Consider the following 55,419-nt stretch of genomic DNA (forward strand, 5'->3'; position numbering starts at 1 on the left):
CGACCAGCGTGGCCAGGGCCTCGCCTTCGACATCTTCCGAGATGATGACCAGCGGCTTCGAGGTCTGCACGACGGCCTCGAGGATCGGCAGCATGGCCTGCAGATTGGAGAGCTTCTTCTCGTGGAGAAGAATGTAGGCGTCTTCCAGATCCGCAACCATCTTGTCGGCGTTGGTGACGAAGTAGGGCGAGAGATAGCCGCGGTCGAACTGCATGCCTTCAACGACTTCGAGTTCGGTCTCAGCAGTCTTGGCTTCCTCGACCGTGATGACGCCCTCATTGCCGACCTTCTGCATAGCTTCGGCGATCATCGAGCCGACCGAAGCATCGCCATTGCCGGCGATGGTGCCGACCTGGGCAACCTCTTCCGAGGTCTTGATCTTCTTGGCGTTCTTGATCAGCGTCGCAACGACGTCGGTTACCGCGAGGTCGATGCCGCGCTTCAGGTCCATCGGGTTCATGCCGGCGGCAACCGCCTTGTGGCCTTCCTGGACGATCGACTGCGCCAGAACGGTCGCGGTCGTGGTGCCGTCGCCGGCGATGTCGTTGGTCTTCGAAGCGACTTCGCGGACCATCTGCGCGCCCATGTTCTCGAACTTGTCTTCAAGCTCGATTTCCTTGGCGACGGTGACGCCGTCCTTGGTGATGCGCGGTGCGCCGAACGACTTGTCGATGACGACGTTGCGGCCCTTGGGGCCGAGCGTGACCTTCACCGCGTCGGCGAGGATGTTGACACCGCGCAGCATGCGCTCACGAGCGTCGCGGGAGAATTTTACGTCTTTGGCAGCCATTTTTTACTCCTGGGCATTTCGCCCGAAATTCAGATTGGATGGTGCGGATGAAAGGCGGCGTGTCAGCCGATGACGCCCATGATGTCCGCTTCCTTCATGATCAGAAGGTCTTCGCCGTTGAGCTTGACTTCGGTGCCCGACCACTTGCCGAACAGGATGCGGTCGCCGGCCTTGACGTCCAGCGGGACGAGCTTGCCGACCTCGTCACGGGCGCCGGAACCGACGGCGATAATCTCGCCTTCCTGCGGCTTTTCCTTAGCCGTATCGGGGATGATGATCCCGCCGGCGGTCTTCGCTTCGGACTCGACGCGGCGAACGACCACGCGGTCATGAAGCGGCCGGAAATTCGACTTTGCCATTTTTGGATTTCCCTGGTGCGGATGTTGAACGGTTCTCCGTTGCCGGAGCGTGGTTAGCACTCACCAGAAGCGAGTGCTAACGCGGCAGTGAGATAGGCCGTAGGCTCCTGCTAGTCAAGACGGAAGAGGGACGGGCGAAGAGCAAACGAGCGTGGAAGCACCGAGCCCTTTCCGTGAAAGACGTCGGAGATCGGACATGGATGGGGCGGCTCACCATTTGTAACTGAAGGCTTTATTCATTTGGCACGATTGGTGCAGTGGATGATCCGCAAACGTTGCGCGCGACAAATATGAGAGGTGAGCGCCATCAGGACTCTTGCGGTTAACGGGTCCACTCGGTCTTTACGGTGTTGGCCGCCGCGCGGGCGCCAGGACTCCGGCCATCCCGATAGTCACCAATCCAATCTGCGGAGGACAGGAGGCAAGATGAGAGCGAGAGTCAGCATGAACTCGAATTTGAAATGTTTGGCCAAAGCAACTGCCATCGCCTTGCTCTGGACGGTCACGGCTACGTCGGCGGACGAAGGTATGTGGATGCCGGGCCAGACTGCGGAAGTGGGCGCGGCCATGCGCGCGGATGGGCTCCAGATCGATCCCGCCCAGCTGGGCCGTCTAGACGCTGACCCGCTCAACGCGATCGTATCACTGGGCGGATGCTCCGCCTCGTTCGTCAGTCCACAAGGGCTGGTCGCAACCAATCATCACTGCGTGTTCCAATCCATCCAATACCACAGCAAGGAGGGCCAGGACTATCTCACAGACGGCTTTCTGACGAAGAGCCCTGGGTGAAGAATTGCCCGCGGCGCCCGGCAGCCCCATATATGTGATCGAGGACATGCGGGATGTGACCGCCGAAATGCTCAAGAGCGTCTCGGACAAGCTGAACGGGTTTGCCCGCTATCAGCGGCTCGCCACGAACAAAAAGGCCCTGATCGCCGCATGTGAAGGACAGCCCAATCGCCGTTGCGACGTAGGGGCCTATTATGGCGGCGCCTCCTACTATCTCGTGCAGAAGCTCGAAATCGAGGACGTGCGCCTCGTCTATGGTAATTACCCACGCCCTTGTCAGGGGCAAGAATCCCTGAATCTATGCGGTTATGATCGCACTGATTTGCAGCGTCTGACGAAGGAAGAGTTGATCGATCTGGTGCTGCGGATGCAGCGGCCAGAGAAGACATCGCGCACGTGGTCCAAGCCACCGTCGAGCGATCGCAAGGCGCGTCGGGACAGGGCAAAGCCTGGCGGCGCCAAGGCGGGTCATGAAGGCCGATCGCATCATCGATCATCATCCCGACCAATGCCTTTGCTGCCGCGCCAGCCTGTCGAGCGATCTTGCTGCCGAAACCGTCAGCGAGCACGACAAGATTGAGCTTCCCGCGATCAGGCCTGTGATTGAGCGCCATCGGCGTTTGGCAGTCCGTTGCCCGTCCTGCGGCACGCTGGTCGTCGCGGCTGTGCCAGATGCGGCGAAGGGGACGCTGTTCGGGCCACGCGTGCACGCCGTAGCGACCTATCTCAAGACTTTCCAGGCCCTGTCCTACGAGCGGCTGCAGCGCGCGTTCGCGAACCTTTTCGGTCTCACCATCAGCCAGGGCGGACTGATGAACGTGTTGAGCCGTGCGCAGGGCGCGTTCGCGGCCGAGTGCGACAAGGCCGTCGCGGCGTTGCGCCGGGCCAAGGTCATCGCCTCCGATGAGACCGGCGTGCGGATCGAAGGGAACAACGCCTACCACTGGGTGTTTCGCTGCGCCGAAGCGGTTGTTCATCAAGCGGCGCCAACGCGCGGCGCCGTCGTGGTCCGGACTCTGATAGACGGCCATCGGCCCGACGTCTGGTGTTCCGATCGCTATGCCGCACAACAAGGGCACGCAAATGCGCATCAGACCTGTCTGGCGCATCTCGCCCGCGACGTCGCCTATGCGGACGAGGCAAGTGAGGACATGCTGCCCTCACGGCTCAAGCGTTGGCTGCAAAGAGCCTTCGCCCTAGCTGACGGTATCGAAACCTTCGCCGCCTCGACCATCGCCGGCAAGCGTCGCGCCCTGGAGCGAAGCCTGGACGATATCCTCGCCACCACAACATCGTGCGATCTGGCCCGCGATATCCAAAACAAGTTCAGGCGAGCTCGCGATCAACTTTTGACCTTTGCCCAATGGCCAGGAATGGTCGACGCGACGAACAACGCCTGCGAACGCGCCCTCAGACCCGCCGTCGTTCAACGGAAGATCACTAACGGCTATCGCGCCATGTGGGCCGCAAAGGGCGAAGCCGACATTCGAACCGTCGTCGACACGGCTCGTCTCGCGCCGGGCACGAACCCCTTCAAAATCATCCTTCAAACTGTCAGCGCCTGAAATCCGCCATGACTGAGCCCGCGACCTTGATCTTCCGAGCCTCTCTTCGGGCACGGCTTTATCGGGACATCGAGGTGTCGAGTTCGAGCACGCTAGCGGATCTGGCCGAAGCCATCGTAGCGGCTTTTGGCTTCGACATGGACCACGCCTACGGCTTCTATTCAAAATTGACGGGAAAGTTGTTCGACTCGCCCCAGCGGTTCGAACTCTTCGCCGACATAGAAGGGAGCGGCTCTCGCCGCGTGAAGGGCACGCGCGTCACCACAGCCTTCCAGAAGGTGGGCTCGGCAATGACCTTCTTGTACGACTACGGTGACGAGTGGCGCTTCCGCGTTGAAGTTATTGGAACAGGGCAGGCGCAGCCCGATGCCAATTACCCGAGGATCGTCAGCAAGATCGGCAAGGCTCCCCCGCAGTACCCGGACATCGACGACGAGTGATGACGCACCGTGCCGCATCGAGGGGGACAAGGGGTGGGTAATTACCGTCTATGCGCCTGCGCTCGGCATCGACAACTTCGGCGGCCAAACGGACAACTGGATGTGGCCGCGCCACACGGGCCACTTCGGCTTTTATCGTGCCTATGTCGCTCCTGATGGTTCCTCCCGGCCATATGCGCGCGACAACGTGCCCTACCGGCCCAAGAACTGGCTGCGCATCGCCGCTGAAGGGGCCAGGATGGACATTCTGCTGAATTTTACCTGCGGCGCTGTTTCATGGACGCGCGCTTGGGCCCCCCATTTTCTATTGCCCGCCTCGGCTCATGCGGGGCGGGCTACTTGGCGTTTTGGGAGGATTTGTTCACCATGGTTCATAGTGGCGGCGCAACCGTCCGGCGAGCGCCTCACCTGAGGCTACATGGCGGCCGTGGAGATTGCCTCAGAAGCGGCGCCCAATCGGAAACCTTAGCACCTCCGCGTTTTGGCGTGGCTGCTTGAACTCTTCGACGGCAACCGCCTCAATCAACAAGTCCAAGGCTTCGCGTCCCCTTCGACTCATCGGGTCATCGCCACAAAGGTAGTCATACGCTCGATCTAAATGCACTCGGGCGGCGGAAAAATCGCTTGTCATAGGACCCTCTCTAACCACCCGCATTGCCGTCTACGAGGTGAAGGTCGCGCAATCGTCAATAACTATAGACAAATTTGAATTAAATCGGGGATGATCGGGGGAGTGGCGAGGATTTCCCCCCACGGTGACTGAACCGGTCGACTTCGACGCCGAGGTCTCGGCATTCCTCGCGCGCGCCTGGAGGCCAAAGTCCCCTGACATGATGCCGCCGTCCAGCCCGCCGGCGATCACTCGCTGGCGCTCGGTCGGATCATAAATGCCGAGCACACCCCGTTCCGAGATCACCTCTGACCGGCGTCATTCGATGCGGACGCGCGGAACCGGCCCCGATTTTGGCGGCGTAGAGCCAGAGGCGGCCGCCAGGTCCCAGGCCGGGTGGCTCCAAATCGCGCTAGGTCGTGTGGATCAGGTTTGTCCACACCACTTAGCTATACGGGGGGGCGATAATGCCATCGAAGAAGAAATGGCGCAGGTGTGGGGTATCGATCGTCAGAGCACCCAATCCCGCCCGCAACGCGGTTCGCAGCCATCTCACCGATTGGTGGACTCCTGACTGCGGGATCTAAGGAGCTTTTCTTAGCCTATAGCTAAATGGAAAGGCGCCGATCCCCTCGATTGAGCAAACCTCGGCCCAACCTATTGGACTCCAGAGCGAAAAGAGGCGTGCGGCTCGAGCGACTTGCGAGGAAAAGGAAATGGCGCCTCGGCATGACTGACTCCGACTGCCTGAGCGCCGGCATCGCCTTTCAGTGCGCGCAAGGGGAGCGTTCCGGTGGCCAGTGCTGCCTTGCTGGAACGGAGCAGGTGGGCTGTTCTAGCAACACGGGGTTGAGTGCCCGGGGTGCCAACAATGAACAAATGCGCAGGAACGTTCGATCCGGCGCCATCGGCAGGCCTGAGACCCTACAACCTGTGCAAGTGCACAGGTTGCGAAGGTGAGCGCATTCAAGCACGTTTGAGTGTCGGCGCAATTTCCATGCCGACCACCAACGGAGATTTCTGCGATGACCAGCAACATGCGACTAATGAAAGCGAGCGAGATTCCCGCCTTCGTCGACAAGATGATCGAGGCTGGCTGCGACATCTGCGCGATCGGTCACTTAGGCTATTCGGCAGGTGATGTTGACCGGAAGGTACCCTGGCGCAAGGTAAGAAGAATCGTAGAAGAGTTTGGCGATCGTGATCACCTGCTACCGGAGATCGTTGCCTATCTTCGCTCGATTGGCCGGTACATAGAACCCGAGTCGCCGACAAACGAGGGCCGGAGACCGCACAAAACAGGCACTCAAAGTTGGAACGTATAAAGGACGGGTCGGATACGATTGTCGAATCCGGCTCCTTCACCGACAATGACGAGCTGGACTTCGGGACCGGTATCGACGCCAACGAGCTGTGGTTTGCCCAACAGGGCAATAACCTCGTCTTCTCGTACTGGGCACCACGGACAAGGGTCGGTCAATGACTGTTCGCCGGGCAATGTCGTCGAAACTATCAAGTCCGGCGACCGCAAGGTGCTTAGCCATTCCGACGTAGCAACTCTGGGTCGCGGCCATGGCTGGTGTCGATCCGGCAACGTCGCACTATGCTGGTGCTCCTACGGCCGCCCTGTTGGCGAGGGCCTTCGGGTCATCGCACTGTCACGCTTCGGCTATCCGCCTTCCCCCTCATGCTCAGTCCTAATCGATGCGATGGACGCCCCCCGAACGGCATCGGGATGTGCTGTCGTTTCCGACTCTGAACCATAGTTCAAAATCCGATAACCGCAGTTTACTGAAAGAATCCACAACTTCGTAAGCTGCGGCAGGAGAGAAAAAAGCAACAGCTAGAAAACCGCCGCCGAGTTCCATAATATTAACAGCTAAGTTAAAATGTCCTGATCTGGCAAAATAGGAATGTCGCTCCTGCTTGTGCCTTGCCACTCTCTCGCCTCGAGAGCGGGGAGATTGTATCTTGGGACTGAAATCGCATTGAGGTCTTGTCGGGGGTTATAGAGCGGCGGATGACGCGCGTTGCCGCCGCAAGCGTGGCTCGCGCGAGCAAGCGTAGGTCATCTCGTCAAAATCGAAGTGGAGGTCGATACGCTGACCCAGTTGGAGGAGGCACTTGGCTTCGCCCCCGAGGCTGTCCTGCTCGACAACATGCTCGATGAGTTGCGCCACGCGGTGGCGATGGTTGCCGGGCGGGCGATCACCGAAGCATCGGGCCCGATTACGCTCGATATGGCTGCGCAGATTGCTGCGACGGGCGTCGATCTGATCTCCATCGGCTGGCTGACCCATAGCGCGCCGATCCTGGATATCGCACTTGATTATCGGGACTCATAATCGACTGATGGACGGCACCGGGCGGATAAGTTTTCCGGTCACCGTCAAGCGGCCAGCAGAGAAGCCGTTAAGGCCAGAAACCAGGGAACAGGATGGAAATGGACGCAACGATTTCGACGAAGACGATGCCGCCGGGTCAAGCACATGACTTGGCGCGAAATGCGCAAGAAAGGCTTTCGTGGCCAGATCGGCGTCGTCTCTGAATGGGCGCGGCGCAGACGCCTTGCTGAAAGGACCGATCAAAGCGCCCTTGCCCGCACGCCTTCGGCACGAAGCATCGCCAGGCTCATGACGCTGGCGCGTAACGACCTGTCCAAATCGGACGCTGTACTGATCGCGGCAATCGACCTCGTCACGCGCGAACGCTGATCGACGACTTTCAGCAGATGATCCGATCAAAGGCGGTCGCAAAACTGGACACGTGGCTGGACGGCGCGAAGGCAAGCCTCGTCGGCTCCTTTGCAAACGGGGTCGAAAAGGACATCGCCGCAGTCCGCAACGCCATTATCTCTCCGTGGTCGAATGGCCAGACCGAAGGCCAGATCACCAAGCTCAAACTCATCAAGCGGCAAACGTACGGCCGCGCCAAGATTGATCTGCTCCAGGCGCGCCTCGTCGGTGCAACTTAGGCTGTGGCCGCAGCGAGAGGAACGAGGACCCCGTTTAAGGGGTGATTTTCGTCCAAACGGTTCGAATAGGCGGTCGTCCGCCAGCAACTTCTCCTTGCTAAGTAATCCGGCATCCTCGAAGGCCTCGCGCCAGTTCGAGGCGCATTCATATCCCCCTCCGCAGCAGCACGCGCAAGCATCGTCACAAGCCCCGAGCCGCTTCGCGTTCGGCGCTGTACAATTTCCGACAATGTCGGATACGCAACGTAGCAGAGTCAGATCTACCAGACTGCGTATAAATGGTTTTCTCATTTGGCACGGTACATGCACGATCATCCGCAAACATTGACCGACCAAAGAAGACGTCGCATGATCACCTCACCAAAACATACCGCCGCCGCGGAACAAATCACTTCGCCCCGAACCTTGCTTATCGTCCATCCCGTCACCACAACCGGAGCCATCCGCTTCGTCTTCGACGGCGGCACCGCGCAGGACTCTGCTGGCAAGGAGGGACTGGCCAATTTGATGACCGGCCTGTTCGACGAGGGCGCCGGCGATCTCGACAGCGATGCCTTCCAGGTGACGGTTGACCATGCCGGGGCCGAGATGAGCTTCGACGCGCAGCGCGACGGCATTTATGGCTAGATGCGCATGCTGTCCGAACGGAAGGACGCCGCCTTCGATCTGCTCAGGCTCGCGGCTAACAGCCCCCGCTTCGACCAGGAGCCGGTCGACCGTATCCGCGCCAACATTCTCGCCAGCATCATCGCCAATGAGCGCGACCCCCACGCGATCGCCGAGCTTGCATGGCGGCGCAGAATCTACGGCACGCATCCTTATTCGAGGCCGGCCGAGGGGCACCAAGGAGAGACTCGCCGGCATAACGCCGGCCGATCTAGGCACCCTCCACAAGGCCGCTTTCGCCCGTGACGGGCTGCACGTCGCGGTCGTCGGCGACATTGATGCCAAAGGCCTGAGTGAAAGGCTCCACGAGGTGGTCGGCGATTTGCCTCAGAAGCAGGCGATCGCCCCGGTGGCCGATGTCGCCCCGAGCTCGGCCGGCGTAATTGGTCGCCTACGACCCGCCGCAGACTTCGCTGCAGCTGGTTTTTCCCGGCATCGGACGCAGCGACCCGGAATTCTAAGCCGCACAGCTGATAAGCAAAATACTCAGAGGCTTGCCATTTACCTGGCGTCTGTTCCAGGAAGTGCGCGAAAAGCGCGGCCTTGCTTACGGTATCCATTCCAGCCTGAAAGACCACCAGCATTCCAATGCGCTTGTCGTGACCATGGCGACGCGCGCCGACAGGGCGGCCGAGACGCTCGGGCTGATACGCCACGTGATCAGGGAGTTGGCGGAAACAGGGCCGACAGAGGCCGAGCTAAAAGCGAGCAAGAAATATCTGATCGGCACCTATGCTACCAACAATCTGGATTCCTCCAGTTCGATTGCAGCCACGCTTGTCGGGTCTTGGCATCGGCTACACCAGTGCCGCGCCGCCCTCATCGATCGACCAAGTCGAGGCAGCGGCGAAGAAGCTGCTTTCGGCCGAACCCGCCATTATGGTGGTCGGCCCGCGCGTGGACGCCAAAGGATGGGCCCGGGCTCCAATTTCGCCATTCTTCTCCCCTTGTGAGGCTTTTACTGGGAGAGATCGAGCCCAAAGGGAGATTCCGATGTCTGAAGCGAGTCAGGAAAAGTTGGACGCATTCTTGGGGAAAATGGTCGGCGATCTCGGTGCGATCGCTACGGGCGCGGGAGTCTTGCTGGGCGACAGACTCGGCCTGTTCAAGGCATTGCGCGAAGGCGGCAAGATGACGGCCGCCGAACTTTCGACACGCACCGGTACCCAGGAGCGCCTTGTAAGGGAATGGCTTTCCGGGCAGGCGGCGGCGGGCTACGTCGACTACGATGAAGCCAACGACCAGTTCTATCTCAACGCCGAGCAGGAGCTGGTGTTCGCCGATGAAAATAGCCCGGCCTTCATGGCTGGCGCATTCGAGTTCCTATCCGCGCTGTGGCTCGATGAAGAAAAGGTGAGGCAAGCGTTCCAGTCCGGCAAGGGCGTTGCATGGCACGATCATAGCGCGTGTCTGTTTCGCGGCACGGAGCGGTTCTTCCGTCCAGGCTATAATGCCAATCTGATCGACTCCTGGCTGCCGGCCCTGGAGGGCGTAGTCGAGAAGCTCGAACGCGGCGTGGAGGTCGCGGATGTCGGATGCGGTCATGGCGCATCGACGGTGCTCATGGCACGTGCTTTCCCCAATTCGCGCTTCGTCGGCTTCGATTATCACGCCCCTTCGATCGAGCGCGCCCGCAAGGCCGCCGAGGAAGCCGGCGTCGGCGCCAACACGCGCTTCGAGGTCGCGGCCGCCAAGACCTATCCCGGCACCTATGACCTCGTCGCTTTTTTCGATTGCCTTCACGACATGGGCGACCCGGCGGGCGCCGCGACCCATGTCCACGGGTCGCTCAAGCCGGATGGCACGTGGATGATCGTCGAGCCGTTCGCGCATGATCATCTAACGGCGAACCTCAATCCCGTCGGACGCGTTTACTATGCCGCTTCCACGTTCGTGTGCACGCCCGCATCCCTGTCGCAGGAAGTCGGGCTCGGGCTTGGCGCCCAGGCCGGCGAGGCGAGGCTACGCAAGGTGGTGACCGGCGGCGGCTTCAAGCGATTCCGTCGCGCCACGGAGTCGCCGTTCAACCTGGTGCTGGAGGCCCGTCCCTAGCGCGGCCGTCGCTAGAAATTGCAGCTCATCGCTTTATGGTGAAGATCTCGTCAAAATCCGAACTCACAGTTATCGACAAATTTTCAGAGGCGTCACCCCCCTGACACCAGATTGGAGTTGTTAGAAGCCAACAGTAGTTGAAGGCACACGCAGCCAAGCTCGTCGCCTAGACTAGTTCGGTGCTCTCAGAGAAGCCAACTCCGAAGACCGTACTCCGCTCAAACGCGCAGTCTCTCCACCTGACTTGGGCGACTTCGGCGGCGTCGGCGACAAACGCGAAAAGCGCCAGGAGCGGCACTGCGACCAATGGCGGTTTCATAAACCTCGAAGGCGCTTTCAATCCTGGCGATGCGTTCCGTCAGTGTCATCTGAATAGACTCATGCTAATCACAGCTTCACGAAGCCTTGCGACGCAACGCCGTTTGGTATCCCAACCATTGCTGAATTTCGGCGGCGACGCGCTCGGTATGTGCGGTGACTTCGGGAATTCCCATCAGTTCGCCGACGCTGCCGCGCGCCAGTGGCCCGCTGACGAAAATGCTGTCGGTCGGGCGCCCGGATGTGCCGACCGCACGGCCTTGGCTGTCGGTCTCCAAACCAAGACCAATCGGGTCGAGCCGGACCAATCCCATCCGCTGGAGCGCCGCAATCGCCGTGTTGGTCCGCAAGATATCGGCATGCGCCGGCCCGGTCGTCACGATCACGCTGTCGAACGCTTCGACGATGAGGTTGTGTCGGCGCCTTGGCCGCTGCGTGACGCGAATGCGCCCGTCGGCCTCTTCGGCCTCGACAATCGATGCGGCGCGATAAGCGAGAGTGCCCTCGGCAAGGCGCCGATCCAGCACGTCCGCGACCTGCGGCGCGATGCGGAAGCGATGCACGTCCCAGAGCGCGCGAAGATGGCGCACCACGCGGCGTTGCTCGGCGAGCGGCAAGGCCTGCCAGACGAACTGCCCCTGACGCCGGACAGCGTCGAGGACGGGATACCAATCTTCGCCCTGTCGCGTCGCTGCCGCAATCGTAGCCCGTATGTGCCTGAGCAGCATCGTTGCGCTGCGCGGAGGCAGGCTGGTGAAGTCGCCGATCGGGTCGCCTTGCATCGCGGCCTGCACACGCGAGCGATAGCCATGGCGCGACAGTGCGACGATGCGGCCTCGATGATCTCTGCGATCGAGCGTGGCGATGACGTCGGCCGAGGTCAGCCCGGTGCCGACGATGAGAACATGGTCATTGCGGCCGATCACCTGCAGTCGTTCGAGATCGTAGGGATTGGCCACCAACCCGGCGACAGCGGCCACACTCCGCAGCGGCGCCGGCAGCGCCGGCAATGGATGCGTCGCCGCGATCACCACAGCATCGGCGGCAAGGGTTGCGCCATCGGACAGGACGAGCCGGTAGCCCTCGCCACTGCGCTCGACCGAAGCAACCTCGGCCCTGACATGGTGGATCGCTTTGGTTTGCAGGAAGGGCTGCAGGTAGGATTCGACATAGTGGCCGAAGACCCGGCGCTGAGGATAGATCGCACCACTGGCGGCGACCGCCTCCACGTCGTCCAGAATAGCGCCGGTCTGCTCCAGCCAGTTGGAAAAATGGCCGTCCTCACCTGAGATCAGCGTCATTCTGGATGCCCGCACGTTAATGCGGTGCGAGGGATCGGCCGTCGAATAGGCCAGACCACAGCCGAGCGCCTCGCGCGGTTCGACGACCACGATATCGGCTGCACCGGCGGGCAGCAGCCGCGCCAGGTGAAACGCGGTTGCCGCACCAGAAAAGCCACCGCCGATAATGGCGACCGCCGGTTTGCTGGCCATGTGGGAAGCGCTCAAGACTGGCTCGCGCGCAGCGCCGCTGGTCGGTGATCGCCGGCCACGGTCTCGCCGAACGGCCCCATGTTCACAGTCGTTGGGCGGATCGAGATTTCATGATCCAGCGGCAGCAGCGGCAGCACAAGTTCGCCGAAGCGATAGGCTTCCTCCAGATGCGGGTAACCGGACAGGATGAATGTATCGATGCCTATGCGCCGGTATTCATCGATCCGTTCCGCCACGGTCGCCGCATCGCCGACCAGCGCGGTGCCGGCGCCGCCGCGCACCAGGCCGACACCGGCCCACAGATTCGGACTGATTTCGAGTTTGTCGCGACGGCCGCCATGCAGCCGGCTCATGCGCGACTGGCCGACGGAATCCATGCGCGCGAAAACCTTCTGCGCCTCGGAGATCGTCTTGTCGTCCAGGCGGCTGATCAGGCGGTCGGCATCGGCCCAGGCTTCGTCATTGGTTTCGCGAACGATGACATGCAGCCTGATGCCGAAACTCACCTGGCGTCCGGCCTTCTCGGCAAGGCCGCGCACATGGTCGACCTTTGCGGCGACATCGACCGGTGGTTCGCCCCAGGTCAGATATTTGTCGATCTGCTCGGCGGCGACCGCATTCGCCGCCTCCGACGAACCACCGAAATAGAGCGGCGGATGCGGCGTCTGCACCGGCGGGAACAGCAGCCTTCCGTCCTCGATGCGGAAGTGCTTGCCTTCGAAGGCAATGGTCTCGCCGCTGAGCACGGCCTTGTAGATATCGAGAAACTCCCGCGTCACCTCATAGCGCTCGTCATGGCTGAGGAAGATGCCGTCGCCCTTGTTCTCGACCGGGTCACCGCCGGTGACCACGTTGATAAGCAGGCGCCCGCCGGAAATGCGGTCGAGCGTCGAGGTCATCCGCGCGGCGAGCGTCGGCGATTGCAGGCCCGGCCGCACCGCAACGAGGAAGCGGAGCCGCTGCGTCAACGGCGCCAGCGCCGACGCCACGACCCAGCTGTCCTCGCAACTTCGGCCGGTCGGCAGCAGCGCGCCGTAATAGCCGATGGCGTCGGCGGCCTTGGCGACCTGGGTCAGATAGGGCAGGTCGACCGCCCTGCCCCCCTCGGAGGTGCCGAGATAGCGGCTGTCGCCATGGGTCGGAAGAAACCACAGGACCTTGATCCTGTCGGGGATGGCAGTGCTCATGAACAGTCCTTTGTGACTTTACGGCGTTCTCGCTCAGCTCCAGGCGTGGAGCGGCGGATTGACGTCGTTCAGGTAATAGTTGCCGAGGATCGCGTATTTCCAGCGCACCGGATCGTGCAGCGTGTGGGTTCGGGCGTTGCGCCAGTGCCGGTCGAGATTGTGCTCGGCCAGTGTGGATCGCGTGCCGGCGAGTTCGAACAGTTTGTTGGTGGCGTTGATGGCGATCTCGGTGGTGAGGATCTTGGATTCGGCAACCGCGATCTGCGCTTCCGCGACGGTCTTATCGTTCGGATCGGCCAGGGCGCGGTCGACCGCCAGCCCTGCCTTGTCCAGAACGGCCTGCGCCGCATTGGCCCGCAGGCGAAGGTCACCGACGGCCTGGATAGTGTAGGGATCCTGCCAGGCATGATCGACGCCGCTGTCGATCCACGCGCGCGACTTGGTGCGCACGAAGCTGACGGTTTCTTCGATCGCCGCGTTGGCGATGCCGAGATCGACAGCAGCCTGGATGATCTGGAAGATGGCGCCGTCGGCCGTCGGCCGGTCATAGCCCTTGTAGCCGGGGACGAGATGCGTCTTCGGCACTTTGACATTGTCCAGCAGGACTGTGCCGGACAGCGTCGTCTTCTGGCCGAAGCTCGACCAGTCGTCGATGACCGTCAGTCCGGGCGCGCCGCGATCGGCGATGGCATACCAGGCCCGGCCCTCGTCATCGAGCGCCACGATCGGCACCAGATGGGCGAGCAGCGCGCCGCTGGAATAGAATTTCTGGCCATTGACCACGACGTGGTCGCCAGCGTCGACGAATTTGGTCTCAAAATCGGCCGCCCGCTTGGAGCCGAATTCCGAGAACGCGTTGCCGAACCGCGTGCCGGACAGAACTTCGGCGAAGAGCAACTGCTTCTGGGCCTCGTCAGAGACGGTGCGGATGGCGGCGACGACGCCGAGATGGTTCTGCGGAATCTGGCCGAGCGACGGATCGGCCGCCGAGATGATGGTGATCACCTTCGACAGCGTCACATAGGAGAGTTCCGGTCCGCCATAGGCCTTCGGCACGTTGATCGACCACAGGCCGCTCTGCGAAAACGCATCGAGCTCTTCCTTCGGCCAGATGCGCTCGCGGTCCCGCCTGGAGGCGTCCTTGGCGAAGTCTGCGGCCAGTTTTTCCGCCACAGCGATCGCCTCGGCGTCGGTCTTGATGACATGCGCTCTGGCCGACGGACGCTCAACCGGGGGGACGGCGCTGCGGATATCGGACGGCTGCTTCGATTGGATGGTCATGCTGCGGTCTCCTGGGGAAAATGTTGCGATGGAAGCGGCGTGCCGCCGAGATAGTAGGTCTTGATGTCGTCGCGCTGGCGCAGGTCGGCGGCCGACCCTTCCAGCACGCTCTTTCCGTTTTCGAGCACGGTGGCGCGGTCGGCATATTTCAGCGCCACTGCCGAATTCTGCTCGGCGACAAGGATCGAAAGACCTTCGTCCCGATTGAGCCGCTTCAAGGCGCTGAAAATCTCGTCGACGATCAGCGGCGCCAGCCCCATCGAAGGCTCGTCCAGCACGAACAGTTTCGGCCGCGACATCAGACCGCGGCCGATCGCCGTCATCTGCTGCTCGCCGCCGGAGGTGAGGCCGGACCGGGTTCGCCGCTTCTCGGCGAGCCTGGGGAAAAGCGCATAGACGCGGTCGAGGTCGGCCTTGACGCCGGTGCGGGAGGACGAACGCCCGAGCGCGCCGGTCAGAAGGTTCTCCTCGACCGTCAGCGAGCGGAAGCAGTGTCGGCCCTCGAGGATCTGGACCAGACCCTTGCGGACGAGGTGAGAGGGGCTTGCCCTGGAGACATCCTCGCCGTCGAAAGTGATCCGGCCGGCGGTAACGGTGCCGCGCTCGGCCGGGAGGAGATTGGATATGGCGCGTAGCAGCGTCGTCTTGCCGGCGCCGTTGGAGCCGAGCAGTGCGACGATCTCGCCTTTACCGACCGACAGGTCGACACCGTGCAGGGCGGCGATGGCGCCGTTGTAGACGGCCTCCACGCGACTGACCGACAGGATCGGATTTTCCGGGCTGGACATCGATGACTCCGCAATAGGCAGGAAATCGCGGCCGGCCCGTTGGCCGGCCGCGAGTTGTTGGACTTCAGTTGCTGACCACTGCTTCGGCGTCTTCGGCCGTGCGGATCTTGATGCCCTTTTCCTTGGCATAGGCCTCGGACGACTTCTCGATGATCGGACGCAGCAGCTTCCAGTCGGGCGCAATCCAGTCGGAGACGACGTTCCACTTCTTGCCGTCCCACTGCTGGAAGGTCACGTAGCCGTCACCTTCGTGATTGTCCCAGGAGACGTTGATCGAGTGGAACAGGTCCTTGGCGCCGAGCGCCTCGACGCGTGCCGGATCGAGCTTGAGATGCTCGAAGCCCCAGCGGACTTCGTCGCCAGTGAGCGTGCGGTTGCCGAACTTGGCCTGCGCGATGCGGACCGCCTCGACATTGAGGATGCCGTTGACGATGCCGAGATTGTGGTAGACCGAGCCGATACGGCTCTTTTCCTCGAGATTGCCTTTGCCGGCGCCGTAGACCGTTTTGACGATCTCCTGGACCACCGGATACTGCTCGCCTGACGCCTGGGTGGTGATGGCCGTATAGCCCTTGGCGGCATCGCCCGCGGGGATCACATCCTCTTCCGAATTCGACCAGACATTGCCGACGATGTGATCGGCCGGGAAGCCGGTCTTCTGCGCGGTCTTGAGCGCAACCGGGTTCATCACGCCCCAGCCGCGCAGCACCACATAGTCCGGATGCTCGCGACGGATCGTCAGCCACTGCGCCTGCTGCTCGTTGCCTGGATGCGGAACCTCGATCTGCGACAGCTCGAAGCCGTATTTCTGCGACAGCAGCTCATAGATCGGAATCGTCTCCTTGCCATAGGGCGAGCCGTGATAGAGCACGACGATCTTCTTGCCCTTGAGCTTGTCGAGGCCGCCTTCCTTGGAGGCGATATAGTTCACGATGCCCGAGGTCTCGCTGTACGGATTGAGCAGCAGCGGGAAGACGTAAGGGAACACGCGTCCGTCCGTGGTGTCGGTGCGGCCGTGGTTGATGGTGATCAGCGGCACCTTGTCATCGGTGATGCGGTCGATCATGGCATAGGCGATGCCGACCGAAAGCGGGTTCCAGGCGGCGATGCCGGGATTGCTCTTCAATCGTTCATAGACCTCGACGCCCTTCTCGACCTCATACTGCGTCTCGCCCTCGCTCCAGGTCAGCTTGACGCCGTTGACGCCGCCGTCGCGGATGTTGATCAGGTTGAGATAGTCGATGAAGCCGCCGAAGAAGCCGGTGCCGCCGGCGGCATAAGGGCCGACGCGGTAGCTCTGCAGGGGAAAATACTGCTCGTCGGCGTGGACCGCCGTCGCGCCGAGGACGAAGGCCGTGGCGATCGCCGCTTTCTTGAGGTGACTGAAGAAGGTCATGGATTGGGTCTCCTGAGGTTGTGGTCCGTGAGAGGATGTCGAGCGGCGCTCAGCTGGACCTTGAGCCGATCCGTCGTTTCAGGCGGTCGAAGAGGGCCGACAGCCCGTTCGGTTCCGCGATGAGGAAGATGATGATGAGCGCGCCAAGCACGATGCGCTGGCTCATGTCGAGAACACCCGAATCGAACAGTCCGCCAAACAGGAAGGCGCCAAGCCGCGACAGGATGAGCGGAAAGATGACGATGAACGCCGATCCCAGAAAGGCGCCGCGTATCGAGGCCAGCCCACCGATGATGATGATGAACAGGATCTGGAATGAGCGGTCGAGATTGAAGCCGGCCGGCTCGACGGTGCGCAGATAGGTGAAGGCCCACAGCACCCCGGCGACGCCGATGATGAAGGACGAGATGGCGAACGCGAGCAGCTTGGTCTTCAGCACAGGGACGCCGATCACCCGCGCGGCGGTTTCGTTGTCGCGCACGGCGATGAAATTGCGGCCGGTCGCGCTGTTGACCAGGCGCCAGACGAGCGCCGTGAGCACGATGACCGTGGTCACCGAGAGCAGGTAGCGGCCCGTCGCCCTGTCGAGCGAGAAGCCCGCAACGGCAAGGTGCGGCGCCGAGATCACCCCGGAAAGGTTGTCGTTGGAGAACCAGCCGAACTTGGTCAGCGCCCACTGCACGAAGAACTGGGCGGCGAGCGTCGAGACGGCGAGATAGAAGCCGCGCAGGCGCAGGCTCGGCAATCCGAACACGACGCCGATGCCGGCGGCCGAAATCCCGGCCAGGACCATGGTCGCTACCAGCGGCAGTCCTTCGACCCGAAGGTTGAAATTGTAGGCGGCGAAAGCGCCGACCGCCATGAAGGCGGAGGAGCCCAGCGAAAGCTGGCCGCAATAGCCGGTCAAAAGGTTGAGGCCGACCGCCGCCAGGCTGAGCGCAAGGAACGGCAGCAGGATCGCCTCGACGAGATAGCTCGACGCGTAGGCGGGGATCAGGCCGTAGGCGACGGCAATCAGGGCGGTCGGCAGAGCTAACTTCGGCCAGTCGATTGGAAGGCTTGCGGCATCGAGCGCTTGCACGGCCATCGGTCAGACCCTTTCGACAGTCTTTTGGCCAAACAGCCCGGAGGGGCGCACCAGCAGGACGACCAGCGCCAGCGCATAGGCGAACCAGCCTTCGATGCCGCCACCGACAAAGGGTCCGAGGTAGACCTCGGCGAGCTTCTCGCTGGCGCCGATGATGAGGCCGCCGACGATGGCGCCGAGGATGGAATCGAAGCCGCCAAGCACCAGCACCGGCAGCGCTTTCAGCACGATCAGCGACAGCGAGAACTGGACGCCGAGGCGCGCGCCCCACAAAAGCCCCGCGACCAGCGCCACGAACCCCGCGGCCGTCCACACCGTTCCCCAGATCCGGGGCAGCCGCAGCCCGACGGCGAGCGCCGCGAACTGGTCGTCTGCGACGGCGCGAAACGCTAGGCCGATGCGGGTCCAATAGAAGAATGCGCTCAAGCCGGCGACCATCGCCGCGGCAATGCCTGCAGCAAGAAGATCGAACGACGATATCAGGATACCGCCGACCTCGAAGGGCGTGTCGTCTATGCCGAGATCGAGCCCATGCACCTGCGTGCCCCACACCAACTGGGCAGCGCCCTCAATGATGTAGGACAGGCCAAGCGTGGCCATGAACAGCGTCATCGGCGAGCGATTGACCAGCGGCCTGAGCACCGTCCGCTCGATGGTGAAGCCCAGCGCGACCATGACCGCGAGGGTAATGAGCAGCGAAAGCGCGAATGGGATGCCGCGTTCGACGAGGCTGACAAAGGTGAGCGCCGCCAACAGCACCATTGACCCTTGCGCGAAGTTCAGCACGCCCGACGTCTTGTAGATCAGCACGAAACCGATGGCGACGAGCGAATACATGACGCCTGAGAGCAAGCCACCGACCAGCACCTCGATGACGAAGAGGAAATCATAGTAGCTCATCAGATGCCCTCGCCATCTTCGCCTTCGGCGGTGCCGATGTAGGCCCGGATCACCGCCGGATTGGCCCTGACCTCGGCCGGTGTCCCGTCGGCGATCTTGCGGCCGTAGTCGAGCACGGCGACGCGGTCGGAGAGCCCCATGACCACGCCGATGTCGTGTTCGATGAGGATGATGGTGACGTCGTGCCGGTCGCGCGCTGCGCGCACGAAACCGGCCATCTCGGCCTTCTCGGTCGCCGTCATGCCGGCCATCGGCTCGTCGAGCAGCAGGATCTTCGGCTCGGCGACGAGGGCGCGCGCCAGTTCGACCCGCTTCTGGAGGCCGTAGGGCAGCGTTGCGACCAGGCGGTCGGCGACGGCCTCGAGATGCAGGAAGGCGATTGTCTGGTCGACCTTTTCAGCGATCGCGGCATCTTCGCGCCGGGCGCGCGGCAGACCGGCAATATGTTCGACGAAGCTGGCGCGCCGGGTGTGGACGCGGCCCGACGCGATGTTGTCGCGCACTGAAAGCCCACCGAACAGTGCCAAGTTCTGGAAGGTGCGCGCGACGCCGAGCCGTGCCAGACGGCTTGCCGACACCCGGGAGAAGGACTGGCCATCTATCGCGATCTTGCCCTGATCGGCGTGATAGAGGCCGCTGATGATGTTGATCAGCGAGGATTTGCCGGCGCCATTGGGACCGATCACAGCGCGGATCTCGCGGCTTTTGATCTCGAGGTCGACATCCCGCAGTGCCGTGACGCCACCAAAGGAAATGCTGATCCCGCCCAGCGCCAGGATCGCATCAGCCTTTGCCGACAGGCGCGCCGGGCGCGTGTCCTCGACGGGACCAGCACCAGCAAGAATGCCGGAGATTTCGGGCGCGCGCTCGTATGCGGCGGCTCCCAGCGAAGCACCAATCATGAAACGTCCCCATTTTTAAGGCGTGCCGGCGGCGGCCTGAAGGGCGCGCCTGTCCTATTCCGCGGCGACAAGCTCCCTGTCGCGCGCCGCTTCCAGTTCGCGCACCAGTGGGATGACGCGCTTGCCGAAGAACTCGACCTCTTCCTGGAAATGCAGGAAGCCGAGCAGGATCAGATCCGCGCCGGCATCCTTCAGCTTGAGGATGCGTTCGGCAATCTGTTCCGGCGTGCCGATGAGATTGCTGCGGAAGCCGTCATTGTATTGGACAAGATCCTCGAAGGAGGATTTCGCCCAGTTGCCTTCGCCTTCCGGCGAGGCCTTGCCGGCATTCTTGACCTGATCGGCGAAACCCTGCACCGCCTCCGGATTGGCCTTGGCGATGATCTCGTCGAGCACGGTGCGCGCTTCTGCCTCGGTTTCGCGAGCGATGGCAAAGGCGTTGACGCCGATCTTGACCTTGTGGCCATTGGCCTTCGCCTTGGTCTTGATGTCGTCAACCTGCTTCTTGATCTCTTCCGGCGTGTTGCCGTTGGTGAAATACCAGTCGGAAACCCGCGCAGCCATGTCGCGCGCCGCGCGTGATGAGCCGCCCTGGAAGATCTCCGGCTGCGGATCGATCGGCTTCGGCTTCATCGAGTAGTTGGTGAAGCGATAGAAGTCGCCCTTCAACGTGAAATTATCCTCGGTCCAGATGCCGCGCAGCGCACGGATGAATTCCTCCGAGCGGCGATAGCGCTCGTCATGGTCGAGCCACAGCTCGCCGATGGCGGCGAACTCACCGCGGAACCAGCCGCTCACGACATTGACCGCGACACGGCCATTGGTCAGGTGGTTGATGGTGGCTATCTGCTTGGCCGCGAGCGCTGGATTCCATGGGCCGGGCAGGATCGCCGCGATGACTTTCAGCGTTGTGGTCGCGGCAAGCAAGGCGTGGCTGAACGATACGGATTCGTGCTGGTTGTCGGCCCCATAGCCGGCCGTGAAGCGGATCTGGCTCAGCGCATAGTCGAAGCCGTTGGCCTCGGCGATCTGGGCGAGCTTGCGGTTGTAGTCGATGTCCCAACCCGTCCGCTGCTCGATGTTGGAGATGACAAGGCCGCCCGAGACGTTCGGGACCCAGTAGGCGAATTTCACGTCGTCGGAATTCGAGGTCATTGCGTTCGTTTCCCCTTTTGATTGGCTTCAACCGACGCGCGTGGCGACGGCAGCGTTTCCATGACTGGAATTAAGCAAGGAGACCGCTTCGGTAGCGGCCCGTGAGATGCGCTCGATGATCGCTGCGCCGACGATCTTGGCATCGACGAAATCGTCGGGCGCGCCGTAGACGCCGGTCGGAACTGTGACGGCGCCGAACAAGCCGAACAATGGCCGGAGCTGATGTTCGAGAACCCAGGCCATGGTATGGACTTCCGCCTGTCGCCGCGAGAAGCACGGTCTTGCCGGCCAGCGCGCGATAGTCGACGAGGTCAAACAGGTGCTTGAGGGCGCCGGTGTAGGAAGCCCGATAGACAGGCGTTCCGACCACGAGCAGGTCGGCCTTCTCTACACGCTGGATGATCGCTTCGCCGGACGCGCCGAGCGCGCCACGGGACAGCCCGGCGAAAAGCGAAGGCGCCGCCTCGGTGATTTCGATCAGGCCGGTGTCCGCCGGGGTGCGCTGCGCGATCGCCTTGACCAGCGCGCTCACCACCGCAGTCGTGCGCGATGGCGTGCTTACGCCGCCGGATATGCCGAGAACCGAAATTGCCACGTGTCGTCGATCTCCTGTTCCACCAAGGGGATGGCCGCTTATCAAGTCGGGATCGGACGATATTCGACAAAATCTATAGAGATAAGGAATTATCTTCCGATTTTCCCGGACCGGTGAGAAAATCGGCGTGCTGACGCGTCATTAGCATGAGCTCTAACATCCGATTGGCGGCAAACCGCGGGCGCAGACCGGCCAGGCTTGATCGTGGCGATCGGCGCTCCGTTGCCCGGTGCGGCCCGCGCCGCAGATTGTCACCACCGGCACGTCGCGCTTTTGGTCGTCGATCGGCGTCGCCGCCGTGATAGCTGCCGTTGAATCGGACCCCGAACTGCCGCTCGGCGCCGAAACGCCCGCTCACATCGAGATGCCCGCCGCGCTGGGGGCTCGACCGTGTCAGATCGACCTCGGCCCGCGCGCTTGGGATGATATTGGTCGTACCCCCCGAGACTGCTGTTCGGCGCGATGCCATAAAGGAGCGCCACCGGTCCTTTGAGAACCTCGATCGCTCGATATAATCGGTGAACAAGCGATAGGTCGGCGCGACCCCGAACACACTTCCGGCAGATTGTCGATCGTTGCGGTCAGGGGCAGGCCGCCAGCCCCACCACCACGATGCGCTCAAGCACCGTACCATGGCATGTTCGTTTCATTGTTGACAGGTTAGTCATGCAAGACCTCCTGACCATCCTCACCCAGCTCTCGCCAGGCAAGGCAAAACGTTCTTGGTCCTTGGCGTGAGGGGACTTGGATGAGGAAATCTGTTGGGCTGTTCGCTGCGCTGGCCGTGATGGGTCAGGACGCCGCTGCGCAGGAGTCGACGGCTGATCGTCTGATGAAACTAGACCGGGAAGACGGTTATGCCGGACTTTTCTGAAACGCCGGTGGCTGGCGCTCGAGGTCAGAACATATCGGTTTTCGCTCGCCTTCCCTCTCGGCTCACTCACTTGTGCGGCATACAATAGACGCCCTCGGATTCCATGAGTACCGCGCCGCCCTTCAACTCGCTCATTGCGCCGACCCAGGCTTCCGAATAAGTGCGGCTGGCATCCACGGCCGTCAGCCAAAGAACGCGATTGTCAGCCAGTTCGACTTTAACTTCCTGCTGCAAAGGGCTTGCCTGCACGGTCTGTTGATAGTGCCGTTTGATCCTGACATTGCTGGCCGGGAACTCAGCTTCGTTGCTGCCATAGTTCAGCACAAACCTAGTATGGTCCTCGGCCACTGTGCAACTGCCGTCACGCTCACACACGATTTTGGCGGCGGTCTTGCAGTCCCATTTCAGTGAAGCGGGCCACATAGGATTGTCCACGCTTGATCGCGGCTTGTCGCTCTGACCAGCCGCCGTCAACACTGCGCCTGTGTTCAAAATCACAGTGGACAGGAGAAGCGCTTTGAACACTACAGACCTCCCTGAATTGCGATCCCATAGTACGTCGTCCTGCGTGATCGCCTGGCTCATGGCATGTTGAGATTGAACCAGCTTTTCTGGCGCACACCGTTCGCGTCATCATACTCGATAAACCAGGGCTTTCCGCGTATCGGTCGAGGGATGGTGACGTAGGTGGGGCCATTACCGACGGAATGCCCTCGATCGTTCCCCGCGGTCTGGATTTTTGCCGCAACCACCTTACCGTCGATTTCGATTTGGACCTGACGTGATCCGTCTCCATGATGCCTGCTGAGGGCGTTGTTTTTGAAAACGACGGGCAAGGAGAGCCTATCGGCCGCGATGCGGCAGATGTTTTGTTCTTGACCTAAGCCCGGCCGATCGAATTCGGAGCTGCCAACTGCCTCCCAGCCAGACGGACAATCCTCATACTTCTCAAATCTCGCCGCGCTGGAGTTGGCTTGCGGACAGGTCGGCCAATTAAAACCCGGGGCTTCCATCGCCGCAATCAACCTGTAAATTGGCGGGTGGCACGAGGGGGTGCCTTGCCAGTCGCCGGAAAGACATAGGAGGACCTGACAGCCCCATTCCGACGCTTTTGATTGGGATGGAAGAGCTGCGGCGCCCGCCATGGCGACGGCACCCCCCAATAGGAATTTGAGTATGGTCATAGCCTTTTCCTCGCTGCGGATTTGATAGTTTACTATGGATGATCCGCGCGAAAAAGGACAGATCGAAAAGGCAGGCTTTGTGCGACTACATCGATTTATGAAACGAGACGACGGAGGCGTGGTCAACAACCCGTTGCGCGCCAACATTGCCCTGACGCTCGAGCGGGAGAGAGCCAGACGCGGCTTATCCCATATGCACATGGCCGAACTGTTTCGAACCCCCGAGGGCGAAAAACTGGCCTATCGAACCTACATTCAGACTGTGCGTCAGAAAAATAATGTCACATTGACGACGCTGCAGATCATGGCAAAGGGCTTGGAAGTGTCTTTTGCAGGACTGCTCGCCGGCGGTAAGAAAGTTCCGGAATGGGCGCATCAGTTGGACGACAATGCGATCCGCAAGCGGCTGGCGCATATCATCGATTTTGAGCGACAACGACGTACTTTGCACCGCTATGAGATGGCCGAACTCATCGGCGTGGCGGAGGCGACATTCACGAAACTGGAACGCGCGAGCGGCAACATCAGTGTGGACACGATTGCCGCGATCGCCAAGGCGTTGAAACTTGATCCAGCGACCTTCCTCTTTTCCGAAAGGATCCCGCCTGGCAGAGCCGACACCTAGCCGCCCCACGAGTGTAAAGAATCTGCAGCAGACTCGGTTGCGCCTGAAGTTAGCGCGTCAGCAGGTTGCGGGCCGGAAGCAACTCTCCAGCCATTGCTACTGGGTGGGGCAGTATTCAGGGCAGCATGGCTGCTCCGATAAAGGCTGCCGCGGCCAGCACGACGGTGGCTGAATAACCGGGACTGGCTCGCATGTGCGGGGTTGGAAGTCCGTCTCGTCGTTCAGCTGGCGCGTCGCATTGGCATAGCTCGCCTGGTTGTTGAACTCCGGCGGTTCACGAGGTGGGGCCGGGTTCTTAAGCGGAGCGTTACCGGGATTCCCCGTCCGTCTCCTGGGAGCTGCGGCTGGGACAATCCCCTAGCGTCTTATTTGCTTCGCCGGCAGCGATATCGCCCCGCGCCTCAGCCGGAGCCCCGCCCAAGAGGTGCTGCGTCGCTCATCGGGATCGCCTTCAGCGGATCGGCGTCAAGCGCCCTAACCTGCGTTCCTATCGCAAAGTTCCGCCGAGCGGAAACCAGCAGAGCCTGCTTCCAGGAACAACCGGCGATCAGACGGGTTGGGGGCAGCCAAACAGGGAGAGCAAAGATGGACTCGGCGAGCCACACAGCCGACATGCGCGGCAGTTCGGCAGCAGCAACAACGCATTCGAGAGCGGTCACGCCTGTCCAGTTTGCGCGCGGCGGCCGCTAGTGGTCCGTCGCACAAACAAGACAACAGCAGCCGCCATCCTGCTTGGCGCCGGGCTGTCTGGCCTGGCGCTGTACAACAGCGCTCGCGCCAGACGCGCGCTTTTCCCGCACGGGTCGGGGCGCTTTATCGGAGTGGCGGGGGTGCGCCTGCATCTCCTTGAGCAGGGCAGCGGGACGCCGTTGATCCTGCTGCACGGAAACGGCTCGTCGGCCGAAGATTTCAAGACCAGCGGCATGCTCGACAAAGCGGCCAGCAGATACCGGGTGCTCGCCTTTGACCGGCCCGGCTTCGGCAGGAGCACGCGGCCGCGAGGCAAATGGTGGACGGCGGCCGAGCAAGCCGATCTCATTCATGCCGCCGTCGCGCAGCTTGGGACCGAAAGATATTTCATTCTGGGCCATTCCTGGGGCGCGTCGGTGGCTCTCCAGCTCGCGCGCAGGCACCCAGCATCAGTTGCCGGAATCGTGCTTGCCTCAGGTTATTACTATCCGCCGCCGCGCCTGGGCCTCGCACTGGCGGCGCTGCCGGCCTTGCCTGTCGCCGGGGATGTTTTCTGCCACACCTTGCTGCCGCTGCTTGTGCGGCTCACCTGGCCGCTTGCCATGGGCAAGATATTTCGCCCCGGCATCATCTCTGCAGCGTTTGCTTCGTCGGCAAAGGACATCGCCAGCCGGCCCTCACAACTGCGGTCGATCGCAGCCGAATCGGGATTGATGCTGGCGGCCGCGCTGGCTGGCGGCCGCTTCACCCGCTACGATGATCTGTCGCTGCCTGTCGGCATTATCGCAGGGGCCGGCGACCGGTTGTTCGATGCGAAAACCGAGGCTCTTAGGCTACAATCCGAGATTCCTGGTTGCTTTGTCGATATCATTCCGCAGGCCGGCCACATGGTCCACCATACCGCACCGCTAGCTGTTCTCGCCATGGTCGACAGGGTCGCTGCCGCGGCCAGCATGAAGTAGGCCGGCACTGGCGCATGATCCCGCTAATGGGAATCCGGTTTTCAGAAAGATCATGCGCAAAGCAATAGGTGGAACCCTGTCCCGACCCTATCGGGTGGCGAATCCGATGATATATAACTTACGGCCACAACGCATGTCAGCGAACCGCATCGTGTGCATCCATCCCCGCCGGTTCCGCTAACATCGAGGTCGAGGTCTGGCACCTTGCAGACTGGCCAGGGGAACGGCCGCAATTCGCGGCTCGTTTCTGTCTGCCTTTAGCGTCTAGTCATCTGCATTGAGGCCGCGGGCTGTCAAGCACCCCGCATTACAAGGAGTTGACGCTCTGAGAAATGTAAACGTGTCGCACCATCCTTGTTGGTGCAGCATGCCGGGCTTACTGCCTTTCGAGCGCTTGATGTAACCAAATCACCGGCTCGGCGTTTCGTTCAGCGCCGTTGCAATGCCCACCCACCAACGCAACTTACAAGCACGAGCGAAGCCATAACCTCTGTCACGAGCATAGACTGGCAACTTCATGAGTCGCAATTTTCTGGTGATCGAACCTCAGGAAGGCATTGCCGTGCTCAAGGGGCTTGCCTCCTCGGCGCGGATCTCGATGCTGAAACTGCTGCATGAGAAGGGGCCGATGAATGTCAACGAAATCGCCGCCGTGCTGTCGCTTCCGCAGTCGACCGTCTCGACCAACATCCAGGTGCTGGAGGATGCGGGGCTGATCCGCACCGAGAACCTGAAAGCGAAGAAAGGCAATCAGAAAATCTGTTATCCGACCGCCGAAGAAGTGCTCGTCGTGTTCAAGAGCGAATATCATGCGGTCAAGAACGACGCGATCGAAGTGTCGATGCCGATCGGGCTTTACACCGGCTTCGAGGTTACCGCGCCCTGCGGCCTTTGTTCGCCGGACGGCATCATCGGTCTGCTCGATGTGCCGAACACTTTCCTCGATCCGGACCGCATGAAAGCCGGTCTGCTATGGTTCACGCGCGGTTTTGTCGAATACCAGTTCCCCAACAATGCCAAGCTCGCCAATGCCGAGATCACCGGACTCGAAGTTGCGATAGAGCTGTCTTCGGAAGTGCCGGGCACCAGCGCCGATTGGCCCTCGGACATCACGCTGACGATCAATGGCGTCGATGTCGGCACCTGGACGTCGCCGGGGGATTTCGGCGACAAGCGCGGCGTCTTCACGCCCTCCTGGTGGAAGCTCAAGGGCTCGCAATACGGTAAGCTGAAGAACTGGCGAATTGCCAATGACGGCACCTATGTCGACGGCCTCAGGATTTCCGAAACCGGCCTCGCCGCACTCGATCTGAAGAGCCATCATTCAATCCGCGTCCGTATCGGCGTCAAGGACGACGCCAAGCGCCCCGGCGGGATCAATATTTTCGGCAAGGGCTTTGGAAATTACGATCAGGACCTCCTGCTCAGGATCAAAACCGCCTGAGTCGACTGGCGGCGTTGCTGCGCGCAATTACAGTCCATTGCCGAATTTCAGCTGGCAACGTCGTTTATGAGGCGACCAGCTTGCCTGACGTGTATAGATACCCCGTTGCAAGGCTCGCCCACTGGCTGCCTTTCGCCTGCTACCCTCAAATCGCCGCTACAAAGCGATCCGTCCCACCAACCGCCAGAGCGCTTCATCCTCCGTTCCGGCAAATGCCGGAACTTATACATTTAGGCAACTCTCGAAAGTATGTGTCGATCCAGGTCGCACTTTGCCAACCCGAACCGCCAGCGATGGTTCGTAGCCTCACGCCTGCTCTGGTAGAACAAGGTCAGTTGCCGGCCGTCGATCATCACCGTCGAATGGCCATTCTCGCCGGGCTCACCAGGATCAAGGACGGGGCCGACAGAGACATAAGGACCCTCTACCCTATCGGCGATAGCAAAGAAAACGCGTTGACGGCTTCCACGGGGGCCGTCGGGGAGGAAACAGGTGGCGTTGAGAAGCACACGACCGTCCGGCAGCTCGACGAGCTGCGCGCCTTCGATCCCCCATTCGTAATCGGGGTGCTCGCGCGCATTGTGATGCGGCACGTCGAGATGATCGAGTATCTTGCCAAGACGTTTCCATGGCCCGAACCAGGAATCGGATTGGCTGCGCGCCAGATAGACATCAGGCTGGGGCACCCTGGTGATTTTGGGCATGCCTGAATAGACGATGTAGCGCTTGCCGCCGACGATTGCCGGATGGGGATCGTAGATGCCGTCCTCATCGGTGTCGGGCAGCGACAATATCGCCGGATTGAGCACCACCCAATGAAAGCCGTCATTGGAGACCGCGTGCTCGCAACGTCCGCCGGACTTCATGAATTCGGTCTGGATGAATCGTACGCGGCAATCGCCCATTGTCAGTTCCGGTCGCCTAGTCGGAACCGGTCGGCCACCGCCACGTCGACGGCGCGGCGGCTGCTGCGCATGTGTGCCTGGATACAACCAAGCTCCAATCCGTCTGTCCGGGGCCGCGGTGGCCTCGATTCGATCCGAAGTTATGCCGCCTGTTGCATCGCCCGTTCGTTGACCCCTGTTTCGCCCAGTCGGGTGAGCGCCTCATCGGTTGCTTTTTCTTCCTTGAGCGTCTGTTCGAGTAGCGGGACGGCGTCTTTCAGATCAAGTAACCCGGCCCATGTGACAAGAGTCCCGTAGCGCGCTATTTCATAGTGTTCCACGGACTGGGCTGCAGCCACGAGACCCGCGTCCAATGCCGGAGCCTTCTCGAATTCCTCCAAAATCGCCTGTCCTTCTTCGATGATGCCGTCGATCGCCGGGCACGTTTTCCCTTGGGCTCTCTTGCCAAAGGCGTCGAAAACTTGCTGCAGGCGCTCAATCTGACCCTCTGTCTCGTCACGATGTTTTTCGAACGCCGCCTTCAGCTCTTCTGACTCCGCCCCCTTTGCCATATTCCGGAGCGCGGTCAGAATCTTGCGTTCAGCGTAGTAAATGTCTTTCAACCCATCATGGAAAAGGTCTTCCAAACCTTTGGAGCCACCTTGAGAGCCTTTCTTCGTCGCCATTGTCATCTCCTGTTTCATTGTATCGACGCATGCATGGTCTAACTGGCCCAGTCTCTTGTTGTTCCTTCGCCACGGCTCTGCGGCAGCCAACAGGTTGAGCGACGGTCGGTTGACCGCTGACTTCAACCCGCCGCGTCACAGCGACCGCCTGAGCATCTCGGCTGCGCTCCATTGCGGAACTTCCGGTATGAGGATCGTCTGCCTGCAGGGTTGCTGTCTGGTGTCGAAGCTGACAAGCTTAGGAACTTTGGTCGAGATCTCTAAAAGGCAAGCTGTTCAATCTCCTGATGCGGGCCAGAAGAATTGCCAAGTCATACGGCTTGGCGATTCGAGGGCCATCCTGGCAGAGGTCACCGGCTGCTTTGGCGGTTCGTTCCACGGCCGATGACAGCACCACCTTGATGTCTTCTCTATTCTGCCGAACCCACGCGGCAAGCTGAAACCCATTCGTCCCGCCTGGCAGATCAACGTCCGATAAAATGGTATCTACGTAGAAGCCGGAATGCCCCACCGCCTCTTGAGCAGCAAGGGCATCTTTTGCCTCGATAACTCGGTAGCCACAATGTCGAAGGTAGTCCGCCGTGGCCGAACGAGTGGTCACGTCAGCACTAACAACCAAAATCGTGTCGGGCTTTGACGCATGACGATTTTCCATTCAGCTGGAACGGTCAACCATCTTTCCTGTTCCCGACCACTTCCTACAAATTGCGTGCCCCGTACAGACTTCGTCCGGGTGCGTGGGAGGTGCCATCCTGCCTCTTTGGAGAGATGAAGAACGGGCTGAGAGACAATCCCAAAAAATACCCGCATCGAAGGGACGGCGTCAGGAAGAGAGTGGCCGGTCGCGCAAGTTCGGGTAAGTGGAGTGAAAGTCGGTAGATGCGCAGATCTGCGCGACAGCTGAGCCAACGATCATTCAGCGCGCGACGCTGTGACATATGACACGCAAGCAACCAGCATGCCCTGGCATTCGGTGGGCTGCCAGGCGCGTTTGTCTTAGTCCCTTAACGAATGTGAATGCATACGCCACAAACCTCAGCATAGTGGCCTGGAAGAGCAGATGTGGAGGCCCGAGGTGCGACAGCTTGAAGATCTAGTGGAACACTATGTCGGCATACGCAGCCGGCGTGATAGAGTCATGTCGACAGGGCTCGCCTTGAGAGCGCTAAGGCAGGTCGTTGGGATGGCTTCAATCTCGGACCGGGAGCTTGCGAACATGGTCGCCGACCGTGCGGTCAGGCATGGTCTCGCCGTGGACTTTGATCATATCCTGCAAGACTGATTCTGGCCTTCTTGGACCGCTACTAGGGCCATTGCGGGTCGTGCTTTGACCCGCAATCGGTCTCGCCACTAGTTATCCTGGTGCGTGCGCGGAACGAATGGAACCGATCAGGCTTCGTAGAACCTCCAGCTGTCCAGTGCCTGTTTTAGTTGGCGGCCTGAAGATCAAGCGGCCTCGCCGAAATTCGAACCCATTCACCCCTTTAAGGTTCTCCCAGACCGACGCGGAGGGTTTTGTGCGAAAGGTGATCGCAATCGCTTCGGGTCCTACGTCGACTTGGCTCAAGCCCAACTGCGCTGCATCCATTCGCAGTCGGGTTACCTCCAGCAGCGTCGCCACTTCGCTCGGAATGCCTCCGAAGCGATCCTCCAATTCGTCGGCAAATGCATTCAGATCCGAATGTGTGCTCATACGGAACAACCGCGAATACAGGCTGAGGCGTATCGCTGGCTCCGGCACATAGCTTCCTGGGAATGACCCTCCGGCTTGCAAATTGATGTCCGGAAGTTGTGTGTCAGACGAGGGGCCGCCACGAGCAACCGACGAGGCACGCTCGAGCAATTTTTGGTAGAGTCCTACGCCGATCCGCTTTATGTGGCCGGCCCTGTTCCTCGCCGAAAAGATCGCCTGCGCCGCGCAGGTCGAGGTCCCTTTGGCTGATGGTCAGGCCAGAGCCAAGCCGGTCGAGCGCCACAAGAGCCGAAAGTCGGCTCCTCGTGGCTTCAGCTAATTCCTTACCGGGCTCGGTCAACAGAAACGCAAAGCCCTGCAGTCTGCCTCTGCCTACGCGCCCTCGAAGCTGGTGGAGCTGTCAAGTCCGAAACGGTCCGCCCGCCAAACCAGAATGGTGTTCGCCTGCGGTATATCAAGTCCGCTTTCGATGATGTCGGTGGCCAGCAAAATGTCACCTTCGCCAGCGGCGAAGCGAACCACGATCTCGTCCAACTCACGCGCTTTCATTTCGCCATGCGCGATCTTCACCAAGAGCTGCGGAACCAGCCTGCCCAGTTGTCTGAAGACAGTCCCGATGTCGTCTATCCGGGGAACTACAAAGAAGCTTTGTCCCCCGCGACGGTATTCACGTAACAGAGCAGCCTTGGCCGAACCGGCATCGAAAGGAGCCAAGATGGTGCGAACCGGACGCCGCTTGGCAGGCGGTGTATTCAGAACGCTGACTTCCTGCACGCCCGCCATCGCCAATTGAAGGGTGCGGGTATCGGGGTAGCGCTCATCGTCAAGGTGTGGAGGCATGGCGCCAGGCCTCGCAGTGATTGCTTCAGCTTGGCCCCGAACCGATGCTCTTCGTCAATTACGAGCAGCCCCAGATTGCTAAAGGCCACCCCCTTGGCCGCAACAGCGTGGGTCCCGACGACGATTGCAATGTTACCGCTTCTCAGACCGTCCTTAACTTTCCTTGTCTCTGTCGATCCGACCACCCTGGACAGGTGAGCAACCTCGATGTTGAATCCTGCGAATCGACGGCAGAACGTTTCGTAGTGCTGGCGCGCGAGCACCGTGGTGGGCGCAACGACAGCAACCTGCTTGCCGCAGAATGCTGCGGCAGCACACGCCCGAAGCGCCACCTCCGTCTTTCCAAAGCCGACGTCGCCGCAGACCAGCCGGTTCATCGTCTTGCCCGACGACAGGTCGTTCATTACGGCTCGGATCGCGGCGGTCTGGTCGAGGGTTTCGGCGTACGGAAATCGCGCCGCGAAGCGCGCAAGGTCGGCACGCGACGGCTTGATCATTTCGGCGGACTGGCGGGACCTGGCCTTCGCCATGGTAACCAGCCGCCTGGCCACCTTCTCGATCTCGCGGGCCACAGACTGGCGCCGCTTGTTCCAACCTTCACTGTCTAGTCGGTCCAAGGCCACTGCATCTGGCTCGGATCCGTAGCGCCATATTCGGCCGAACTCCTCCACTGGAACCAGCAAGGAAGCGCCACCATGATATTCAACCTTCACGACATCCTGTTGCAGGCCAGCCACTTCAATTTGCTCGATGGCGGCAAGGACGCCCAGGCCGTGGTCTTCATGGACAACTAGATCGCCGACCCGCAGGTCGGGTTCGACTATGCCGCTGCCGGACCCTGCGTTTGCAGTCCATGAGGGACCGAATATGTCCGCTGCCGCAACAACTGCAATTCGGGACAGCGGATCGACAAAGCCTCCGTAAGATCGAACTCCGCCTTGAGAAGAGAGCCCCTTTTGACCGAGAGGATTTGCGGCCAGTCGGCGACTGGCTCCATCTTGTGACCGAGCTGATGCTCGATCAGCCGGTCTGCTCGGCGCAGTTCCGAAGCATCGCCTGTCACCACCACACTAAACCCCGAACTTGCGCGTGCCTCGGCGAACGCGGCGAATTCGCGCCCAGCTCGCGGCAGGTGGTAGAATTTGGGAATTCGACCGACCGGCAGAGTAAGTCTCAAGCACTGGCGATCCCGCAGCGCGCTATCCCACTCTTCGCGCGACAAATAAAATCGTTTCGCGGCCAACCCCGCCGTCGCTGATACTTGGTGTCTGCCGCGCCACGCATCCTCAATGAGGTCCAACACGCGAGCAAGCCCGATTTCTTCCAGTCCAGCCAGGAAGCAGATGGAGGCTGTCGACGCGACATCGAAAAGCGCTGGCAAGTCGGAATGGAGCGAGACCAGGCGTTCCTCCATGGGGACTGTGCGCATCGCTGCGCGGTCGAACTCGTTGCCGGCTTCCACGATGAGCTCCGATGCCGGGCCAACCACGACATTGTGCAGAGATCGCTCGCTTCGTTGAGTGATTGGGTCATATGTCTTGAGTTCAGAGATGGCGCCGCCAGGACCCAGCACAACACGTACTGGGTCGTCACGGTCGGCAGGGAAAATATCGACAAGATCGCCGCGGACGGCTATCTCGCCAGGTTCATCGACTTGATCGTCGACAACATAGCCTGTTCTCTCAGCCAACACCCGAAGTGCCCCCAGGTCCATCTTCTGTCCGATCTGCAGGGTGGCGAAACCCTGGTCGATTAGCGAGGGGGGAGGTACCCGCTGCAGGGCAGATTCGACCGAAGTAACTGTGATGCGGGGACCTTTTGGAAGGGCCGCAATAGCTTGCAGGACGCTAACCCGCCGCCCCATGGTGGCGCGAGTGGGCCACACCCTGTCGAAGGGCAGGCAATCCCAGGGCGGCATATACAGTATCTCAGCTCCTGGGAGAAAGTGGCGCAATGCCTGCGTGATGTCAGCTGCATCGCGTTCGCAACTCGCGACATGGAAAATGTCCCGGTTTCGATCGGTCTCCAAAACACTGATCAACGCCGCAGCGACTGCGGCAGCTGGCGGTGTGTCGCCCTCTCCTCCGGTTGCGAGTTCGCGCTGTTTCGCAGAAGCGCGCTCAAATTGCTCGAGCTGTTCAGCTTCTCCAGCATTTGAGGTCTTTCTATCCACATCTCACCTTCCCATCCCAGGACAGAACGGCCGCAACGCGCCCGCGTTCTGGTGGGAGGACCCTGGGGCAACACTAGTTCCAATGAGTATCCGTCACCGCAACCCCTCATGGCCGGCCCTCTATAGTCAGGCGTTGCCGGCCATTGTTGAAGCCGATCGCGCATCGCGCAGGTAATCGCGTCTTTCTGTCAGCTCCTGTGCTGATTTTTCGCCTAGAAACTCTAGCACGCCTGCCCGTGCGCGACTGAGCCGGCTTTTGACCGTTCCAACGGCGCAACCGCATATCACGGCAGTCTCTTCGTAGCTGACACCAAGCACCCCCACTAGCATCAGCACTTCGCTCTGAGATTTTGGCAAGCTTTGAATGGCCCGGTGGACCTCCTTGCTTTGCAGCGACCACTCCTGTGCAGGCTGCGAAACGGGTGCAAGCGAGGCGCAGTCAACGATACCTGGTGCTTCCCTCGTGGCAGCCCTGAAGCGCGTATAGTAGGTGTTCCGCATGATCGTGAAGAGCCATGACTTCATTCGCGTTCCGGGCTCGAACTTGTCGATGTTGGCCAGCCCTTTCGTCAACGTTTCCTGCACCAGATCGTCGGCATCTTCCCGGGCCTGGCAAAAAGCGCGGGCGAAAGCGCGCAATGCGGGAATGAACTCGACGATGGAAAGTTCACCAGCGCCCTGCTGAGCCAAGGTATCGCCCCTGTGTGACAAAATCGGCCTCCCTCAGAGCCTTGGTTGGGCTCTGTTGAACAACTCGAGAAACAGGCTTCGCGGAGAGATTGCGACTGGGCCTGATCCAGCGGGCACCTACAGGCACCTCCCGCCACCTTGCCCTGGGGCATGGGCTCAAGCATTCACATTCGTTAACCCCGAGGTTCTCGGTTTTGCAGGCTGGCCACATTGTAGCAGTCAGACCATTGCCGCCGATATGATGGCGCCTGTAGTTGGACCGACAACGACGCCCCGAGCGAACCAGTCGCCCGTCTCTGTTGAGCAAAATGCACCATTCCCAGACTCATCTCGAAGCGCTGAGTTCAAGCTTCTCGATTTTGAGAATCAAGCTGATCCTCACGATCTTTCGCCCGCTCTCGTCACGAATATCCACCAACAGCTGTTGCTGCTCCGAACCTCCCAGTGCTTCCCGCGCCAAGTCTATCAGACCGTCGACAGCTGCTTGGCGGGCTGCCGCGATCCCTTCGCATTCCACGCCCATGTCGTCTTCAACAAGATGCTCAGCATCGCCGCTGTCAAAAAAATATCGTCGCATGCGATCGGCATCCTCATCAAAAGCTAAGCAAGGTCCCTTTGGTGCAGGTACGTCGGATCGAAGTCTCCTGCTCGGACCAGGCGGGGCCAGTCGAGAGCACGCAGCCTTGTGCCTGAGGTGGCAATCAGGCCGTCGCCGCGCAGTTCCTGAAGGGTGCGGTTCACGTGAACAGTCGACAAGCCGAGAGCATCGCCAAGAGCGGCCTGCGTGAGGGGGAGGTCCGCTACGTAGTCCTCGATGGGTCCGACAGACCGCAAACGCACGATAAGCTCGCATAGGATGTGGGCTGTGCGGGCGTAGGCCTCGCGTCGCCCCACATTGGTGACCCATTCCCGGTAGATGGAGGCGTCGATGAGGGTCGATCGCCAGAACGCCGTCGCGATACGCGGATGCTGTTCGCAAATTGGGCGAAGAACGCTATGCCGGATGAAGCCTAGTCTGCTTGGCGTCAGGCTCGAGAAGCTGCAATCCATCACAGAAAGATGCAGGCCATGCAGATCGGGAATATCTCCTGCGACAAAGAAGCTGGTGATCTGCCGTCTTCCCTGACCAGTATACTTGGACGAACACACCAGGCCGTCCAGAACCACAAACGAATTTGTGGGGCTATCGCCTTCCGATACGATATCCTGATTGGCTGCGACATCCTTTTCCTGAGTCGACATGCCCCGCAGGACCGCGGCGTCATCGTCGCTGATATCAGCGATTCTTCGAATTTTGCGGATGAGCACGTCTGACGACAAAACTGAAGACAAGATTTGTGGACCTACTTTGGTTGTTATCGCAAGTTTGCACTTATACGTTCAAGTGCTCTCCGGCGACTGCGAGTGCTCGAGACAACAATTGCCGATGGACATCCTCTATTCCGATCCAACCCCCGAAGCTGGGAGCGGCACGTCTGCTGGAAGCCGATCGGTTTGCAAAGAGACCGGGCCATCCAAATCACCTGCTGCCGATTTTTGAGAATCCAAAATACATGGCCTACGAACGCCTCCGGTCTGCCATCGTTGCTGTACGAATTTAACTATCGGCCTCCTTCCGAGCAAAGGGGAACCTTTGCAGTGGGGGCCCAGCACCAATCAGCCTCACCGACATGAACGGCGTCGTGAGCAGCTTGTAGAGGAGGCTCTTCCAGCGCCTTTCGGCCTTCTGGAACCATCAAAACTGACAATCGTTACGCTGTTCAGCAACGTACATGAGGGGCAACGTGAACGAAGATGACGCCTCACCATTAGCGACCGGGGTAGAAGGCCTCAACTATGTTTTGCGCGGGGGTTATGCCAAATTTCGGTCACACCTCGTTGAGGGAAGGCCTGGCTCAGGCAAGACCACGCTCGGACTTCAGTTCCTTATCAAGGGGGCCTCGCAAGGCGAGAAATGCCTCTACATTACGCTATCCGAAAGCAAGCGCGAGCTTATATCCGTGGCAAGCAGGCACGGCTGGACTCTGGACGGGATTGAAATTCTGGAACTCGTTCCTCCAGAACTCAGCCTTGATCCCTCCCAGTTGCAGACGCTCGTGCATTCTTCTGACCTGGAACTCGGGGAGACCGTGCAGGCGGCCTTGGCTGAGATCGACCGTATTAAGCCACAGCGCGTCGTGTTCGATTCTCTGTCCGAAATCCGGCTGCTCTCGCAGGGCTCGCTACGCTACCGCAGGCAGGTCCTGGCGCTGAAAAGCTTCTTTCTGCTCAACCATGCGACGGTGTTGTTACTCGACGACCTCACGGCCGAGCAGGATGACCTCAACCTGCATTCGATCAGCCATGGGGTCATCCGCATGGAGCAACTGACCCCGATCTATGGTGGCGAGCGGCGGCGCCTGCGGGTGATAAAGATGCGTGGGGTGCAAATACGTGGCGGTTACCACGACTTTGTCATCCGGCCGGGCGGGGTCACGGTCTTTCCGCGACTGGTCGCCGCCGAGCACCCTGAAGCCGAACACGGCTCGCCGGCCTTAAGCGGAAATGCCGTGGACACTCTGCTCGGCGGTGGCCTCGATCGGGGCACAAGCACGCTGTTGATCGGCCCTTCGGGTGTGGGGAAGTCCACCATAGCCTGCTCCTACTGTCATGCAGCGCTTCAGCGCGGTGAGCGCGTCCTGGTTCTGCTGTTCGATGAAACTGATCGCATTTTCCTGGGACGTGCAGCCGGCGTCGGTATGGATCTCAAGGCCTTCCTGCAAGACGGAATGCTCCTGCTCGAACAGATCGACCCGGCTGATCTTTCACCCGGCGAATTGTCATCAAAGATCCAGATCGCAATCGAGCGGTTTGATGCCCGGATCGTAGTGATCGACAGCCTCACAGGGTATCTGAATTCGATGTCGGAAGAGCAGCACCTTGTGCTGCAGATGCATGAAATTCTCACCTACCTCAACCAGAAGGGCGTCGTCACGATCCTGCTGCTTGCCAATCACGGGCTGATCGGCCAGACGGCGGCGCCAATCGACATGACCTATCTGTCTGATGCAGTGATGTTGCTGAGGTTTTTCGAAAGTGGCGGTCGCATCCGACGAGCGATTTCGGTGGTGAAGAGGCGAGTTGGCCCTCATGAGGACACTATTCGTGAATTCATGGTCAGCAGCCAGGGCATAGCTGTCGGCGAGCCGCTCGACCAATTCAGGGGAATACTTACAGGCGTGCCCTTTTTTGAGGGCAAACAAAGCGATCTGCTCGCTGACAAGAAGCCATGACGCCGAAAGAACCTGTCGTACTCGTGCTCGCCCCGGTTGGTCGAGACGCTCAGCTAGCCGCCTCGATTCTGGCAAAACACGGGATCGGCACACGCATCTGTGCAAATCTGGATGAGGTTTTGCGGCTTCTCGACAGCGCACACTGCCTCGTCGTCGCCGAAGAAGCGCTCATCAATTCCGACCGGAGCCAATTCGCCGCCTGGCTGCGTAACCAACCTGCGTGGTCCGATTTTCCAGTGGTTCTTCTGGCAATGCGGGGAACGGAATTCGACCAGCCTCTTGCGTTTCTGGATCGGTATCTCATCGTTCTCGAAAGGCCTTTCCTGGCCTCAAGCCTGGCCAATTCGGTGCGGTCGGTTGGTACGGCGCTGGGCCGCGACAGTCAGGAATGTTTGTAGGAGCTGTCGTTGAAGACGATTGCCGCGCTGCGCGCCAATGCCGAAGCCGACTTCTCGCATCTCGAAGCTCTGGTCGGTGCCAAGTCGCCGTCAGAACTTTTTGAGCTGCAGACCACTTTCCTGAGCAAGCGCGTCGAAATGGGTGCGAGCAGGCCAAGGAATTCCAGGCGCTCACAACCAAGGCGGTGACCGACGTTTCCAAGCCCGTCAAGGACGCCTTCGAGAAGGCCTTAAAAGATCTCAAGGTCGCTTGACAGCTCGGGCGACCGCTATACCCGCAACGCGGCGCCTCGTCTCGCCTTCTTCCGGGCATAGCGGCCAGCACCTCCGACTGGACTTTGGTGCAGCGATCAAAAGATCGACGCATCCCGGTCTTTGATATCAACCCTTATGCCTTCATGGCTCGGCAGCGGACAGATTCCGGGCGTCCATATACCAGCATGCGGTTGAGAACCATGCAGCCGATGGCGACCTCGGTCTGCTGAGCCGGGAAGGAACGCGCCCGCAAGCGGCGTCCAATCAGTGCCTTGTAGCGCCCCGATGGCGGTTTCGATCAGGGCACGCTTGCCATAGCCGGTGGCCGCCTGTCATGGCAGCCGCCCGTCTTTCGCGATCGCCGCGACGTGGCTGTCCCTTTGACCAGGCGGTCCGGTGTCACCGCTTTCCACCGCTGTTGCACGAGGCGGGATGACAACCCTTGCGAGGCCACTGTGCTGCAGGACTTTTCCGTCGGTCGGCTTGCCGTCATAGGCGCCGATCGTCGGTGTCCAGCCCATGGGCAATGATGGGCTCAATATTTGATCTCATGGGAGTGGAGATACCCGTCCAGGGTATGCTCCGCAGTTCAGTTCGAGCTCGAATTTCGAAGGCGCTCCCGAGCACAGCGAATGGCGCGAGCAATTTGCTACCCGTCGATATGCCCTTTGACGAGATGGTCCTGCGCACCGTCTCGAACCGCCTCTGGCAGGGGCAAGAATCAATCATAGGCCGGCGCGAACGACGAACTTACAGGCCTTCACAACCGTCGCGGCTTCGCAATGTTCGCTAAAGAAGTGGTGAAGCGCGCCGCCCGGACCGGAACGGGGTTGGTGGTGACCTTCATCGATCTGGACGGCATGAAGCCCTCAAATGGCTGCAGGCGTGGATCTGATGGGCAAGGCGAAACAATCCGCAACTCACGAGAATTAGGCACGGTTTCGTCTTGAACGCGTAGCTGGTTCCTTTGACGCCGTTGGCGCATCGTAAGAGCCAACTCGCCGCCGCTACTCGAGGGCAGATTTGCAGATTTCTAGTGCGACAAAAGGACAGGCAGACGCAGATCGCCCAGAACGCCTTTGGTTGCCCACCCACGACAAAATCTCTCATCCGGGAATGGCCGTACGCACCCATGACAAGCAGATCGGCGCTCATGCCGACAGCGCGCTCCTGAAGCGTAACGCCAATGGGGCGATCTTCAGCATCGATTGAGACTCCCTCAGCGGGAAGGCCACGCGTTCTCAGGCTTAGAGCGAGGCGTTCGCCAATATCGCGCAGCGGCTTTTCGCTTGTCACTGTCAGTACAGTTATCTTTGCCGCACATTGCAGAAACTCATACGCGTCGGCAACGGCCCGGGCCGCAACGCGACTCCCATCCCAAGCGATGATGACATGATCGATTGCACCGACATTTGCGCCTTCCGGCAGAATTATGGTCGGTCGGCCCGAACCAAACAGAACCGCGTCAACGGTCATACGCGCAGTCTGGTTATTTGGCTCCAACCCAATCAAAGAAAAATCGAAATAGCGTGACTGCGTTGCTGCAACATCGCTGATAGATGCCGGCTGAACAGCAATCTCCTCGGTTGTCAGGGGCGATCCGACGCGTGCCGCTTCAGCTTTCAATGCCTCTAGCAAATCGAGCCCATGCTTGCGGCTGGTCGCTTCTGTCTCCCGGATCATTTCGGGAAGGTTGATCAAGTATCTCGACACGGGGTTGGAAATACCCGGGATATCGACATTGACCGTTAATGCGTGAAGCGCCGCGCCAATGTGCTTGACCACCGCGATTGCGTTTGAGACGATTTTGGTGGAATTCGCTTCCGGATACGTCACCAGAGGAAGTAAGGCAATTTTACTCATCAGACCTCAGCTCCATGATTTCGGTCGCTGTCGAGCGACCATTGGCCCAATGCGTGTTACACCTCAAGCCTCGCCACTTCAGCCCGCCAAAAAGCTCAGACGACCGAGGTTCGCTATAGCCTAGCTCAATATTCCAAGGCGATCTTGCGCCGCATCGATTCCGTCCTGAACGATTGTGGCTATAATGGCAGGCGTCGATGACGAGAGAGGGTCAACCAAAATTAGCCTGTTTGTTGCCATGAGCGCAGTAGCGACCGCAAGCATTGTTTTGACAGTAGCGGCAGCCGAGGATGTGGTGGCAACTCCGCTGTTCACGATCCGCGCCCGGGATATCTGGTGCCGGTAAACGCGGACATCAATCAAGTTGATGTGATCCTCGTCCCAGAGATCGATCTGGACGTCAACCCGGCCGGCGTCAAAGGGCTGGGCGAACTCGGCAATGTCGGAACGGCGGCGGCTGTGGCGAGCGCCGTGTACCATGCCAGAAACAGAAGTTCAAAGACGCCCCTTGAGCGCGGAAAGAAGTTCGCCGCGAGCAGGAAGAGCGCCCGCAATGAAGAAGGGGAAGCAATGGTGGCCCTATGGCGGACTTACGATCCGCGTCTTTTCGGCGTCCGTGCGTCGCCGCCGGCCCGTCGGGCCCTCGATCACCTCCAGCCGACCGGCATAGCCGTCGCTTGAGACGTCCAATTGGACGCCCATTTTGCCGTCTCTATCCATGCAGTCACCTCCGTCCAAATCAGAGGATTCTTCGCATGGTCAGGCCAGGCTGAGCAGGTCCGGAATCGAGGGGGTCGTATGAGCGCTTACAGACTTGAAGCCGTTGAGGAGGTTTAGGCATGACAAAGGCTTCCCTGCACATGCTGAAGGGCGTGGGCTATTTGATCTCAACGGTGACTGTGATCCAGTTGTGTGCGTCAAGTTCTGCAAAATGGCGTGGCATTGCGGTGACGTCGGCGTGTCCGCCGCGCAGCTCCCGTGTTTAGCGGAGCGGCGGACACATGACGGTGCTCAGGCAGCCAAGGCCCTTTGGCGCCGTGCCTGCACGCTCCTGTATTCGCTTCCAAAGCCGTTCGCGCATTTCGCGGTTCAAGGTGATAAAAGCAGAGCCGACATAACGGCCAGTACCGCGTTCGACCATCAGTGCGAAGGCGGGCTTTCCGACCTCGCGCTCGACGCCAAGCAGCTCGAATTCGTCGATAGTGAAAGCCTTCGTCTTCAGCCAGGCTGTCGAGTTGCCGCTGCGATATTTGCTGCCCTTGCGCTTCGAAACCATACCCTCCAGACCGGCCCGATCGACGAGGTAAAAGATTGCCTTGGCGTCGTCTGGCAGGGCTTCGCTGAACTGGATGCGCTGTCCTTCAGCGATCAACTCGGAGAGGATCTCGCGTCTGCCCTCCAACGGCATGTCGCGCAGGTCGTGGCCGTTGAGGTGCAACAGATCGAAGGCGACGAAATAGAGCTCGTGCTGGCGCCGCGTGATGGCTTTGCGCAGCGCACCGAAGTCCGACAGGCCGGTCTCATCGAGTACGATGATCTCGCCATCAATAATGGCGCTTTCCAACTCCAGTTCGGCGGCGGCCTTTGCGAGGTCACGGTACTTCGAGGTCCAATCAAGGCCACGGCGGGTGAAGATACGCACGCCGCCGACATCCGTGACGATCTGCGATCGGTAGCCGTCGAACTTAACTTCGTGAATTCAGTCGTCGCCCTCTGGAGGTTTCTCCACAAGGGTCGGCAATAACGGTTCGATGAACTCCAGCCGAGCGTGAGGGTGACAAAGCTATCCGATCTCGGCGCGCTAATCATCGGTCGCCGGCACGGCCAAGAGCCCGCCGACAAGGCAGACAACTTCTACATCTGCCCTGCATGTGGCCAGCCGGTCGATAGGCGAGACCTCGGGGTCATCTGGCACGAGCAGCCCGGACACAAGCCACTGGAACGTGATTCCTGATTGTTCCCTTGTCGGCGAGTCTAGTTGGCCTAGAGATGACTTCGCCGCCCTCAACCCGGTATCAACCCGCGGTCGGCTTGCTGCCCATGCCCGCGCCTTCCGGCTGAGTCAAGCGCTCCGTCGGAACTCTTAGGAGCGTCGCTGGTTCATCTTGTCTAACCCACAGGAGACCCGGTCATGGACCACACCAACCACGTACGGCTTACAAACGCTGAGCTGACGCCATCGATACTCGAAGGCGCGACCATTTACGGCCCTGACGATGAAAAGATCGGTTCTGTCGATCATCTGCACGGCAGCCAGGTCGTCATCGATGTCGGCGGCTTTCTCGGCATAGGCACCAAGCCTGTAGCGGTTTCCGCCAGCCAGTTGGATTTCATGCGCGACGAGAACGGCGACGTCCATGCCGTTACCAACTGGACGAAGGACCAGCTTAAAGACATGCCCGAGCATCACGATTAGGAGACAGTGAGAATCCCCGAATGGTGCTCCAGGCACCACGGACCAGAAACCACGTTGCGAAGCTCCGCCGGAAAATCGACCTCGAGGCTATTCGCCGGAACTGGCCGAGGATCGCTGGCGCTGACGAAATCACTCCGGGCCGAGGTGACCTCCTTGGGCCCGAAAAAAGGCGCGCCACCGGAGGGATCGATGACGCGGGCCGGCCGATGTTTGTCCATCTAGACACCATGCGGCGGCATCCAGAGCAAGAACTCAACTATTCGTATCGCTAATGTTCCATTGGGAAAGGCGTGCTCGTTCGCTCGCGCGTTTGCGTCGCCGGCGAATGGACTCTGATTCCTAAACCCGCGGCTTTTTAGCCGTTAAGCCTGTTGTATTGCGGAGAGCTTCCAGTCCGCGCCGTTCTGGCGCGTGAAGGTCCACAGTTCGGTTGTTTCCGTCGGCCGATCGGGGTCGCCCGCGACGATCTTGCCACTGTCGCGCTCGCGGGTGACGTCGCGAGACTCGTAGCGCAACGCAGCCGTCGCGTAGTTGCGATCATCTTCCCGCCAGCATTCTGCAATGTCGGCCTGCAACAGGCTGACATCCGACACGTCGTTCCTGAGGCCGTTTTTGGCATTGTCGGCAAGTTCCTCGGACAGGTAGGACACCATCTCCGGGGTCGCCAGCCGGCGCAGGGCAGCATGGTCTTCGCGCCCGAACGCTTCCTGGACTTCCGTCAACCGTTGCTGGAACGTGTCGAGGTCCGCCTGGGTCAGTGTGATTTCATCGGAAGCGGTAGCTTGAGCCGTCCCGCCAAATCCAGACCCGATGCCCGGAATGGGAAACGATGTGACGTTGTCCGCATCGCGCTGGGTCGTGTCGCTTCGCCCAAAGCTCCCCACGCCTCGCGGAACGCCAGCCATAGCAGGCGCTTGGCTGCGTGCCGACTGCGACCCGAAAAAGCGGAGGGCCAGCATGATCGCGCCGCCGATCAGCAGCGCCTGAAGCAGCAGGCCAAACATGCCTGCCAAACCGCCGAACCCGTGGCCCAGAAGAACTCCGATCAGACCACCAAGCAGCAAGCCCCGCATCATCGAACCGCCGAAGCCGTTAAGGAAGCCTGGTCGTTGCGGGAATACCTGCGTCTGGCGGGCCGCAGTATTCGTTCCGGTGTTGGGCGTCATCGAGCGCTCGACCGGAGCGACAGGCTGTGGCGCCGTTCTGGTCGGCGGGGCCGACTGAAACGTGCGCATGCCACGGCTGCCAAAGCCGCCGCCACGGCGCGCCTCAGCGTGATCCATCGCGACCATGGAAAATGCCAGGAACAGTCCTGCAAACAAAACTGCAAACCGGCTCGAACGCGAAATCAACATAGGTAAGTTCCCTAATCGATGCTCTTGCTGCTTCATATAGGCAGCGCCGAGCGAAATAGCAGTGATCCGCACCTTCCGCGTTCAACCGGTGATCCAAATTCTTTGGACACGTTCTGACTGGATCACGACTATGTCGGACGGACCCAATGGGCCCTGATCCTGTCGACGGATTGCGTCCCTCGCGTGCGGACTTGTCCTGAGAACCCGGCGAGCCTGCGTCCCGCCGCCCCAGGTTGAGGCGAGGGCCCGCATGGCAGCCTATCGGTTCTGTTGCAAATTTTGGGACCTATATACGTGTCTGACCCAGCATTTGACAGAGCACAGGTTTCAGGATCAGAGTCCGGTTAGGGCAAGCGTTGCACCGAGGCCGGGCGGACTGATCAATCGCCACGCTACATCGCAATGACTTCCGGCACCGTTACTCAGAGGCTCGAAAACACTGGGGAGGTGATAACCGGGTGCCCGCCCATCATGCCTCATCAAGAAGATCGTGGCGGACTGCGGGGGTGCCGGCGTCGGTCGGCAGCCCCTCTTCAGGCGGCGTGTTTTCCATCTGGTCATTATCGGGTGCTGGTCTCGGGGAAGTAACCCGCCGCCTCGTTTGGAACGTCTGCCAGCCAATAGTCGCCGCCTTTAACGCGGGCCACACGGTCGCGCGTGCGCCACAGCATCGTTGAGAGGACCATCTCAGGGTCATTGCCTGCAATCGTCAGCCCGCGTTCGGTGAGGGCCTTGAACAGGTCCGTGCGCGATACCGGTTCATTCCGCTCGCGGATTATGGCGCGTCCACGCTCGGCCAGCTCGTCGGCCTCCTTCTTGTCTGTCTGTGCGAAACGTTCGAGAGCCTCGGCAAAGCCCATGTCGAGATAGAGCGGCGGTTCCTGTTTCTTATCGGTCACCCGATCAAATCCTTGTACCGCAGCCGGCCCTCGACGCACGTGAATATGTCATTCAACAGGGTGTAGGTTTTCGCCTCTTAGGTCGCGACCGCTGTTTGCAGGGCGGCCATGATCTTCTTGCCATCGTCGATCGACAGGTCAAGGTCTCCGTCACGCAGACGCTCATCGCTTTTGTCGATCCGGACCTCATTTCGGCGAACATCGCCGAATTCGTTCCTGCTCTCGATCGTGATCGTCCATTCCACCGCCATCGCCGCCGCCTTAAACAAGGCAACGGTGATGGCCCAGTCGGCGCTAACAAATCGTGGCCGGGCTCACCCCAGAGAAGTTACCGGTCTCCATGCCTCGATGCCCCGAGCGCTTCATCCACCGAGTTACTGCGCAAGAACGTTGCTGATCTCGACCAGGTTCGAGCGCACGCGCAACATGTAGAAGCCAATTGTCGTTAGGTGATTCGGCAACAGCCAGCCATCCTCGCGGCCATTGGCGATGATGAAGGGCTGGATGCGCAGCGCCGAGACGAACTGGGAATCCATGGTATCCCACAGGCTCTGCAGGTGCTTTTCCTTGATCACGTCCTCGAAATCGGCCTCGGCGCCTTTCATCAGCCCGTAATAGGCATAGAGCTGGCCATAGGCGAACCAGAAGCGATCGTCGGCGCGGAAATCGAACCAGCCATTGTTGTAGTGCTCAGCGCGCTCCTTCAGGATTGCCGAGGTCGAGCCGATATCGGACGAGATGCGCTCGATATACTGCTTGAGATTGTCAGCGCGGGCATCGAACACCGTCTGGCAGGTTTCCAGCCGGGCGTTGAAGGCGCGCAGCTTGCGCACCGCGTCGCGATAGTAGCTCGGCGTCGGCGTCTTCGGGCCGAACGGGTTCAGGCCGAAATACCAGGTCTCTTCATCGAACTGCAGATTGCCGCGCGCGTCCTGCAGGTCGGCGTCGATCTGCGATGTGGTGCGCACGCGGCCGAGATTGTCGGCCAGCTCGGTCGCCGTACGCCGCACCGCCTGGTTGATGCCGCGCTGGAACGAAGCTTTGTTGTCCATGAACGGCGTGTGGTCCCAGTCGATGCCGAACAGGCCGAGCTTGTAGAGGATCATCGACGACACCCAGGCATTCTGGTTGACGCTGAAGTCGGTCAGGTCGGCAGCGACCTGGGCAATGGCTGAATTTCCGCAGGTCTTGGCCGTGGCGGTGCCGGCGCCGGCGGAAACCTGTTCACCGGCGGAGCTGTTGCGTTTTTCGAAGGTGTATTTGTCGACGTAATTTGGGTCGAAATTGTTCCACCACTGGGTGGCGTAGAAGAAGTTGACATAGAGACCGATCAGCACGAGCACAGCCAGGCCGAGCACCGCCTTCAGGATCCAGCCGCGTTGCGTGTACCAGCGCCCCGCCCACAGGAACGGCCACAGGATCGCACCGATCAGCAGGCCGATGCCGCGGCCAATCCACTGGAAAATCCGGGTGAAGAAACTCACGATCGGATCAAGCATGGCGATGTCACCCCCTCAGTCAGTCAAGCCGTAGAGGCGTGTGCGAAACGCCACCTTGTCCTTCAAATATGTGGTTTTCAGAACGTCGCGCTGGGTGAGCCATTCTCAGTTTTGGAGCCACATGGTTGTCGGCACACGATACCTCGCTTGGCCATCTTGCACGCGACCGGCAATTCCGGCGCGCTTTATGAGTTCGCTTGAGTGCACTGTTTGCTTCCATCTGATGTCGATAGACGTTCGCCAAATGCAAGCGAAATTGGTCTCATGACAGCCAGCTTTTCCGGCATAAATCTGTCCCGCCATCCGACGCAGGTTCGCGAGTGTCCGGCCACCAACCACGATCATTTCGTGCCATCGGTGAGAAGCGCCTTGAGTTCTTCGAGCCTGTCGTTGATGAGCCAGCCGTAATAGTTCTCGACGGGCAGGGCGCGGCCGGTCTTGTCGGTCACGGCCTGCCTCAACTCAGGTGCACGTCAGCGCGGCTGGCCAACATTGTAGAGCGTGGCGGTGATTCCGGGATTACCGGATATATCGAACCCCTGTTCCCGATAGGCATCGATCGAATCCCGGATGATCGCGGCGATGTAAACAAGACTGCGATCAGGATCCATGACGTCGCGATAGATCGCCTGCGGGCGATCGGGCGACAATCGGGGAAGCTTGCTGGCCCGGCTGACCATGTCTGTGACCTGCAGGGCTGCAAGCGGGCTTATCTGTCCCAGGCCGAAGGTCTGCCCCGCATAGAAGGGTTGGAAGAAGGCCCGCTGGAACGTGATGGGTTCGTAGTCGACGCCATCGACCTTGCGACCCCGGAATGTCTCTTCCCAGACCTGGTCACGGCAGCTCCAAATCAGCGCGCTGCTTTCGAGAGAAGAGCAGGATGCGAATTCGGGCCGCTGGACGAATGACTGGACCGGAGTGCTCCTGTAGCTGAAGGAGAACTTCAGATCGGCATAGGCGAGCGCCTTGACGTAATAGGTCTGAACCGAGTCGACCACGCTGATATTGTAGGTGTGCTCTCCGACGAGAGCCGCGACGATATGGATCGGATCGATGCCATAGGCGAGCGCCGCCTTCCTGATCTTGCCGACGAGTTTGCGGTCGTCCCGTTGGTCGTTTCCAAATCCGGCTTGTCGACTGCCTTGATCCAATAGCGTTTCCCCATCAGAGCCAAAGGGAGAAGCTGCCATGGACCTTCCACCTTCGGCCCCTTCAGGACAAGTTTCTTTTCCACCGACACCGCAACGCAATCGATATGGATGTGGAACTGATCCTGGGATCGCTCAGTCCTGGAATTCACAGCCATGGCGATGGCCGTTCGTGGAAGGTGACGTCCGAGGCTCGCCGAGACCTTGCTTCGTGCTTTCCATGCCCGATTCCAGAGTTGGGAACTGCCCTGCCAACGGACAGACGGGCTTTCAACACCGGCAACAGCCGTGAGTGGCGTCAACAGAAACTCGGTCCGGTAGCGGGGTGATTTAATGAGAGCTGATCCAGGCACGCCCTGCCTGGGCAGGATCACTTCCTCGCAGGGGAAAGCGCTGCCAAGATGCGCTGCGGCAAGAGCGCAGGTCTGCACAACCTGCCAGAGCGCGTTGCGATGCGCTGAAGCGGAGCCGACGTCGGTGGCCGCCGCAGTCAGCAACGCGATTGTCAAATAGACCACGGCTGCAGCACGGCAGTGGTGGAACAACGGTAACTTATGAAGGGATTCCACAGTGAGGGGATGCCCGTCATGAGGTCTTGAGCCTCGGCCTGTGGTCGGGCGAAACCGAGACGGTGAAGGTGGAACGGCTGGGAGCCTCGCGATGGTTCCGATGGGCGACTGCTCTTCTGCCCGATCACTGGTTTGATGACGTTTCGGCATTAAACCTCGCGTCCTTGGCCGTGACCGACGTCAGTTCAGATTCTGCGCCCCGCTCAGCGGCCGGATTGAGATTGCTGTCCTTCCCTACTATGGCCTTGTCAGCGCTTCGCGGCACGTCCTCCATCGCATTCTGAAGCATCGAGCGGGTTTCCTGCAGGTCGAGTTCCTTCTCGGCTTGATGTATAGCGTCGTCAAACTGTTTTCGAAAATCGCCCGCAATCCGATTGAATGTCTTCATCATTGCCCCCGCCGATCGCATGACTTTTGGAAGCTCCTCGGGGCCGAAAACAACCAGCGCCACCACGAAGATAACCAACAGGTGGGTCATGCCAAGTCCGAACATCGGTACGTCCTCTCGCGCATATCGCCGGCAGCGACAACCTCTCCGCGGTTTGCGGCGACCGATCCGGTTGAATGCCTCGACCTACGGCGCCAAATCCAACCATCATACCCTCTCGCCTGAGCCATTCCAGTATGCGGCCGCGGGAATGTCGTTCATACTTCGAGCCATGTGGCACCACCCGTCAACCCGAATATCAGGCGCACGTCTGGTAGGGATATTCGCAACCGTGCTCGCAGCAAGCGGACTCCTCGCTGGAGCCGATGGCACAGGGCCCAGAATATTTGAAGCAGGCGCCTACTCCTTTTCCGACGAACTCGGCGGATTCCGGATCATTGCCGCTTCGGGAGCCGGAACAAGGGCCGATCCTGTCGTGATTACCGAGGAACTCGAGTCGGCAAGCCCGGTAACCCTCACCATACGCGCCATCCGGCCGGTTCAGCCATTCGGTGCCTCCGGCAACTATGCCACCGGTTTCATTTCCCTAAGGATCGTTGCCCTCAACAACAGCGGTCACGCCTGGGTCGAATTCGAGTTCGAGTTGCAGGAGATTCTCAACCAGCCAAGCGATTCCAGCGACGGGCTTTCGTTCGACCAGGCGCGCCGCGAAACGGATGCAATTCGGTCCGATAGTTTCGCCGAATTCAGTCGTGAATTCGAACCTTATGACCATCTTCTGTTCCGGAAAGGCGAGGTCGATCCGCTGAGCACGGTTTCGTTCTCATTCCTGGTGACTGATTTCACGCCGACTGCGCGGCTCTATCTCGTTCAGGACCCGCGCATTCCCTCAACCTGAACGTGCCGCATCATCGCGGCCGTTGGTTCGAACAACGCTGCTCGTCATGCATGCCGGCAGTTTGGCAGGTGTCGTTGGGCGCGGCATGCCGATGGATTTGCTGGTCATTTTGGTCGCTTGGCCGTGCCTTTGATTCGGGCCACAAAATACGGACAATGAGGGCAAAAACCGACGCGAACGACGATTGAGGGATCGCGAGCGCCCGCGGTACGAGTTCTCCGCCGAGTTACTTGTGGAGCGTTCACACTAGCGACAGTTCCGGATCGTGTTATGATCTTGCGCATGAGGACGATCACGGCCTCTTACATTCTGGTTTTCGCGGCGCTCGCTGCAACGCCCGCGCGGGCCGAATGCCAGTGCCTCGCCAACGGCCACATTTTCCATCACGGCGAAATCGCTTGTCTGCAATTGCCGTCAGGTCCTGAACTCGCGCAGTGCGACATGGTTCTCAACATTTCGTCATGGAAAAAAATTCAGGATGGATGCCCCGAGGCGACTGCGCCGTTTGGCTTGCCTGTCAAAGGGGACGAGCAGAAACCAGGCGAAGGCGGAGATAAAGCCAACGATTTGGCTTTATCAACAGCAAACGCCCGGAGCTAAAGCGAAGCGCAGCTTGCGCGCAGCCAACAGTGCGACGCAAGGCCAATGCATACCCTAGCGGTGTTCCAACACCGCTAGGGACCAGTCCTATGGATGAGCTTCCTGTTAAGGTTCTGCTATCCTGTCAGTCCTTCTTGTTCCGGTAGCTCTCAATGGCTTTGCCAACCATGTCGATGGCGACGTTGGCGCCACCAAAGCCGTTCAGCTCAACGACCTTGCGGCCTTCAGGTAGCTGCTTGTAAACTCGAAAGAATGCCTCGATGCGCTGTCGTTCGATGGCCGGAAGATCATCGATGGTCTTGATCCCGTCATATTGCGGATCGATGTCCGTGGCCGGCACAGCGATGATCTTGTCATCCGTTTCGCCGCCGTCGACCATGTTGAGCACGCCGATGGCGCGGACTTTGATCAGAGCACCGGGCACGACGGGTTCCCGGGTGAAGACGAGCGCATCCAACGGGTCGCCGTCGCCGCCCAACGAACTGGTAACGGAACCGTAGTTGGCCGGATAGACGACCGGCATGGACTGGTATCGATCGACGATGATATGGCCAGTTTCTGAGTCAATCTCGTATTTAGTGAAGCTTCCCGCCGGAATCTCGATAACCGTGTAAAATTCGCTGGTGTCTTTCGGCTGCGGAAAATCGAAAGCTGTGACGAATTCGGCGAAAGCGGGCTGCGTGCCCAGCAGGGCCGCAACCGCCATGACAGTCGGCAAAGCGCGCATGGTTGTCTCCAGAGGTTGGACGGGCAGGGCGCCCTGCATCCGCCTAGCCACCGTATGTGACGGCAGCATTACAGGGTTCCGTTATTGAAAATTGGATGACCGTATTTGCACCGATCCTGCGGCGAGCAGAAATGGGCCGAAATAGAGCGCTGACGAGTGATAAGCGTCTATGGGCGTTTGCGTTTATGGGGCGTTTAAGAGACCGTGGCCGCTTCAAATGTGCTATTTCAAGCGAGCCCATTTCCGGCAAGGGGATAGCTTGCGTCGTAACTCCTGCCAATCGGGCACGCTACACCCACAACAAGCCGTTCGGCGAGAGCTGCCACGTAGACGCCTCGCGGTTCAGTGCGGCGTTGTGTGGCAATCCTCAAAAAGCAAGTGAAACTCCAACTTCAGTTGAAGTCCTTCGGAGACTACGCCACCTTCACCTTGAATCATTGCCAGGGTTCGAAATTCGTGAAGGAAGAGACAACAACACCACGTCCGCTATACTCCACTGAAAGGGCTGCTTCATGTCGGGAATGTCGCGCAGGGGATTCTTGCTGGGCGGCACGGCAGCAGTAGCTGTCGGCGCTGCAGGCGGGCTGATTGCCGGCAGGGCCGTAGCAGCCGATCTGACCTTGCCGGTTTCAGCGATCAGTCGGTCGATTTTGCCCGGCACCGTCACCAAAGGGATGATGAGTTTCGGCGCGGGCGGGCCGCCGCCCACTCTGCGTTTGTTGCGAGGTAGGCCGTTTTCCATAGAGGTGGTCAATGATCTCGATGAGGCGACGAGTGTGCACTGGCATGGATTGCGCATCGCCAATGCCATGGACGGCGTGCCTTATCTCACCCAGCGTCCCATCGCGGCGGGCGAAAGCTTCCGTTACACTCTGACACCGCCGGATGCCGGCACCTATTGGTATCATCCGCATTGCAACACGCTCGATCAGATGGCCCGCGGGCTGACAGGCGTGCTTGTTGTCGAAGATGACGAAGATGCCGGTTTCGACCAGGATTTGCCGCTCAATATCCGCGACTTCCGTCTCGGCGAAGACGGCCAGTTCATCGAATTGTTCAAGGCACGCAACGCTGCGCGCGGCGGCACGCTGGGTACGGTCTCGACGGTAAATTGGGAAGTCACCCCGATTTACGATCTGCCGGCGGGCAGCCTTGTGCGCCTGCGTTTGGCAGTCACCGATGTCACCCGTATCGGCACTTATGACCTCGATGGCGGAACGGCCAAAGTGATCGCTCTTGATGCCAACCCGCTGCGGCAGCCTGTTGCGCCTCGGGGCATTGTCGTCGCGCCCGGCCAGCGCGCCGATATCGCCCTCCGCGTGCCTGATGGCGAAGACGAGATCGTCAGCCTGAAACTCAGAACAGCCAAGGGACCTCGCGTTCTCGTCCGATTCCGGCCTATCGGCGCCAGCGCCGGGCGGGCGCTTGGCGAACTCAAGCCGCTGCGGCCGAATCGCGTACCGGAGCCGGATCTTGCCGATGCCGAGACAATGGACTTCGTCTTTGGCTGGTCGCCCAATGGTGATGCGCCGGCGCCGGGTATTTGCGGCACGCTCGGCTACAGCTTCTGGTCGATCAACCGCGTCGCCTGGCGAGGGGACGCACCGGGGCCAGTTGATCCGCTCGCGGCTCTAAAACGGGGCAAAAGCTATGTTCTGCGCCTTCGCAACGAAACGCCGAACGATCATCCGATCCATTTGCACGGTATGTCTTTCCGTCTGCTACGCTCCGACAAGCGCAAAATTGCGTCGCTTGTAACAGATACGGCCCTTGTTAAATCGAAAGAAGTGATGGAAGTGGCGTTGGTCGCTGACAATCCGGGTAATTGGGCATTCCATTGCCACGTCATTGAACATCAGAAGAGCGGCCTGACCGGTTATTTGCGTGTGGAATGACGCGGTCCTCATCCAGGGTTGCGTTGCCGAGCGCGTGAAGGGTTGAAATTGGGCGAGGCGGAGCGTCCGAGTTCTCGCCGCACTGACGGCGCTACTGCTCACGGGCGCCGGAGCGGCCGGCGACGGGTGCTGATGTGTGCATCTGATCGAGCCTCTGCTGAGTGGCCTCCCGGGCTCGCTCGCCAACGCCGGTTCTCATGCCACCGCCCTCGCAATTGCGTTCGTCATCATCACGGCGCTGTACCTCGTGCTGGGCGATCTGGCGCCCGCTCCGGATCATGCTATGATTTCGCATGAGGACGTTCAATGCCTCTTGCATCCTGGTTTTCGCGGCGCTTGTTGCAACGCCCGCGCGGGCAGAATGTCAATGCATCGCCAACGGCCGCACGTTCCATCACGGTGAATTCGCCTGTCTGCAATTGCCGTCGGGTCCGGAACTCGCGCAGTGCGACATGGTTCTCAATATTTCGTCATGGAAAAAAATTCAGAGCGGCTGCCCGGAGGCGACAGCGCCATTGAGTGTACCCGTCGAAGGGGGCGAGCAGCAATCAGGCGAAGGCGGACACAAAGCCCTAACAACGACGAACACTCCGACCTAAGACGAAGAGCAGGCTGCGCACCAGCCGGAGAGATCTCTTTCGGCAAGGCGTCAACTTGGGGTGAACTGTTACACGACCGTCACTTGATCGCGCTGACCAGTGGGTTGTCGCCATCAAGGATGGAAACCCAGCGCCCCGTGTCGGTGCCGGCTTGCCTCTTCAGGAAGCGGTAGCCGGTCTGGTCCCAGCGGCGCACCGTGTTGATGAGGTTATCGAGGATGAAGTCGCCCTTGTCGGTTCGAACAGTCAGCACTGCATGACCCTCGCCGTCGGGCTTGCGAACAACCGTCATTAATAGATCCGACACAGGAATGCCGCTGTTTATCAGCAGCCGGCGCTTTTCCAGCGCATAGTCCTCGCAATCGCCGAAACCGCTGTCTGGATAGGCCCAGAATTCGTCCTGCCATACTCGTCGAGATCGCTCATCGGCTTGACTTTGTCGTTGACCGTCAGGTTGACATTCGTAATCTGCCGCCAGAGTTTTCCGGTCATGTGCTCCGGATCATTGTCGCGTGAGCGGATCTCACATTCGGCCCGATGGGATTTGCAGAAATTGTAGTGACCGATCGGCTGCGAGATAAAGCCACCGATCAGCATCGACTGTGAAGCCGTCGCCGCCGACCACGTGGACGTTATCGCAATGATTGCAACGACCGCACCGCCGCCCAACCCGTACGCACAACCGCACTCGTGAGGAACTCATCCGACCCGCCCAACCAACTTTTGTTAAGAATGAGTTAAGGTCGATCCCGTGGGTACTGTCAATCAGAGCGAGAGGAAGATCCTTCTGAATGGTTACTTGCGCCGTGTGCGTTGCTCGGCCGCTACACGTCTGCAAGACATCCGTTCCGACGTGGCAGGTCTTTGCCAGAGGGACCGATATGGTGAGATGTCAGTCGCCGGTCACCCTTGGTGCGAATTGGAAAGTGATGAATGAGCCTCGATGAGATCACGCGAGCGACGATCGCGTTTATCCGGACGCATGAAGCATGGGGTGTTCCGCTGGTGCTCGTGCTGGCCTTTGGAGAATCGCTGGCGTTCATCTCTCTGTTGTTGCCTGCAACCGTGATCCTGATCGGTGTCGGTTTTCTCATCGGCGAAAGCGGTATCGCATTCTGGCCTCTGTGGCTTGCCGCCGCCATTGGGGCGGCATTGGGGGACTGGCTGTCCTTCTGGATCGGCACGCGGTTGGGAAACGGGGTTTCGCACTATTGGCCCTTGTCACGTTATCCAAACCTCATTCCGCGCGGTCACCTGTTCTTCGAGCGATGGGGGGTGGCCGGCGTGTTCTTTGGGCGCTTCTTCGGTCCTTTGCGCGCATCCGTGCCATTGGCGGCGGGCATCTGTAAGATGCCCGCCCTGGCGTTTCAGATTGCCAACACCACCTCAGCCTTCGTCTGGGCCACCGGCATTCTGGTTCCTGGCGCGTTCGGCCTCAAATGGCTGCAGCAGTAGATGTGATGGACAGCCGGCGGGCGAGCAGCTTGTCGATCCGCTTTCCATCCATATTGACGATCTCGAACCGCCAGCCCTCATAGTCGAAATGCTCCCCGGCTTCCGGGAGATGCCCAAGCCGGGAGAGGGCGAACCCGGCGATCGTGTGAAAACCGCCATCCGGCTGTCCTGATCGGAAGCCAAGGCGAGCGAAAGCATCATGAGCCGGCATCATGCCGTCGATCAGCAGCGAACCATCCCCACGCTCGACGATGTACGGTTCCTCGCCCTCCGCGTCCGGCAGATCGCCGGCGATGGCCTTGAGCAGATCGGTTTGCGTGACGATCCCTTCCAGGCTGCCATATTCGTCGATGACGATCGCCAGACGTACAGGCGCCTTCTTGAATTGATCGAGCACACGAAAGATTGCTGTTCCCTCGTGAACGATCAGAGGCTGGCGGATGGCAGCCATCGGATCGAGCGTTTGCCCGTCAAGCACCTGATCGAGAAGGTCCTTCTTCAGAATCATGCCAAGCGGTTCGTCGATGCCATCCCGGCCGACCAGAAGCTGCTCATGGCGACATTCGCGAATGGTGCGCAGAATCTCGTCCGGACTGTCATCAGCGTCAATCCAATCGACGTCGCGGCGCGGCGTCATGATATCAGCGATGCGCCGGTCGCCGATACTGAAGACGCGCTCGACGACCTCCTGTTGCGCCTGGTGGAGCAGCCCCGCCTCCTGGCTTGCCGCGATGAGCAGCTTGAGTTCGTCCGGCGAGTGAAGGGATTCCTCTCCCGTGCCGGGTCGCAACCCACAGAGGCGCAGTACCAGGTTGCCGAGTCCGTTAAGCGAGATGATCGCTGGCCGCAGCAGAAATAGGAATAGGCCGAGCGGGCGCACGACCCAGAGTGCCGTGCCCTCGCTGCGCTGAAGGGCAAGGCTCTTGGGGGCGAGTTCGCCGAGCACGATGTGCAGGGCGGTGATAATGATGAAGGAGATCGCAACCGCGATCGCATGAGAGCCGGCCATGGCGAGCGATTCCGGCAGCGCGCTCAGCAATGGCTCGATCAAATGGGCGAGCGCAGGCTCGCCGATCCATCCGAGCGCAAGC

The 55,419-nt window shown here is 60.2% G+C and carries 57 protein-coding genes and 10 pseudogenes (1 of these 67 only partly in view); 27 read left to right on the forward strand and 40 right to left on the reverse strand.

From position 1 onward, the window contains the following. Both groEL and groES read right to left on the reverse strand, forming a co-directional pair. The coding region (groEL, locus tag NKI47_RS26970) for a chaperonin GroEL (protein WP_352594210.1) at positions 1-790 on the reverse strand (790 nt) is incomplete at its 3' end. 62 nt (positions 791-852) lie between these two features. Then, positions 853-1,149, reverse strand: a complete 297-nt coding sequence (gene groES / locus NKI47_RS26975) for a co-chaperone GroES (RefSeq protein ID WP_352458515.1) — start codon at positions 1,147-1,149, stop codon at positions 853-855. A gap of 444 nt (positions 1,150-1,593) precedes the next feature. Between groES and NKI47_RS26980 the strand changes: the two genes are divergently transcribed. The 5 genes and pseudogenes from NKI47_RS26980 (at position 1,594) to NKI47_RS27000 (ending at position 4,355) form a co-directional block, all read left to right on the forward strand. Further along, positions 1,594-1,938 (forward strand): S46 family peptidase, encoded by a 345-nt coding sequence (locus tag NKI47_RS26980; protein ID WP_352594211.1) that lies wholly within the window; start codon positions 1,594-1,596, stop codon positions 1,936-1,938. 46 nt (positions 1,939-1,984) lie between these two features. After that, positions 1,985-2,134: pseudogene (locus NKI47_RS26985) on the forward strand (hypothetical protein); the annotation flags it as partial. Positions 2,135-2,305: 171 nt separating this feature from the next. Then, positions 2,306-3,503, forward strand: a pseudogene (gene tnpC, locus NKI47_RS26990) (IS66 family transposase). A gap of 8 nt (positions 3,504-3,511) precedes the next feature. Beyond that, positions 3,512-3,943 (forward strand): IS1096 element passenger TnpR family protein, encoded by a 432-nt coding sequence (locus tag NKI47_RS26995; protein WP_352594212.1) that lies wholly within the window; start codon positions 3,512-3,514, stop codon positions 3,941-3,943. Next, positions 3,870-4,355 carry a S46 family peptidase gene (locus NKI47_RS27000; RefSeq protein WP_352594213.1) on the forward strand — a complete coding sequence of 162 codons (486 nt, stop codon included), beginning with the start codon at positions 3,870-3,872 and terminating at the stop codon, positions 4,353-4,355. Before NKI47_RS26995 ends, NKI47_RS27000 begins: the two co-directional genes overlap by 74 nt. Before the next feature lie 27 nt (positions 4,356-4,382). Here the strand turns inward: NKI47_RS27000 and NKI47_RS27005 are convergent, their stop codons facing one another. Beyond that, a complete protein-coding gene (locus NKI47_RS27005; protein ID WP_352594214.1) occupies positions 4,383-4,574 on the reverse strand; it encodes a hypothetical protein in 192 nt (63 codons plus the stop codon). A 1,004-nt stretch (positions 4,575-5,578) separates the two neighbouring features. Here NKI47_RS27005 and NKI47_RS27010 point away from each other — a divergent pair. The 8 genes and pseudogenes from NKI47_RS27010 to NKI47_RS27050 all read left to right on the forward strand — a co-directional run bounded on the left by NKI47_RS27010 (position 5,579) and on the right by NKI47_RS27050 (position 10,245). Continuing rightward, on the forward strand, positions 5,579-5,878 hold the full coding sequence (locus NKI47_RS27010; RefSeq protein ID WP_352594215.1) for a Y4lK-related protein: 300 nt from the start codon (positions 5,579-5,581) through the stop codon (positions 5,876-5,878). Then, complete coding sequence (locus tag NKI47_RS27015; RefSeq protein ID WP_352594216.1) at positions 5,866-6,036, forward strand: hypothetical protein; 171 nt, start codon at positions 5,866-5,868, stop codon at positions 6,034-6,036. The genes NKI47_RS27010 and NKI47_RS27015 overlap by 13 nt, the downstream gene beginning before the upstream one ends. Positions 6,037-6,604: 568 nt before the next feature. Beyond that, positions 6,605-6,898: pseudogene (locus tag NKI47_RS27020) on the forward strand (nicotinate-nucleotide diphosphorylase); the annotation flags it as partial. A gap of 150 nt (positions 6,899-7,048) precedes the next feature. Next, positions 7,049-7,527 (forward strand): annotated as a pseudogene (locus tag NKI47_RS35215) (transposase); the annotation flags it as partial. Between the two features lie 348 nt (positions 7,528-7,875). Beyond that, positions 7,876-8,154, forward strand: coding sequence for a hypothetical protein (locus NKI47_RS27035; RefSeq protein ID WP_352496371.1), 279 nt, complete (start codon positions 7,876-7,878; stop codon positions 8,152-8,154). Further along, positions 8,155-8,439 (forward strand): hypothetical protein, encoded by a 285-nt coding sequence (locus tag NKI47_RS27040; RefSeq protein WP_352594219.1) that lies wholly within the window; start codon positions 8,155-8,157, stop codon positions 8,437-8,439. Between the two features lie 278 nt (positions 8,440-8,717). Continuing rightward, positions 8,718-9,146, forward strand: a complete 429-nt coding sequence (locus tag NKI47_RS27045; RefSeq protein WP_352594220.1) for an insulinase family protein — start codon at positions 8,718-8,720, stop codon at positions 9,144-9,146. A 40-nt stretch (positions 9,147-9,186) separates the two neighbouring features. Continuing rightward, positions 9,187-10,245, forward strand: a complete 1,059-nt coding sequence (locus NKI47_RS27050; protein ID WP_352594221.1) for a class I SAM-dependent methyltransferase — start codon at positions 9,187-9,189, stop codon at positions 10,243-10,245. A 395-nt stretch (positions 10,246-10,640) separates the two neighbouring features. On the opposite strand, the gene NKI47_RS27055 is transcribed toward NKI47_RS27050, so the two are convergent. From NKI47_RS27055 to NKI47_RS35220, 11 genes are all read right to left on the reverse strand, one after another. Then, positions 10,641-12,056, reverse strand: a complete 1,416-nt coding sequence (locus NKI47_RS27055; RefSeq protein ID WP_352594222.1) for an FAD/NAD(P)-binding protein — start codon at positions 12,054-12,056, stop codon at positions 10,641-10,643. A gap of 11 nt (positions 12,057-12,067) precedes the next feature. After that, the gene (ssuD, locus tag NKI47_RS27060; RefSeq protein ID WP_352594223.1) at positions 12,068-13,243 is read right to left on the reverse strand and encodes an FMNH2-dependent alkanesulfonate monooxygenase; all 1,176 of its coding nucleotides are present in this window, start codon (positions 13,241-13,243) and stop codon (positions 12,068-12,070) included. A 33-nt stretch (positions 13,244-13,276) separates the two neighbouring features. Beyond that, a complete protein-coding gene (locus NKI47_RS27065; RefSeq protein ID WP_352594224.1) occupies positions 13,277-14,524 on the reverse strand; it encodes an SfnB family sulfur acquisition oxidoreductase in 1,248 nt (415 codons plus the stop codon). After that, positions 14,521-15,312: an ABC transporter ATP-binding protein gene (locus tag NKI47_RS27070; RefSeq protein ID WP_352594225.1), complete on the reverse strand. Its 792-nt coding sequence runs from the start codon at positions 15,310-15,312 to the stop codon at positions 14,521-14,523. Before NKI47_RS27070 ends, NKI47_RS27065 begins: the two co-directional genes overlap by 4 nt. Positions 15,313-15,376: 64 nt before the next feature. Further along, positions 15,377-16,708, reverse strand: a complete 1,332-nt coding sequence (locus tag NKI47_RS27075) for an ABC transporter substrate-binding protein (protein ID WP_352516270.1) — start codon at positions 16,706-16,708, stop codon at positions 15,377-15,379. A 49-nt stretch (positions 16,709-16,757) separates the two neighbouring features. After that, a complete protein-coding gene (locus NKI47_RS27080) occupies positions 16,758-17,795 on the reverse strand; it encodes a branched-chain amino acid ABC transporter permease (RefSeq protein ID WP_352594226.1) in 1,038 nt (345 codons plus the stop codon). A 3-nt stretch (positions 17,796-17,798) separates the two neighbouring features. Further along, positions 17,799-18,695, reverse strand: coding sequence for a branched-chain amino acid ABC transporter permease (locus tag NKI47_RS27085; RefSeq protein ID WP_352594227.1), 897 nt, complete (start codon positions 18,693-18,695; stop codon positions 17,799-17,801). Further along, positions 18,695-19,597 (reverse strand): ABC transporter ATP-binding protein, encoded by a 903-nt coding sequence (locus tag NKI47_RS27090; protein WP_352594228.1) that lies wholly within the window; start codon positions 19,595-19,597, stop codon positions 18,695-18,697. The genes NKI47_RS27085 and NKI47_RS27090 overlap by 1 nt, the downstream gene beginning before the upstream one ends. 54 nt (positions 19,598-19,651) lie before the next feature. Then, a complete protein-coding gene (gene sfnG / locus NKI47_RS27095) occupies positions 19,652-20,752 on the reverse strand; it encodes a dimethylsulfone monooxygenase SfnG (RefSeq protein WP_352496336.1) in 1,101 nt (366 codons plus the stop codon). Between the two features lie 70 nt (positions 20,753-20,822). Then, a complete protein-coding gene (locus NKI47_RS27100; RefSeq protein WP_352594229.1) occupies positions 20,823-21,347 on the reverse strand; it encodes an NAD(P)H-dependent oxidoreductase in 525 nt (174 codons plus the stop codon). Between the two features lie 73 nt (positions 21,348-21,420). Further along, complete coding sequence (locus NKI47_RS35220; RefSeq protein ID WP_502898079.1) at positions 21,421-21,969, reverse strand: hypothetical protein; 549 nt, start codon at positions 21,967-21,969, stop codon at positions 21,421-21,423. Between the two features lie 126 nt (positions 21,970-22,095). Between NKI47_RS35220 and NKI47_RS27110 the strand changes: the two genes are divergently transcribed. Next, on the forward strand, positions 22,096-22,221 hold the full coding sequence (locus NKI47_RS27110; RefSeq protein ID WP_023722890.1) for a hypothetical protein: 126 nt from the start codon (positions 22,096-22,098) through the stop codon (positions 22,219-22,221). A 66-nt stretch (positions 22,222-22,287) separates the two neighbouring features. On the opposite strand, the gene NKI47_RS27115 is transcribed toward NKI47_RS27110, so the two are convergent. After that, positions 22,288-22,746 carry a hypothetical protein gene (locus NKI47_RS27115; RefSeq protein WP_352594230.1) on the reverse strand — a complete coding sequence of 153 codons (459 nt, stop codon included), beginning with the start codon at positions 22,744-22,746 and terminating at the stop codon, positions 22,288-22,290. A gap of 56 nt (positions 22,747-22,802) precedes the next feature. Next, positions 22,803-23,405 carry a hypothetical protein gene (locus tag NKI47_RS27120; protein WP_352594231.1) on the reverse strand — a complete coding sequence of 201 codons (603 nt, stop codon included), beginning with the start codon at positions 23,403-23,405 and terminating at the stop codon, positions 22,803-22,805. A 34-nt stretch (positions 23,406-23,439) separates the two neighbouring features. On the opposite strand from NKI47_RS27120, the gene NKI47_RS27125 reads away from it, so the two are divergent. From NKI47_RS27125 to NKI47_RS27135, 3 genes are all read left to right on the forward strand, one after another. Then, positions 23,440-24,030, forward strand: a complete 591-nt coding sequence (locus NKI47_RS27125) for a helix-turn-helix domain-containing protein (RefSeq protein WP_352594232.1) — start codon at positions 23,440-23,442, stop codon at positions 24,028-24,030. A 689-nt stretch (positions 24,031-24,719) separates the two neighbouring features. Beyond that, positions 24,720-25,682 carry an alpha/beta fold hydrolase gene (locus NKI47_RS27130; protein WP_352594233.1) on the forward strand — a complete coding sequence of 321 codons (963 nt, stop codon included), beginning with the start codon at positions 24,720-24,722 and terminating at the stop codon, positions 25,680-25,682. Positions 25,683-26,199: 517 nt separating this feature from the next. After that, positions 26,200-27,126: an ArsR/SmtB family transcription factor gene (locus NKI47_RS27135; protein WP_352594234.1), complete on the forward strand. Its 927-nt coding sequence runs from the start codon at positions 26,200-26,202 to the stop codon at positions 27,124-27,126. A gap of 230 nt (positions 27,127-27,356) precedes the next feature. Here the strand turns inward: NKI47_RS27135 and NKI47_RS27140 are convergent, their stop codons facing one another. The 11 genes and pseudogenes from NKI47_RS27140 to NKI47_RS27190 all read right to left on the reverse strand — a co-directional run bounded on the left by NKI47_RS27140 (position 27,357) and on the right by NKI47_RS27190 (position 35,424). Continuing rightward, entirely contained in the window at positions 27,357-28,031 is a 675-nt protein-coding gene (locus NKI47_RS27140) for a glycoside hydrolase family protein (RefSeq protein WP_352594235.1), read from the reverse strand. Between the two features lie 140 nt (positions 28,032-28,171). Continuing rightward, a complete protein-coding gene (locus tag NKI47_RS27145; RefSeq protein WP_352594236.1) occupies positions 28,172-28,696 on the reverse strand; it encodes a YciE/YciF ferroxidase family protein in 525 nt (174 codons plus the stop codon). Positions 28,697-28,934: 238 nt separating this feature from the next. Next, positions 28,935-29,351, reverse strand: a complete 417-nt coding sequence (locus tag NKI47_RS27150; protein WP_352594237.1) for a response regulator transcription factor — start codon at positions 29,349-29,351, stop codon at positions 28,935-28,937. A gap of 699 nt (positions 29,352-30,050) precedes the next feature. After that, positions 30,051-30,437: a TRCF domain-containing protein gene (locus NKI47_RS27155; protein WP_352594268.1), complete on the reverse strand. Its 387-nt coding sequence runs from the start codon at positions 30,435-30,437 to the stop codon at positions 30,051-30,053. A gap of 324 nt (positions 30,438-30,761) precedes the next feature. Continuing rightward, on the reverse strand, positions 30,762-31,163 hold the full coding sequence (locus NKI47_RS27160; RefSeq protein WP_352594238.1) for a helicase-related protein: 402 nt from the start codon (positions 31,161-31,163) through the stop codon (positions 30,762-30,764). Further along, positions 31,142-31,801 carry a DEAD/DEAH box helicase gene (locus NKI47_RS27165; RefSeq protein WP_352594239.1) on the reverse strand — a complete coding sequence of 220 codons (660 nt, stop codon included), beginning with the start codon at positions 31,799-31,801 and terminating at the stop codon, positions 31,142-31,144. Before NKI47_RS27165 ends, NKI47_RS27160 begins: the two co-directional genes overlap by 22 nt. Positions 31,802-31,930: 129 nt before the next feature. Then, positions 31,931-32,131: pseudogene (locus NKI47_RS27170) on the reverse strand (CarD family transcriptional regulator); the annotation flags it as partial. Further along, on the reverse strand, positions 32,050-33,402 hold the full coding sequence (locus NKI47_RS27175; protein WP_352594240.1) for a transcription-repair coupling factor family protein: 1,353 nt from the start codon (positions 33,400-33,402) through the stop codon (positions 32,050-32,052). The pseudogene NKI47_RS27170 and the gene NKI47_RS27175, both read right to left, overlap by 82 nt. Before the next feature lie 126 nt (positions 33,403-33,528). After that, the gene (locus NKI47_RS27180) at positions 33,529-34,092 is read right to left on the reverse strand and encodes a sigma-70 family RNA polymerase sigma factor (RefSeq protein WP_352594241.1); all 564 of its coding nucleotides are present in this window, start codon (positions 34,090-34,092) and stop codon (positions 33,529-33,531) included. 325 nt (positions 34,093-34,417) lie between these two features. Beyond that, positions 34,418-34,669, reverse strand: a complete 252-nt coding sequence (locus NKI47_RS27185; protein ID WP_352594242.1) for a DUF6894 family protein — start codon at positions 34,667-34,669, stop codon at positions 34,418-34,420. Positions 34,670-34,692: 23 nt separating this feature from the next. Then, a complete protein-coding gene (locus NKI47_RS27190; protein WP_352594243.1) occupies positions 34,693-35,424 on the reverse strand; it encodes a Crp/Fnr family transcriptional regulator in 732 nt (243 codons plus the stop codon). A 440-nt stretch (positions 35,425-35,864) separates the two neighbouring features. Between NKI47_RS27190 and NKI47_RS27195 the strand changes: the two genes are divergently transcribed. From NKI47_RS27195 to phaP, 3 genes and pseudogenes are all read left to right on the forward strand, one after another. Further along, the gene (locus NKI47_RS27195; RefSeq protein ID WP_352594244.1) at positions 35,865-37,364 is read left to right on the forward strand and encodes an ATPase domain-containing protein; all 1,500 of its coding nucleotides are present in this window, start codon (positions 35,865-35,867) and stop codon (positions 37,362-37,364) included. Further along, positions 37,361-37,762 carry a hypothetical protein gene (locus tag NKI47_RS27200; protein WP_352594245.1) on the forward strand — a complete coding sequence of 134 codons (402 nt, stop codon included), beginning with the start codon at positions 37,361-37,363 and terminating at the stop codon, positions 37,760-37,762. Before NKI47_RS27195 ends, NKI47_RS27200 begins: the two co-directional genes overlap by 4 nt. Beyond that, positions 37,763-38,016: pseudogene (gene phaP, locus NKI47_RS27205) on the forward strand (TIGR01841 family phasin); the annotation flags it as partial. 134 nt (positions 38,017-38,150) lie between these two features. Here phaP and NKI47_RS27210 read toward each other — a convergent pair. Then, positions 38,151-38,517, reverse strand: a pseudogene (locus NKI47_RS27210) (IS5/IS1182 family transposase); the annotation flags it as partial. Between the two features lie 343 nt (positions 38,518-38,860). Beyond that, positions 38,861-39,880 (reverse strand): putative universal stress family protein, encoded by a 1,020-nt coding sequence (locus NKI47_RS27215; RefSeq protein ID WP_352594272.1) that lies wholly within the window; start codon positions 39,878-39,880, stop codon positions 38,861-38,863. A 336-nt stretch (positions 39,881-40,216) separates the two neighbouring features. On the opposite strand from NKI47_RS27215, the gene NKI47_RS27220 reads away from it, so the two are divergent. Beyond that, entirely contained in the window at positions 40,217-40,561 is a 345-nt protein-coding gene (locus NKI47_RS27220) for a hypothetical protein (RefSeq protein WP_352594246.1), read from the forward strand. 301 nt (positions 40,562-40,862) lie between these two features. On the opposite strand, the gene NKI47_RS27225 is transcribed toward NKI47_RS27220, so the two are convergent. After that, complete coding sequence (locus NKI47_RS27225) at positions 40,863-41,579, reverse strand: ATP-dependent DNA ligase (protein WP_352594269.1); 717 nt, start codon at positions 41,577-41,579, stop codon at positions 40,863-40,865. A gap of 432 nt (positions 41,580-42,011) precedes the next feature. Here NKI47_RS27225 and NKI47_RS27230 point away from each other — a divergent pair, with 432 nt between their 5' ends. After that, complete coding sequence (locus NKI47_RS27230; protein ID WP_352579152.1) at positions 42,012-42,296, forward strand: PRC-barrel domain containing protein; 285 nt, start codon at positions 42,012-42,014, stop codon at positions 42,294-42,296. A 362-nt stretch (positions 42,297-42,658) separates the two neighbouring features. Here the strand turns inward: NKI47_RS27230 and NKI47_RS27235 are convergent, their stop codons facing one another. From NKI47_RS27235 to tatB, 7 genes and pseudogenes are all read right to left on the reverse strand, one after another. Continuing rightward, positions 42,659-43,648 (reverse strand): Tim44 domain-containing protein, encoded by a 990-nt coding sequence (locus NKI47_RS27235; RefSeq protein ID WP_352594270.1) that lies wholly within the window; start codon positions 43,646-43,648, stop codon positions 42,659-42,661. Positions 43,649-44,211: 563 nt separating this feature from the next. After that, positions 44,212-44,550: a hypothetical protein gene (locus NKI47_RS27240; RefSeq protein WP_352594247.1), complete on the reverse strand. Its 339-nt coding sequence runs from the start codon at positions 44,548-44,550 to the stop codon at positions 44,212-44,214. A gap of 77 nt (positions 44,551-44,627) precedes the next feature. Continuing rightward, a complete protein-coding gene (locus NKI47_RS27245; protein WP_352594248.1) occupies positions 44,628-44,801 on the reverse strand; it encodes a hypothetical protein in 174 nt (57 codons plus the stop codon). Between the two features lie 123 nt (positions 44,802-44,924). After that, positions 44,925-46,049 carry a DUF2333 family protein gene (locus tag NKI47_RS27250; protein WP_352594249.1) on the reverse strand — a complete coding sequence of 375 codons (1,125 nt, stop codon included), beginning with the start codon at positions 46,047-46,049 and terminating at the stop codon, positions 44,925-44,927. A 341-nt stretch (positions 46,050-46,390) separates the two neighbouring features. Continuing rightward, a pseudogene (locus NKI47_RS27255) lies at positions 46,391-47,239 on the reverse strand (DUF1402 family protein). Next, positions 47,218-47,916, reverse strand: a pseudogene (locus NKI47_RS27260) (CDP-diacylglycerol diphosphatase); the annotation flags it as partial. The pseudogenes NKI47_RS27260 and NKI47_RS27255, both read right to left, overlap by 22 nt. Then, positions 47,891-48,259 carry a Sec-independent protein translocase protein TatB gene (gene tatB / locus NKI47_RS27265; protein ID WP_352579144.1) on the reverse strand — a complete coding sequence of 123 codons (369 nt, stop codon included), beginning with the start codon at positions 48,257-48,259 and terminating at the stop codon, positions 47,891-47,893. The gene tatB and the pseudogene NKI47_RS27260, both read right to left, overlap by 26 nt. 226 nt (positions 48,260-48,485) lie before the next feature. On the opposite strand from tatB, the gene NKI47_RS27270 reads away from it, so the two are divergent. After that, positions 48,486-49,052 carry a hypothetical protein gene (locus tag NKI47_RS27270; RefSeq protein ID WP_352495679.1) on the forward strand — a complete coding sequence of 189 codons (567 nt, stop codon included), beginning with the start codon at positions 48,486-48,488 and terminating at the stop codon, positions 49,050-49,052. 282 nt (positions 49,053-49,334) lie between these two features. Continuing rightward, positions 49,335-49,652, forward strand: a complete 318-nt coding sequence (locus NKI47_RS27275) for a hypothetical protein (protein WP_352495680.1) — start codon at positions 49,335-49,337, stop codon at positions 49,650-49,652. 124 nt (positions 49,653-49,776) lie between these two features. On the opposite strand, the gene NKI47_RS27280 is transcribed toward NKI47_RS27275, so the two are convergent. Next, the gene (locus tag NKI47_RS27280) at positions 49,777-50,379 is read right to left on the reverse strand and encodes an inorganic diphosphatase (RefSeq protein WP_352594250.1); all 603 of its coding nucleotides are present in this window, start codon (positions 50,377-50,379) and stop codon (positions 49,777-49,779) included. A gap of 512 nt (positions 50,380-50,891) precedes the next feature. Here NKI47_RS27280 and NKI47_RS27285 point away from each other — a divergent pair. Next, positions 50,892-52,274 (forward strand): multicopper oxidase family protein, encoded by a 1,383-nt coding sequence (locus tag NKI47_RS27285; protein ID WP_502898081.1) that lies wholly within the window; start codon positions 50,892-50,894, stop codon positions 52,272-52,274. 293 nt (positions 52,275-52,567) lie between these two features. Next, on the forward strand, positions 52,568-52,873 hold the full coding sequence (locus NKI47_RS27290; RefSeq protein WP_352594273.1) for a hypothetical protein: 306 nt from the start codon (positions 52,568-52,570) through the stop codon (positions 52,871-52,873). A 79-nt stretch (positions 52,874-52,952) separates the two neighbouring features. Here the strand turns inward: NKI47_RS27290 and NKI47_RS27295 are convergent. Continuing rightward, positions 52,953-53,470 (reverse strand): annotated as a pseudogene (locus NKI47_RS27295) (transglutaminase-like cysteine peptidase). Between the two features lie 336 nt (positions 53,471-53,806). On the opposite strand from NKI47_RS27295, the gene NKI47_RS27300 reads away from it, so the two are divergent. Then, on the forward strand, positions 53,807-54,328 hold the full coding sequence (locus NKI47_RS27300; protein WP_352594252.1) for a DedA family protein: 522 nt from the start codon (positions 53,807-53,809) through the stop codon (positions 54,326-54,328). Here the strand turns inward: NKI47_RS27300 and NKI47_RS27305 are convergent. Further along, a protein-coding gene (locus NKI47_RS27305; protein WP_352594253.1) for a hemolysin family protein crosses the window boundary here: on the reverse strand, positions 54,309-55,419 show its 3' portion. It continues 233 nt past the right edge of the window; only the last 1,111 of its 1,344 coding nucleotides appear in the window; the start codon falls outside the window, past its right edge — the gene reads right to left on this strand; its stop codon occupies positions 54,309-54,311. The two genes, NKI47_RS27300 and NKI47_RS27305, sit on opposite strands and share 20 nt — an antisense overlap.

It is taken from the genome of Mesorhizobium sp. M0633 (genome assembly GCF_040320645.1).
Taxonomy (GTDB): Bacteria; Pseudomonadota; Alphaproteobacteria; order Rhizobiales; family Rhizobiaceae; genus Mesorhizobium.

What these genes read in the sequence shown, in the direction of transcription:
- groES (WP_352458515.1), bottom strand. Translation starts at nt 1,149, where the DNA reads ATGGCAAAGTCGAATTTCCGGCCGCTTCATGACCGCGTGGTCGTTCGC.
- NKI47_RS26980 (WP_352594211.1), top strand. Translation starts at nt 1,594, where the DNA reads ATGAACTCGAATTTGAAATGTTTGGCCAAAGCAACTGCCATCGCCTTG.
- NKI47_RS26995 (WP_352594212.1), top strand. Translation starts at nt 3,512, where the DNA reads ATGACTGAGCCCGCGACCTTGATCTTCCGAGCCTCTCTTCGGGCACGG.
- NKI47_RS27000 (WP_352594213.1), top strand. Translation starts at nt 3,870, where the DNA reads ATGCCAATTACCCGAGGATCGTCAGCAAGATCGGCAAGGCTCCCCCGC.
- NKI47_RS27005 (WP_352594214.1), bottom strand. Translation starts at nt 4,574, where the DNA reads ATGACAAGCGATTTTTCCGCCGCCCGAGTGCATTTAGATCGAGCGTAT.
- NKI47_RS27010 (WP_352594215.1), top strand. Translation starts at nt 5,579, where the DNA reads ATGACCAGCAACATGCGACTAATGAAAGCGAGCGAGATTCCCGCCTTC.
- NKI47_RS27035 (WP_352496371.1), top strand. Translation starts at nt 7,876, where the DNA reads ATGATCACCTCACCAAAACATACCGCCGCCGCGGAACAAATCACTTCG.
- NKI47_RS27040 (WP_352594219.1), top strand. Translation starts at nt 8,155, where the DNA reads ATGCGCATGCTGTCCGAACGGAAGGACGCCGCCTTCGATCTGCTCAGG.
- NKI47_RS27050 (WP_352594221.1), top strand. Translation starts at nt 9,187, where the DNA reads ATGTCTGAAGCGAGTCAGGAAAAGTTGGACGCATTCTTGGGGAAAATG.
- NKI47_RS27055 (WP_352594222.1), bottom strand. Translation starts at nt 12,056, where the DNA reads ATGGCCAGCAAACCGGCGGTCGCCATTATCGGCGGTGGCTTTTCTGGT.
- ssuD (WP_352594223.1), bottom strand. Translation starts at nt 13,243, where the DNA reads ATGAGCACTGCCATCCCCGACAGGATCAAGGTCCTGTGGTTTCTTCCG.
- NKI47_RS27065 (WP_352594224.1), bottom strand. Translation starts at nt 14,524, where the DNA reads ATGACCATCCAATCGAAGCAGCCGTCCGATATCCGCAGCGCCGTCCCC.
- NKI47_RS27070 (WP_352594225.1), bottom strand. Translation starts at nt 15,312, where the DNA reads ATGTCCAGCCCGGAAAATCCGATCCTGTCGGTCAGTCGCGTGGAGGCC.
- NKI47_RS27075 (WP_352516270.1), bottom strand. Translation starts at nt 16,708, where the DNA reads ATGACCTTCTTCAGTCACCTCAAGAAAGCGGCGATCGCCACGGCCTTC.
- NKI47_RS27080 (WP_352594226.1), bottom strand. Translation starts at nt 17,795, where the DNA reads ATGGCCGTGCAAGCGCTCGATGCCGCAAGCCTTCCAATCGACTGGCCG.
- NKI47_RS27085 (WP_352594227.1), bottom strand. Translation starts at nt 18,695, where the DNA reads ATGAGCTACTATGATTTCCTCTTCGTCATCGAGGTGCTGGTCGGTGGC.
- NKI47_RS27090 (WP_352594228.1), bottom strand. Translation starts at nt 19,597, where the DNA reads ATGATTGGTGCTTCGCTGGGAGCCGCCGCATACGAGCGCGCGCCCGAA.
- sfnG (WP_352496336.1), bottom strand. Translation starts at nt 20,752, where the DNA reads ATGACCTCGAATTCCGACGACGTGAAATTCGCCTACTGGGTCCCGAAC.
- NKI47_RS27110 (WP_023722890.1), top strand. Translation starts at nt 22,096, where the DNA reads ATGAGGAAATCTGTTGGGCTGTTCGCTGCGCTGGCCGTGATGGGTCAG.
- NKI47_RS27120 (WP_352594231.1), bottom strand. Translation starts at nt 23,405, where the DNA reads ATGACCATACTCAAATTCCTATTGGGGGGTGCCGTCGCCATGGCGGGC.
- NKI47_RS27125 (WP_352594232.1), top strand. Translation starts at nt 23,440, where the DNA reads ATGGATGATCCGCGCGAAAAAGGACAGATCGAAAAGGCAGGCTTTGTG.
- NKI47_RS27135 (WP_352594234.1), top strand. Translation starts at nt 26,200, where the DNA reads ATGAGTCGCAATTTTCTGGTGATCGAACCTCAGGAAGGCATTGCCGTG.
- NKI47_RS27140 (WP_352594235.1), bottom strand. Translation starts at nt 28,031, where the DNA reads ATGGGCGATTGCCGCGTACGATTCATCCAGACCGAATTCATGAAGTCC.
- NKI47_RS27145 (WP_352594236.1), bottom strand. Translation starts at nt 28,696, where the DNA reads ATGGCGACGAAGAAAGGCTCTCAAGGTGGCTCCAAAGGTTTGGAAGAC.
- NKI47_RS27150 (WP_352594237.1), bottom strand. Translation starts at nt 29,351, where the DNA reads ATGGAAAATCGTCATGCGTCAAAGCCCGACACGATTTTGGTTGTTAGT.
- NKI47_RS27185 (WP_352594242.1), bottom strand. Translation starts at nt 34,669, where the DNA reads ATGCGACGATATTTTTTTGACAGCGGCGATGCTGAGCATCTTGTTGAA.
- NKI47_RS27195 (WP_352594244.1), top strand. Translation starts at nt 35,865, where the DNA reads ATGAGGGGCAACGTGAACGAAGATGACGCCTCACCATTAGCGACCGGG.
- NKI47_RS27200 (WP_352594245.1), top strand. Translation starts at nt 37,361, where the DNA reads ATGACGCCGAAAGAACCTGTCGTACTCGTGCTCGCCCCGGTTGGTCGA.
- NKI47_RS27215 (WP_352594272.1), bottom strand. Translation starts at nt 39,880, where the DNA reads ATGAGTAAAATTGCCTTACTTCCTCTGGTGACGTATCCGGAAGCGAAT.
- NKI47_RS27230 (WP_352579152.1), top strand. Translation starts at nt 42,012, where the DNA reads ATGGACCACACCAACCACGTACGGCTTACAAACGCTGAGCTGACGCCA.
- NKI47_RS27245 (WP_352594248.1), bottom strand. Translation starts at nt 44,801, where the DNA reads ATGGCGGTGGAATGGACGATCACGATCGAGAGCAGGAACGAATTCGGC.
- NKI47_RS27250 (WP_352594249.1), bottom strand. Translation starts at nt 46,049, where the DNA reads ATGCTTGATCCGATCGTGAGTTTCTTCACCCGGATTTTCCAGTGGATT.
- tatB (WP_352579144.1), bottom strand. Translation starts at nt 48,259, where the DNA reads ATGTTCGGACTTGGCATGACCCACCTGTTGGTTATCTTCGTGGTGGCG.
- NKI47_RS27275 (WP_352495680.1), top strand. Translation starts at nt 49,335, where the DNA reads ATGAGGACGATCACGGCCTCTTACATTCTGGTTTTCGCGGCGCTCGCT.
- NKI47_RS27280 (WP_352594250.1), bottom strand. Translation starts at nt 50,379, where the DNA reads ATGCGCGCTTTGCCGACTGTCATGGCGGTTGCGGCCCTGCTGGGCACG.
- NKI47_RS27285 (WP_502898081.1), top strand. Translation starts at nt 50,892, where the DNA reads ATGTCGGGAATGTCGCGCAGGGGATTCTTGCTGGGCGGCACGGCAGCA.
- NKI47_RS27290 (WP_352594273.1), top strand. Translation starts at nt 52,568, where the DNA reads ATGAGGACGTTCAATGCCTCTTGCATCCTGGTTTTCGCGGCGCTTGTT.
- NKI47_RS27300 (WP_352594252.1), top strand. Translation starts at nt 53,807, where the DNA reads ATGAGCCTCGATGAGATCACGCGAGCGACGATCGCGTTTATCCGGACG.